Genomic DNA, 57,671 nt, shown 5'->3' on the forward strand with positions numbered 1-57,671 from the left:
CAAGCATACTTACTTCCCGATTCATCCGGAGGGCAAAGCCGAACTCGATGCCTTTAAGCGGGCGCACCCCAACGGGCCGGATCCTTACGATCTCCGCTATATTATGGACAACTACGTGAAGACGAAGGGCTATTTCCCGACCGACTCCGTCATTGTCCACGTCAACAAGCAGAATATCATCAATCAAGGTATGGCACTCCCGCAAGGCAAGGAAGCCATCCCTGATCACATCAACCTATCCTTGGCTTGGGCCATGCGCAACGGCCAAGGCGGTCTCTATCGCAAAGATGTGATGATCTATGAAATGCTTGCGCGCAACGACTGGAAGCGCCCGATGTACATGAGTGTGACGCTGGGCACGAACAACTTTGCAGGTCTCCAAGACTACTTTATTTTAGAGGGCCTTGCTTACCGCATCACGCCGTTCAAGCGCGAATTGGGCACGATCGACACCAATTTGATGTACAACAACCTGATGAAACGCTTCCGCTACGGCAACCTCAACAAGCCCGGCATCTATCTTGACACCACCAATATGAAGATGGCGCAGACCCACCGTAACATGTTTACGATGTTAGCTCAACGTCTTTTGATGGAAGGTCAAACCGCAAAGGCACGAGAAGTGCTCGCCATGTCCGAAAAGATGTTGCCTGCGAGCAACATTCCCTACGAAGAAAACGACTATCAGTTGGCACAAATCTGGCTGCAAGCGGGCAACGCGAAGAAAGCCGGAGAAGTAGCTACGGCCGTCGCAAAATACAACGCGCAGTATTTAGACTGGCTCAACTCGCTCTCTTACAGCGACCTCACGAGCTATGCTTCATCTTGCGCGCGTGCGCTCCGCAACCTCTACAGTGCAATTAGCGTACTCGATGCTGCGAAAGTGCCGCAAGCCCGGCTCTATGCCGCTCGCTTAAAGCAGTTGACCGGCACACAAGCCGGCAATATCGGCGCACAAGCCTTGGAGCAAATGATGCAACAACCCCAAGCGCCTGAGGCCGACGGTTCAGAAGAATAATACAATGTCTGATAAAGTGAGGATGCAAGCAAAGGTTTCAAAACAGCCCTCTTGTCTTGCGTCCTCGCTTTTCCTTTTTATAGCGTCGGCATCCACCTGCCACGCGCCAACCAACCATTAACTCGGCAAAGCCCCTCGCGCCCGACGCCCCGCGCTCCCCGACGCCGAAAGCCGTGCCGCTATTTTTTCGATCATAGTCTATGCTCATAGAGCAACCCTCCCTTTTCCTACGCTGGCTTTACCCATTGGCTTATTGGCGAATGGCCCACAACGACCACGCCGTCTATCTCACCTTCGACGATGGCCCGATTCCGGAAGTCACCCCTTGGGTTCTCGACGTCTTAGATCATTATCAAGTGAAGGCCACCTTTTTTATGGTGGGCGACAACGTGCGAAAGCATCCCGAGACCTTTGAACAAGTAAAGGCGGCCGGCCATCGCTTGGGCAATCATACTTTTAACCACATCGGCGGCTTGCGCCATAGCGTCCACAAGTATATGCTCAACGTCGAAAAGGCCAACGCTTATATCCGCACAGACCTCTTCCGCCCGCCCCACGGCTGGATGAAATGGGGCCAATACATAGGTGTGCTCCAGCACCACTATAAAGTAATCATGTGGGACTTGGTCACGCGCGACTACTCCACACGCCTCAACGGCCGCGACGTCTTGCGCAACGTCCAACGCTATACGCGCAACGGGAGCATCATAACCTTTCACGACTCACTCAAGAGTCAGGACAAACTCCTCTATGCTTTGCCCCGCTCCATCGAATGGTTGCAGCAGCAAGGCTATGCCTTTAAGGTTTTCGACTAACTTTTTCTCCTCGAAAACCGCCACCGCTGTGCCAACCAACGCACATCATCACGCGTAGCCACATATAATAGTGGTCGCACTCTTACCTCGCGCGAAGCAATGCTCGCAAATAGTACCTTAATCATCAGTACCGGCACGCGCTCCTCCCACTAACACCCTATTAAATTTGACTCATTATATATTGGAGCCAAATTTAATACCCGGCCAACCCACTCCTTCGACGATCTATTCCATTGAATACACACCAAATAACCAATTTGCAACGCTTCCGACGTTCGCCCCGCAACACACCTACTACAAATCAACCATCTAAACCTAATATGAAATGCCCTAATACCCAAATGCGAACCCTGCCCCCTCGTTTCCGCTACCGCTCGTCCGCAAATAACTCCACAAAACTCCAACCTTTCATACGCTTACTCCCAAACGTCAACCCCGCCATCCCATTTCCACAACCACACGTCCACAAATAACCCCAACGAGGTTAGTCTTTTGGCAGGGCAGGGTTAAGCCGCTTCGCACTTAACTCTGCCTAACGCACCGCCGCATTGGTAATCCCTTAGGGTTGGTCTTTCAAAAAACATCCGCAATCCAAACGCAATGCATAAATCATTACCCTCCCATCACTTCAACAACGACTCACGTCGTTAGTGGCCGGGTTGCCGCTTCGCTCCTCAACCCTGCCACAGCAAAAGGCCAACCCCTGATGGGGTTGCACTCACTTCCATCCGTTTATCCGGGGTTAAGTCGCTACGCAACTTAACCCCGGCCTGCCAAAAGACCAACCCTAAGGGGTTGAGGCGCTCTTTATTGAATTGAGGTTAGACCTCGTGCCTAATCCTTTTCAAAATAGACTCACCCTAACTTGACCTATAATTCCTTCCAATCAATTTTTTAATGCAACCTCTCCGCAAACGATCTATTGAAACCAACATGCTCTTCGCTTGCAACTTAAACACAACCCCCACCTACCCATTTTTCGCAAACTTCATCCACAAATAACCTCACCTTAACCTAATACCGCATCTACTCGCGCCTAAACACAACCCCCACCAACTTATCTCCGCAACCGCACCGCCGCAAATAACCCCAACGGGGTTAGTCTCTTGGCAGGGCAGGGTTAAGGTGCGAAGCGGCTTAACCCTGCCTAACGCACACAAGCATTGACAACCCCTTAGGGTTGGTCTTTCAAAAACATCCGATTACCGACACTCGTTATCTTCAACTCATTAAGTGATCAACCGAAGCGCTATTTATAACGCCAATCGTATTAACGTTAACACGCACATCCCATCCCCAACCAATCCCGCCGCAAATAACCCCATCGGGGTTAGTCTCTTGGCAGGGCAGGGTTAAGGTGCGAAGCGGCTTAACCCTGCCTAACGCACACCGACATTGACAACCCCTAAGGGTTGGTCTTTCAAAAAACATCCGATTACCGACACTCGTTATCTTCAACTCATTAAGTGATCAACCGAAGCGCTATTTATAACGCCAATCACATTAACGTTAACACGCACACCCCATCCCCAACCAATCCCGCCGCACATAACCCCATCGGGGTTAGTCTCTTGGCAGGGCAGGGTTAAGGTGCGAAGCGGCTTAACCCTGCCTAACGCACCTACGAATTGACAACCCCTTAGGGTTGGTCTTTCAAAAACATCCGCTAATGAACGCACAATGAACAACAGCTTGTGGAAATAATCGAAAACAGCCCATTTCATCGCGAATAATCGACATTGTAACGCCTAAAATCAACCATCGCCGACCGCCTTCCCCATAGCGAACGCTTCGCATCGGTTGCGGAAAAAGAAGAGCCCAATCTGCAATGATGAAAGTCCCATTTTTACGCAACAATCATTGAATTAAAAACCACAAGCGCCCAACTACGCGAATTTTCACCGTGGTGAAAAATACGTACCCTCGTGAGCGTACAACCTTTTTATCGTGATGAAAAACCTTTCCGCTCACGATGAAAAAGCATCCAATCAAAATCTGCGTGCTCAGCGCCCAATGCTGCGGCCGAAAAAATCAAGCCAAAAACCGATGAAACCGACGAAAACTGAACGAATAACGAAATATCGCAGACCCGAAATGAGAACAAAGCAAGCGACCGATGGCGCAAGAGACGGCCCAGCGGAAGCGAGCCGCTTAAGCACTTAGTGCTCAGCGAGGCAGGCAGGGAGAAAGGTATCAAAACATAAAGAGGCATTTTCCAAACCTTTTTACTACTTTTGCATATAAAGCCGATCGGTCGTAAAATTTGCGGTTTCGCTGACCGCTATTTAGCGTTGCGCCCCCTTCCGACAAGTGCTTCGAACGCGGGAGAGGCCGCTGCGCGCGGCAAGGCCGACATTGAGCAATCGAACTGAAACATTTACTGCTTATAAACTGCGATTATGAATATTCTACTTCTGGGTAGCGGAGGCCGCGAACACGCATTGGCGTGGAAAATCGCGCAGAGCGAAAGATTGGACCGTTTGTTTGTAGCCCCGGGCAATCCCGGAATGGCCGAAATAGCGACTTGCGTAGCGCTCGACCCGATGAAGTTTCTCGAAGTGGGACGCTTCGTCGTTGAAAATAAAATAGATATGGTCGTCGTAGGCCCCGAAGCGCCACTCGTAGAAGGCATTGTAGATTATTTTCGCAGTCGGCCGGAGTTGCAGCACGTTGCCCTTATCGGACCGAGTGCCGCCGGCGCACGCTTGGAAGGTTCTAAAGATTTTGCCAAAGCCTTTATGCGCCGCCATCACATCCCGACGGCCGATTATCAAACCTTCGGCGCAGACCGATTTGAGGAAGCTTGCCGCTTCCTAAAGACCCTCAAGCCCCCTTACGTCTTGAAGGCTGACGGTTTGGCCGCCGGTAAGGGCGTATTGATCCTCGATGATCTGGAAACGGCTGAAAGCGAACTCAAAGCGATGCTTTCGGGACGCTTTGGGGCAGCCAGTGCGCAGGTTGTCATAGAAGAATTTTTGTCGGGCATAGAGTGTTCGGTCTTTGCTTTGACTGACGGGAAGCATTACCAAATCTTGCCTGAAGCAAAAGACTACAAACGCATCGGCGAAGGCGATACGGGCTTAAATACGGGCGGTATGGGTTCCGTTTCGCCCGTACCTTTTGCCACGAAAGAATGGATGCAACGCGTAGAAGATGAGATCGTGCGGCCCACGGTCGAAGGCTTGGCGGCTGACGGCTTGGACTACCGCGGCTTTATCTTCTTCGGCTTGATCAATTGCGATGGGCGACCGAAGGTAATCGAATACAACTGTCGTATGGGCGACCCCGAAACGGAGACGGTTATGCTCCGACTGAAGAGTGATCTTGTCGAACTTTTTGAGGGTGTGGCGCAAGGCGACTTGGATCGCCGCGAAGTGGTCTTCGATGAGCGACCTGCGGTCTGCGTGATGTGCGTAAGTGGCGGCTATCCCGAGGCTTATCGTAAAAATATTCCGATGACGATCGGCGAGCAAGCGGACGGCGTAGTGTTTCACGCGGGCACGGCGCTGAAAGACGGGCAACTCGTGACAGCGGGTGGGCGCGTCGCAGCGGTAAGCAACTACGGCGCAACGGCGACTGAAGCTTTGGCGAAGTCGATGCGCGGCGCAGAGGCAATTGACTTTGAGGGGAAATATTTCCGCCGCGACATCGGCAAAGACATCATAGACGCCTAAGGCTAAAAGCCGCACACATTATTATATAGATAGGAACAGGATGGACGACTTTCGCAACCGATCGGCCAAAAGTATGCTGACGCTGCCGCTTGTGGCCGTCATTGCCGGTGTAGTTTGGGTGCTTCCCGATCCGCGCAGCGCGTGGCTGTGGGGCGGCTTTGCGATTGTCTGCGCCTTAACCTATACGCTGCGCGAGTTAAACAATCGTTTTCAACTCCTACGCATACGTTCGCGCCTCGTAAGTGCCACTTTTTTGGCGCTTTTTGCCGCGCTGCCGGATCTCCATCCGGCCGGAACGAATTTGATTCCCGCCATAGGGCTGCTGCCGGCCTTGTTTTGCCTCTTCGGTTCTTATCAGCAATATCGCCCCGAGCATTATACGTTTCACGCTTTCTTCTTCCTTTCCATCGGAAGTTTGGTTTTCCCGCCGCTACTTGTGCTGTCGGTTTTCTTTTATGTGACGATGGCCCTCGTTTTGCACACGCTCACGTGGCGATCTTTGTTTGCCGGACTCTTCGGTTTGGTTGTTCCCTATTGGTTTTACGCCGGCTATCTCGTTTGGATGAACCGTTTGGAAGAATTAGAGCAACAATTTACCCCGTTTTTACAATATAGTTGGCCCGATTTCCAACATCTGCCGCTGCCGCACGTAGCAAGTTTCTGTTTTCTCAGCCTTTTGGCGCTGCTGAGTACGCTCCACTTCGTCCGTACCAGCTTCAACGATAAAATTCGCACACGTGTGTTTCTTTATGTGCTGATCATTCTCGAACTGGCTATTGCCGGAGGGGGTGTATTATTGCCACATCATTATTGTATAATAATGCCTCTTTACTTGGTGGTGGCTTCTCCGCTGATCGCGCACTACTTCGCTTTGGCGCGCGGAGGCTTGTTGATGAACGTTTGGTTTATCTGCTGGCTGCTGGGCTTGATCGCATTGGGCATATACAATTACGGCTTGCCGGCAATCTTTGGCTGGGCGTAAAAAATCAAACTTGGAGATGATATGACAGAGATCACAGATTTTCTAATCGCACACGGCGTACTCGGAATGTTTATCGCAGCGTTTTTAGCCGGTACTTTTTTGCCCTTTGCGTCGGAGGTCGTATTGCTGGGGCTTTTAGCCGCCGGTGCAGATCCCGTCGGGCTGCTTATTTGGGGCACCATTGGCAATCTTTTAGGCGGAATGTTTAACTACTGGATCGGAACAAAAGGAAAAGAAGAATGGATCGAGAAATATGCAAAAGTGAAGCCGCAGGATCTACACAAAGGCTTGCGGCACGTACGCAAATACGGCGCGTGGGCAGGCTTGTTGGCCTGGGTGCCAATCTTGGGCAGCATACTCACAGTCTCGATGGGCTTTCTACGCACCAACCTCTTCTACTCTGCGTTCACGATTGCCTTGGGTAAATTCACGCGCTACGCAGTGATCGTCAGCTCCTACGCCTCATTTTAGCAAACACGACCGAGTATATTATAAATACAACGCGCGCCGAATCGAGGCCGCCGAGAATTATTTCACGTCCGACAAACACTCACGCGCTTCGCGCTTGAAAATAAATAAGCACAAAAGACCGCCGCATCAGCCGGAGCCATTTACAACTCCGCCCAAGCGAAAAAACTTCAACACTATGCGCATCAGATTCCTTTTTCTCTTGCTTTTGATTCCACTCTTCTGGACTTGTAAAAACGACAAGACGGGTTATAAACCGCTCATCTCCGTCAGCATCGAGCCCCTACGCAATATCGTCGAACACCTTGCGGGCGATTACTACAAAGTCGTTACTTTGACACCGGTCGGAGCAAGTCCGGAAACCTACGAACCCACGCCAAAACAGCTGATGGACGTAAGTAACAGCCGGCTATATTTTGCTATCGGCACGCTCGGGTTTGAAAGGCAGCAGCTCGAGCGCTTGAAAGAGACCGCCCCGACGCTAAAAATATACACCGTGTCCGACGGAATATCCCTTCTGGCTGCAAAACACGAGGGTCACAGCGATTCTACAGACCCGCACATCTGGATGTCGCCTAAGAATGTCGTGCAGATGGCCCGCAATGTCTGTAATGCACTCTGCAAGAACGACCCAAAACACACCGAAGTGTACAAAAAGAAGTTGGCAGAACTCGAGCGCCACGCCGACGAAACGGATCGCCGCATACGACTTATGGTTAGCAAGGTTCGATATCGCAATTTTTTAATCTATCATCCTGCTTTAGCCTACTTTGCCAGCGAATATGGCTTCCGCCAACTCACGATTGAGCAAGACGGCAAAGAGCCATCGGGCGATCATCTCGCTACGATCATCACGGAAGCCAAAGCGGCCGAAGTCCACATCATATTCTTGTCGCGCGAGTTCAAGGGGCACTCCGTCAAGTCCATTTCAGAAGCCACCGGTGCCCGCGTTGTCATCATCAATCCCTTGGCTTATCGCTGGGACGATGAAGCCATTGCCATCGCAAAAGCCTTAGCTGCACAATGAATTTAGTAAGCCTAAGCGACGTAACCTTTGCTTTCGACGGCCAAGTCGTATTGGAAAACGTCAATATCGCGATTAAACCGCACGATTTTATCGTTTTGAGGGGCACAAATGGCGGCGGAAAAACGACACTCTTGCGTTTACTTGCCGGCTTATTGCGCCCCACGAAAGGCGAGATCCGCCGCGCGTCCGGCCTGCGTTTAGGTTATTTGCCGCAGTATCGAAAAATTGATCGCCAGTTTCCTTTGCGCGTTTACGATGTCGTGCGCTCCGGCCTGCAAAATCGAAAAAAACTACTGTCGCGCTTTTCGCCCGATGCCGACGATCGCGTTCGCGAAGCCCTGCATCAGTTGGCCATCGAACAGTTGGCCGCACGGCCTATCTCCGATTTAAGTGGCGGCCAGTGGCAGCGGGTTTTATTAGCCCGCGCCATAGTTTCTCGCCCCGACCTCCTACTCTTGGATGAGCCGGATACGCATCTTGACGCCGCCGGTAAGACTTTTTTGTACGAACTTCTCCTTCGTTTGCAAGACGACTGCGCCATCGTGCTCGTCAGTCACGACGAGACGCTCCCTTTCTCCAACGTTTGGCAGGTGAGCAACCATAATGTACAACCCGAAAATGGGCATTAAATCCCGATGAAACCGCCTATTTTTATTCCCTTTCGAAATACAGACCACGACCTTCTAACTTTTTATTCTAATGACAGAAAGAGAGAAAGCCTTGAGCGGACAATGGCACAATCCTGCCGCAGATCCCGAACTTCGCCGCCTGCTCGACGAGGCCCAAGACTTAAGTTATCAGTACAACCGCCTGCATCCCGCCGAGACCGATGTACGCGATGCACTCCTGCGCCGCCTTTTGGGGCGCGTAGGTCGCGATTGCACCATCCTACCCCCTTTTATGGTCGATTACGGCTGCAATATTTCACTTGGTGATCACGTCTTTATCAACAAAGGTTGCGTAATGCTCGACGGCGCGCCCATAGTTTTCGGCAACCACATCTTTGTAGGCCCCAACTGTAGTTTTAATACCCCCATCCACCCCTTGAATGTCGAGCAACGCAATCAAGGCTTGGAGCGCAACGAAGCCATTTATATAGAAGACAACGTTTGGATTGGCGCACAAGTATGCATCCTTCCCGGCGTCAGAATCGGCGCGGGCAGCGTCATTGGCGCAGGTAGCGTCGTCACGCGCGATGTTCCGTCCGGCGTAGTGGCGGTTGGCAATCCCTGCCGCGTATTACGCAAAGCCGAAGACCGCCAATGAAGCGCCTGCTCTTCGTCTTTTTCTACCTCTGTCTACTGACGGCCGGCGCGCAAAGCCGATTTCGCGTGATGACCTACAACGTAGAAAATGCCTTTGATACGATTCACGATGAGGGCAAGCAGGATTTCGACTTCCTCCCTACGGGTCGCCTCCACTGGGATACGCCTAAATATCGCGCCAAGTTGAGTCGCATCGCCTCCGTTATTGCCGGCGTCGGAGAAATGCAGCCGCCCAAACTCGTAGCTTTGTGCGAGGTAGAAAACGCACGCGTTATCGAAGACCTACTGCACCACACGCGACTCCATAGCTTCAACTATCGCTATTGTATGACGGAAAGCGCGGACCGGCGCGGCATAGATGTAGCCCTGCTCTATCAGCCGTCGACTTTTCATCTCCTTTATATGGATACGCTGCGCGTGATACCGGCCAACAAGCACGAGAATCCGACGCGCGACATCCTGCACGTCTGCGGACTCGTACCCTCGGGCGATACGCTTTCTGTCTTTGTGGTCCATCTACCCAGCCGGCGCGGTGGCGTACGACGCACGATGCCTTACCGCTGTCGGGTAGCGCAGCGATTGCGGCAGGAAATTGACGGCCTGACACGCAACGGACGCGACCGAAAAGTGGTCATTATGGGCGATTTCAACGATGAACATACTGACCCGTCCATAGCTACCGTCTTGGAAGCCCGAAAATGGACCGACGCGATTCAACCGCCGTTTTTGTGCGTCCTAACCGCCGACTTAAAAGCCGCAAATGGCATTCAAGGAACGCATAAATTTCAAGGCCGATGGGCGCAATTGGATCAGATTATCGTCAATGATCGACTCCTTACGACCGAAGGGCTGCATACGTCGCCCAAAGATTGCTTCATTTTCACCGATGCTCCACTCCTTAAATACGATGCAGGCGACCATGGGGTTGTACCTTATCGCTCCTTTCTCGGATCTTTTTATCAAGGCGGTTTTTCAGATCATCTCCCCGTCGTCGTTGATTTCTACTATTGACCGATTGATCATCAGTATCATTTATTTTTGAGTGCTATATATGTAGAAAAATGCCGATTCCATCGCATATTAAGCACAATACCGGCGCTATTCGCTCAAGCACGGCCGACGTTTGAAACCCAACATTTGGAATTTCGACGTAAAGGCCCATTCATCGCCGCCTTTTCAATGGGAAAAGGCGACCTTCCCCTCCCACATTTTTCAAAGCAAACTTGGGTGTGCGCCTTTTTCATCACGAGCGTAGGGTCTTTTTATCGTGATGAAAAGGTTGTACACTCACGAGCGTACGTATTTTTCACCACGGTGAAAATTCGCACAGTTGGGCGCGTGTGGTTTGTCGTTCAGTTATTGTCGCTTGAAATTAGCACTTTCATTGTTGTAGGTTAGGAACTTCTTTTTTCGCAACCGATGCGAATGATTGAGAACAGGGAATAGTTCCGACAACGATAAACAGTTATGGCCTACAATGTCGATTATCCGCGATGAAATGGGCTTTTTTTCGATTTTTTCGTTGGGATTTCATTCATCCGTCGCCAAACATCGGATGTTTTTGAAAGACCAACCCTAAGGGGTTGCCAATGCTTGTGTGCGTTAGACAGGGTTAAAGCGCTTCGCACCTTAACCCTGTCCTGCCAAGAGACTAACCCCGTTGGGGTTATTTGCGGCGGTGCGGTTGCGGAGATAAGTTGGTGGGGGTTGTGTTTAGGCGCGAGTAGATGCGGTATTAGGTTAAGGTGAGGTTATTTGTGGATGAAGTTTGCGAAAATGGGTTGGTGGGGGTTGTGTTTAAGTTGCAAGCGAAGAGCATGTTGGTTTCAATAGATCGTTTGCAGAAAGGCCGCGTTAAGAAATTGATTGGAAGGAATCATAGGTCAAGTTGTGGCGAGTCTATTTTGAAAAAGATTGCACACGAGACCTGACATCGATTCGATAAAAAGCGACGACAACCCCTTAGGGTTGGTCTTTTGGCAGGCCGGGGTTAAGGTGCGAAGCGGCTTAACCCCGGATAAACGGATGGAAGTGAGTGCAACCCCATTAGGGGTTGGTCTTTCACTGTGGCAGGGTTGAGGAGCGAAGCGGCAACCTAGCCACTAACGACGTAAGTCGTTGCTCGTGCGAGTTATAATTAGGTTTGTTTTCGTTGCATGTCAATCATTGGATATTTTTGAAAGACCAACCATAAGGGGTTGTCAATGTCGGTGTGCGTTAGGCAGGGTTAAGCCGCTTCGCACCTTAACCCTGCCCTGCCAAGAGACTAACCCCGTTGGGGTTATTTGTGGACGTGCAGTCGTGGAAATGGGGTGGTGAATGTGTCGGGTATTATGTAAAAATTACCACTTGACTATACATTTTTGAGGATTAAGCGCGAAGTGTTGAAACGTAGAAGCTTGAGGTGGCTTTTTATGGCCGAATTTTCGATGAAACCGCGGTTTTTTCGATTTTTTCTTCGTTTTTACGTTTATTTTCGAGGGTTATTTCGGATGAAAAATCCAATTGAGGGGAATCTTTGAGCGGTTTCGGGAAAAATTTCGGCGGAATAGCCATACTTTTTCTGTCAATAAATCGAAATTACATGCGGGATATAACGAACGAAATACGTACTATAATTGCCTGAATACAATGAATTTGCAAAGTTTTTTAGTTTGCAAAAGACCGCCAACGGGGAATGGACGGATTACGGTGCGTGTAAGCGCCAAAAAGGTAATGTTCGATGGGAAATAAGCTCATTCTTTTCGAGTAATCAAATTTGATAGTTTTCAAGCAACAAAAAGTTGGAGAAAAAACACGAAAGGACCGAATCCTTATTTTTACATTTATTTACATGTGATGCGTTTTTGAGACAATTTTTGTTCATTATCAGCGATTTACAAAAAGCTCATGTCCGATTTGAGCAAGTCGAGAAAATGAAAAATGTCCGATTAGAGCATATTTTTGTCCGATTAGAGCAAGTCGGTTTGGGGTAAATCGTCCGAACTTTGCCATAGTCAAGCAGGGAAAATCTATGACGGCATTCAAAAACAAGAAACATCCGAGAAAAAGTTCGCAAGAACGTCAAGCGGCCGCTCAACGTTTTTTGGAAGATCGATTGGCGTGCTTGGAAACGATCAGAGATATGATCAACTCAGAATTGGATCGCCGAAATGAAAAATTTACCATACACGCTGAAGAAGCAACAAAAAAAACGCCGTCCAAGCGCTGCAAGTGGTGCAAATGGCTGGACAAATTAAGGGGATGACGCGCTCAAGCAACATATATGCGTGTAAGAAGGGTCATTCTAAAAATACTGAAAAGTAAACAGGCAATTCATTTTAACAACCACAAACGCCCGAGCCTCCGATACGGCGTTGCTCCGAAAGGAGTTTCACAGGGAGGCATATATTATATGTATAACACATTACGCAAGAACATCTACGCGGCGATAGCTGCGCTGTTCATCACGATGCTGGCACTGCCCATCACGGCGCAGGCGCAAGGCAAGGCAAGAATCATTCTCGAAGCGCACAACGTGTGGGGCGACGGCAGTGGCTACCAGATGCTACTCGATGCTGACCACAATCTCTACGGCGACAAGATTCCAGAGAAGGGAGCATTGTGGGACAACGCCAATCCACCAGCCGACCTCTACAACAGCTTCGAATACAAAATTCCGGGTAATGCCGATCCGTCTACAACACCTCAATACATGGTTGTGGACGGCGAGGGTTACGTGGATATTCCTGCAGGCGTCTACGATTTCTGTATTGCAGCACCAGAGGCAGGCAAGAAAATATGGATCGCAGGCGACAAAGACGGTCCCACAAGAGCCGACGATTACAGATTCGAGGCAGGCAAGACCTATCGCTTCACGATGTATGCCCCAGATAGCGGAGGCGATGCTGCCAAGCTGACAATTACCCAAACCGGAGAAGTTCAGAACTACGATCTTCAGATTTGCGGCACGCAGGTAACTTCAGACAACTGCGGCAACCTTTCCTGGATTACCGGTGTAAACGGAAAGGTAAGTTATGACCCTTCTACAAAAACCCTTACGCTCGAAAAAGCTACCATTTATGCGGGCCAAGAACAAGCGATTACATCGCGTACGGATGGATTGACCATCAAACTTATCGGCGAAAACAATCTCAATTCGTCGAAATCAACCATGGGCATAACCGAGGCGCTAACGATAACCGGCAAAGGAGCTACACTGAATGTGGTGAGCGAGAATTCTTGTGCTGTCTATTCAAATACAGCTGACATAACCATAGAGAATTGTAGCGTGAACCTCAAAGGCGAGTATGGATTCTTAGCGAGAAATGATGATAAACCGGAAAGCCTCATCATTAAGGAGGCAAAAGTAACCATCGATGGAAAGCAGGGTACTATCGAAGATTTCACCCACCTTACGATGAAAGATTGCGGCATCATCCAACCTGAGGGGGCAGTATTTGATGAATCAAGGAAGACCGTAGTAGTCAATGGTGAGCGCGTAAAAGGTAAGCTGGTTATTGCGCCAAATATCTACGATCTTCAGATTGTCGGCAATAATGTCTCTTTCGAAAACTGCGGCGACCTCACCATTTTTGACGGAGTAAGCGGAACGGTGAAGTATGACCCAACCAATAAAGTTCTTACGCTGAAGGATGCCATCATCAGTTCAACAGCCACAAATGCCATCGTTTCGCACATCGATGGCTTAACGATAGAGCTCATTGGCACAAACAGCCTGACTACTAAAGAAAACTCAACGCTCAGCTTCACTCATCCGTTGACCCTTACCGGCGGCGGCACACTCAATGTGAAGAGCCAGACAGACTGTGCTGTCTTTGCAAATGAAACCAACCTCACCATCAACAACTGCACCGTGAACGCTGAGAGCGGAGCATACGGCATTGCAGGACGGGATGGTTCAAACGAAAAGTTACTTATCAGAAATGCAACGGTAACAGCAGAAGGAGAAAAAGGTTCTATCTGCGACCTCAATTCGCTCACGCTGGAATACAGCAATATCTCTCAGCCTTCCGGAGCTGCATTCGATGGTAGCTTGCATGGCGTAGCTCTTGGCGGAGAACTCGTAAAGACCCAAGTTGTCATCAAAAGAGATCCGGCCGGCATCAATACGCCGACGATCGACACCGCTGCCAAGCAAGGTATCTACACGATTAGCGGCGTGAAGCTCAACGGAGAAGCAAAAGACTTGCCGAAGGGTATATATATTGTGAACGGAAAGAAAGTGGTGAAGAAGTAATTAAATAATGCGTGGTTGGTGATCAGCAACCATTACAGACAAAGAAAGCCTTCCGCCTCTCAAGCATAGCGTGCGGAAGGCTTAATTGTAGATGCGCCCATTGATTCAATAAGGACAACTATATATATTGTTTCGACGGCGGCATATACCCTAACATTTTAGGCGCGATATGCACTTTTGCGAAACGAAAATGATAAATTTGCAACATCATCAATACTTATTTTTCTTACTATGGTAGACTTCCCTTTAATTAACATCATCATTGCGGTCGGCGTAGTCGTACTGCTAAGCATTTTCTTCCATTTTGTGCCTTTCTTCCTTTGGCTGAGTGCGAAGGTGTCAGGCGTAAAAGTATCGCTGATCCAACTCTTTTTGATGCGCATCCGTAACGTGCCGCCTTCGGTCATCGTGCCGAGCCTCATCGAAGCGCACAAGGCCGGTTTGGGCTATATTACGCGCGACAATCTCGAAGCTCATTTTATGACGGGCGGACATGTGCAGCGCGTTGTTCACGCTTTGGTGTCAGCTTCTAAAGCCAATATCGACCTTTCTTTTGAGAAAGCGACGGCGATCGACTTAGCGGGGCGCGACGTCTTCGAAGCGGTGCAAACTTCCGTTAATCCGAAGGTGATCGATACGCCGCCCGTAGCCGCCGTGGCCAAGAATGGTATTCAGCTCATCGCAAAAGCGCGCGTCACGGTGCGGGCCAACATCCAGCAACTCGTAGGCGGTGCGGGCGAAGATACGATCCTGGCGCGCGTCGGCGAAGGTATCGTCTCGAGCATCGGTTCTGCCGACTCTCACGAGCAGGTGTTGGAAAACCCCGATAGCATTTCCAAACTCGTATTGCGCAAGGGATTGGACGCCGGAACGGCCTTTGAGATCCTTTCGATCGATATTGCCGATATTGATGTGGGTAAAAACATCGGCGCGACGCTGCAGATGGACCAAGCCAACGCAGATAAAAACATTGCGCAGGCTAAGGCGGAAGAGCGCCGTGCGATGGCTGTAGCCACGGAGCAGGAAATGAAAGCGAAGGCGCAGGAAGCGCGTGCCGAGGTGATACAAGCCGAAGCCGAAGTGCCCAAGGCATTGGCGCAAGCCTTGCGCGAGGGCAATATGGGCGCGATGGATTATTACCGCCTCCAGAACCTGATTGGCGATACCGATATGCGCGGCGCCATCAGCAAGTTTGCCAACAACAAGAGTGGCGCCGGCGATGTGCCGCCTACCATTCCTCGCAATTAAGTAAGCCTTTTGGCGTCACCTGCGACGCCAACCATACAGCCGATGAGGCGACTTCCTGCAAGCGCAGCGCAATGCTGCCGGAAGTCGCCTCATTTTCTTTTGCTTTTGCCGCCGTGTTGCATTATCATCACGCAACAAAGTGGGACAAAAAACCTTCCCGACCGCAAGCAGTCGGGAAGGCAACCATCTAAATCTAAAATCTAATATTTTGGATTACTTCAAATTCGGGTTAATCTCGCCCCATTTTTCTACCGGAGGCATCACGCCGAGGCCGATCACCTCATCGCGCATATTGCAGAGGTGCTCGTAGCTCTTGCGGAGCTCAGCCATCTCTTCGGGCGTGCCGTGAATTTCTTCGTAAGCGCTGCCGTTCTTCGTGATCGTTGCTTCCATCGCCATCATAATATGGTCATAGCCTGCGAAGCTCACATAACGGCCTGCGGGCCAATTGAACGGTGCGCCGCCCATAGCAGCTTCGATCATACGAACGCTGACGTAAGCCGGACTTTGGAACGAACTGCGGCCGCGCAGGTTGATGATGTTTGCACCACCCTTGATTGTGCGCTGCTTGATTTCAGCCCATTTGTCAGCAGGCAGGCGATCCGTGCCGATCAAGTCGAGCAGCGGCGTGCCTTGAACCTTTGCCGTAGAAGCAAATACCGCCATCTGTTCGCCGTGACCACCATACGTGCGGCAACCGGTTACATCGCTTTGCGGCACGTTGAAGTGCTTTGCCAATTCGCTTTGCAGGCGGATAGAATCAAGCGCTGCGAGCGTAGAAACTTGCGACGGCTTCAAGCCTGACCACAAAAGCGTAACGAGACCGGTAATATCTGCCGGATTAAAGATAATCGTCACGTGTTTTACGTCCGGGCAATACGTCTTAATATCCTTACCAAGCTGTTCTGCCACTTCGGAATTGCCTTTCAACAAGTCCTCGCGCGTCATACCCTGCTTGCGCGGAGCGCCACCTGATGAGATAATATATTTCGCATCTGTCAATGCCTCTTTCGCATCTGTCGTAAACGTGAAGTTAACGCCCTCGAAACCGCAATGACGCATTTCTTCCGTGACGCCTTCGAGGCCCGGCTCGTAAACGTCATACAAGCAAATGTTTGGCGTGAGGTGAAGCATGGCCGCCGTCTGCGCCATGTTAGAACCGATCATCCCGGCAGCACCGACGATGGTCAACTTTTCATTCGTAAGGAAATTCATATTGCTTTAATTAAAATGTAATGCTAAATAATCGACGCAAGCCGCTCGGCGGTAAGGTCGCGAATTATTGTTGCAAAAATAGCAAATAAAAAACTTTTTGGAAATGAAAACGGGGCAAAAAGATGGGTAAAAAAACAACGCGCACCGCCCGATTTCTATTTTACGCCGAAGTGCAGCCGGTTTTGCCTCTTTTCAGCCGTCCGCGTGAGCTGAAAAGCGAAGCGTCGGCGGCTGTTTTTCTTGCTGCTGTCGCGCTTTCGATGACCTTTGTTCCTGATTCCTTTTTGTAAAAATGCATACACGAAGGCCTTACGCCGGGGCAGCTTATTGTTTGCTGCCGCCAAACTATCGTTTGCTCCCACCAAACCATTGTTTGCCCCCACCAAACCATCGTTTGCTGCTGCCAAACAAAACGCAAGCGGCAGTAAAATCTTGAAGAAAAAGGACTTGCAAGGGGCAGAATTGCAGCTATGCATCGGCAAACGGCAAAGACGCCGCGCGCCGTAAACACGAAGCGCCACCCAAAGAAACTATCGGCAAACGACCTTGCGAAGCGAGGCGCTGCAAAGGCATCTGTCAAGGTCTTTCTGCCGTTACCGCTTATTTTTATTTTTTTATCGCTACCTTTGCCCTACGTCAATGGGCCGTGCAAATTCTGCACCGACGAGTGCCCACTGCATTGCGGCCTATGGCGCGACGACCGGTGGTGGAAACAACTCTGCAGCCGAGCGGGCGCACATCGGCAGGAAGCATCTCCGTTAGGAATATAAATAAGAAAACCGGGAGAGCCCTAAAGCGGAAAACACGATGGAATGGAACCAACTTTTATCAGACCGACGCTTCGGTAAGGAATACGTTGCCAAATCTGCAGCCGAGCGGCGCACAGAATTTCAGCGCGACTACGATCGCCTGATCTTCTCAGCCGCCTTTCGACGTATGCAGAACAAGACGCAAGTGTTTCCCCTCCCCGGCAGCGTCTTCGTCCACAATCGTCTGACGCACAGCCTTGAAGTATCAAGCGTAGGGCGCAGTTTGGGTGCAGACGTGGCCGCCCTTTTACAACAAAGAGATTCCGCAGCGGGAGAGCGCACACCGGAAGCCCTCGGCGCGATCGTCTCCGCCGCTTGTCTGGCTCACGATATGGGCAATCCGCCTTTCGGCCACAGCGGAGAGCGCGCCATACGCAGCTTTTTTGCCGAGGGGCAGGGACGCGAATGGGAGAAAATGCTCCCGAAAAGCGTCTGGGCGGACATTGTCAACTTCGATGGCAATGCCAATACGTTCCGACTCCTGACGCACCAATTCAACGGCCATAGAGCGGGCGGCTTCGTAATGACCTACGCCACGCTGGCCGCGATTGTCAAGTATCCTTTTGCCTCCGATTGTTGCCGCGGCAAGTCGAAGTTTGGTTTCTTCCAAAGCGAGGCAGCCGATTTCCGGCGCATCGCCGACGAATTGGGCCTCCCAAGTTGCGCGGCATCGGACGAATCGCTGCGCTTTGCGCGCCATCCGCTCGTGTATCTCGTAGAAGCGGCCGACGATATTTGCTATCAGATTATGGATCTCGAAGATGCCCATAAGTTGCGCCTGCTCTCCGACGAGCAGGCAGAGGCCTTGCTGCTCGATTTCTTTGCCTCCGAAGAGCGCGAACGCCTCAGAAGCGCCTATCCGATGGTGACAGATGCCAACGACCGTATGGTTTATTATCGTTCCTCGATCATCAACGCCTTGGAGCGCGCTTGCGTCAACATTTTCGTAGACAACGAAGCGGCGATCTTGGCCGGCACCTTCGAAGGTTCGCTCATCAGTCACCTGCCGGAACCCCTGCTGGGCGCTTATCAACGCTGCGCCGCACTGGCGAAGGAAAAGATCTATCGCAGCAAGGAGGTGATGGACGTAGACTTGGCCGGATACCATATTATATATACACTGCTCGAACTGATGACGGAGGCTGTGCTCGCGCCGCAAAAGGCGTATTCGCAGATGCTGCTCGGAATGGCTTCCAAACAATACGAACTGAAGGCCGAACGCCTCGAAGTGCGCCTGATGGCGGTCTTAGATTATCTTTCGGGGATGACAGACGTCTACGCGCTTGACCTCTATCGTAAAATATCGGGACAGAGTCTGCCGATGGTTTGAGGCGCTGATTTGCCAACCTCTCCGGTTTGCTGCTGACGCCGTCCTTCTCGACTCCGTTATTCTCTTTCCGTCCGCACTTTGTGCTTTCCCAAGCTGCTTATGCGGCGGAAGTCTCTCTATTTATGACGCATAAAGACGATTCTTATAATCACGTACTGAAATACACCGGTCTGCTGGGCGGCGTACAGGTCTTTTATGTCCTGATGTCGATCATTCGCAATAAGTTTACGGCGCTTTTTATCGGCACTTGGGGTATGGGCCTCGCCGATTTATATAACCGTACGACCGAACTCATTGGGAATACAACCAACTTCGGCATTGCTTTCAGCGCCGTGCGCCATTTGGCCGAACTAAAAGAGCGCGGCGAGCAAAAGGCGCTGACGCTCTACGTCAAACTCATACGCACGTGGACGCTGCTTACGGCTTTGCTGGGTGCTTTGACTTGCTTGATTCTCTCGCCGTGGCTCAGTCATCTCACGCTGGGCGATTATCATACGGCCAAAGGCTATGCGCTGCTTTCGCCGATGGTAGCGATGACGACGCTCTTGGGCGGCGAAGCGGCCATTCTCAAAGGTATGCACCGCCTAAGGCGTATGGCGGCCGTCTCAGCCTTGGGCGCCTTGCTCACAATGGCGGTCACGATACCGCTTTATTGGTGGCTGGGCGTGCACGGCGTGATCCCCGTCCTGCTCAGTACGACGGCGGTCGTTTTTCTACTTAATCTGCACGCTGCCACGCGTGACTTCCCTTATCGCGTAGGCCTTTTCAGCAAGCGACTGCTGGCCCAAGGCGCTCATCTCCTGAAGTTGGGATCCGCTTACATTGCTGCGGGCATCTTAGGCTCGGGTGCGGAAATGGGCGTGCGCTCTTTTATGGTGCGTACATCTTCCTTGGCCGAAGCGGGTCTTTATACCGCCGGCTTTACCTTGATTGTCAGTTATGCGCGCTTGGTTTTTGTGGCGATGGACGCCGACTACTTTCCGCGCCTCTCCGCTGCCGGCGACGATATAGAACGACGCAACTTTGCCATAAACAGACAAATCGACGTATTGGTCTTGCTTATGGCGCCCTTTCTCATTCTTTTTACGCTCTGTTTGCCTTTAATCATTCGCTTACTCTATACGCCGGAATTTCTCCACGCAGTGCCGATGGCGCTATGCGCGGCGGGCTGTATGTTCTTCAAATCGGTCTACGCGCCGATCTCATACCTCTCGCTGGCACGCGGCGATTCAATCGTTTATCTGGTAATGGAGTTGCTCTACGATGTAGTCTTCGTGGCGGCAGTCATAGCGGGCTTTTATTATGGCGGACTTTGGGGCGCCGGACTCGGACTCTCGCTGGCTAATCTCTTCGACTTGATCGCTATTTTTACAGTCTACTCGTGGCGCTACGGCTTCAAGATGGAGCGAACTACGTTGCGGCGCTGCGTATTGCAGTTCTGCCTGTTGCTTGTCGGCCTCTTCGCGGCAGCACAACCTGTTTGGGGCGCAAAAGTGGCCTTGGGCGGTGTGGTCTTTACCATTAGTGCGGGCTTATCCTGGGACCTGCTGCGGAGAGAGACGTCTATTGCGGCGCGATGGGCAGCCTTGCGGCAACGCTTTTTGAACAAGAAATAAAAAAGGTGCAAGATGGAACAAAGAGAATCGGTTGGCAAAGCAGTAAAGTTTTCAGTGCTGGTAGCAGTTTACAATGCTGTGCCTTATTTGCAAGCTTGCCTCGATTCCATTTTGCACCAATCAGTCGACGACTTACAGATCTTATGTGTCGACGACGCATCGACAGATGATTCAGCTCAAATCCTTTCCGAATATGCCGCGCGCGACAAGCGCGTGGAAGTGATTCGCCTCGACCATAATCAGGGCCAGGCGTCTGCGCGCAACGTGGCACTGACGCGTGCCAAAGGCGAATGGATCTTAATGGTCGATGCTGATGATCTTTTGGGCGAAGATGCGCTGGAAGAAATGGAACGCACGATGAAGCGCTTCCCTTCGGCCGATTGCATCGTCTTGCAATTGGTGCGCTTCGGCGCGGCGCAAGCTACCGAGCGCGAAGACGGGCCGACGCCGGACACGGTGTTTACAGGCGCGGAAGCTTGTCGGGCGGCCATCAACTGGAAACTAAACGGTTTGTATGCTGGGCGGCGCGATTTGTATATGCGTATGCCTTTCGACGATTCAAGTCGGGTTTATAGCGACGACAACACTTCGCGCATACATTATTTATTGAGTCGGCAAGTTGCCGTATCGGCAGGTGAATATCTCTACCGACAACACGAGGCATCGGCTACGCACCGCTTTGATCTGCGCCGTCTGGACTTCTTGGCGGCCAATCGCTCGCTGCGCTCACTCTTAGAGCGTTACCAAGCAAACACTGACATACTGACGGCTTGCGAGGAGCATTGTTGGCGCAACTTTGTCGGCTTGTATCTGCAATTTCGTCGGCAGTGGGCCACGTTTACGCCGCAAGAACATCAACTTATTCGCTTCTCTTTCAAAGAGAGCTTGCAGGCAATGCGTCCGGAGCGTTTACCGTGCGCACTGCGCTGGTCACCAAGTTGGTTGTTTGTGCGTCCTTTTTCGCTCTTTGTCGCCTACCGCCAAGTTTTGAGAGTATTAAAAAAGATACTCAAACCTTTTTAGTTTGCCTCGCCTCAGCCGGAGCAAATATTTGAAGACCGACGTTGAGACCCCATCTTCATAAGTTTACAAAAAGACGCTACTATCCAAGTTTTTCTTCGATTGAACAAAAACGCCACAATCACCGTACAAACAACAATGAAAAATATTTACAGCGAAAAAAGCGAGAGAGAAAGCCTCTTCCGGCTAAGGAGAGAAAATGGCCTCTTATAACATCTTGATTTTCAACTAATAGTAAGTCGTAAAATTCTCTTATAAGAGAAGAAAAATTGTCTTAGGAGACAATTTTTTCTGTCATAGGGAGTGTTTTAATTTTCTCCGCAGAAAGTTTTTACTTTCACCTAAGCAAATTTTTAGGGGGTGCAGAGGTCGGAAAAAACTTGACCGGAAAGGCAAATTTGAAGCATAAGTGAAGCGCAAAAAGAGGTGAAGAAGATAACTGTATTTTCGAGTGGCATCCTTACTCGGAGTAGGTCGAAATATATAGTTAACGTGAGTTCGACGAATTCAGAATAATGCGAGCTTTGTATCAATAGTCCTTTTCAGATTGATGCACGGCTTCTTTGGAAACAGGCAATAGGCAGCAATAGCCCCTAATAAGTTGACGATGAAATTGTCAAAGCATCTATGTCCGGAGTGTTCCACTTGTGCAATGTTCTTAAGTTCATCATTCACCGTTTCTATAATGGCTCTTTCATACCACACTGGTATAGGAAATAGTCTATGAACTAACTATGTAAGACAGAGCTATCCACATTATCTGTCGCGGATTTCCCCTCAATTTAATAATACCTTGTAGTTTCTTTTCCCTATCTGTACAACATAGAACCCTTGGGGCAAGGGAACTTCCATGCGATTAGTCACCTGGCCTTTCCAAACAACCTGTCCATTGATGCCATATACATTGACGAATGCAGGTTCTTGGGCACCGCCTGTTGTCTCAATATACAGCGTGCCAGCCTTTCCGTACACTTTGTATGCATCGGTCGGCATGGTTGGCGTGCTGATGGAAGTCGGCCATTGCCAAGCCTCCAACTCTACAATATTCTTGAACTCCGAAAACACCTCAGAGGCACGGTAGGCATCGGCTGAGCCTTTCGGAACATAGAGGGTGGCTTCATCTGCAGAATGACGGAATGGGAGGTATGAAGACTCGCCTGTCCACTCATTGGTTACAGGTGGTATGGCAGGGCGTGAGTAAACCTTTTGCAAATTACGGTTATTCCAAAATGCATTCCTGCCTATAAAAGTCACACCTGCCGGGATGTCGATGGAATCCAAGGGGGCACTATCGAAAGCGTGTTTCTCAATACGCGTAACCGTGGAAGGAATGTTTATTTTACGGAGTCTGAGGTTCCAAAAGAAAGCTCCTTCGCCAATTCGTGTAATTTTGCCCGGAATATTCACCTCTTCCAAAGCACTGCACCAATTAAAGGCATCATCTCCAATCTCCGTCAATTTATCGGTGAGGATCGTTACTTTGCGCAATCCTGCCATTCCCGAAAAGGTTTGTCGTAAAACTCTTACATTCTTAGGGACAACCGTTTCTTCAATCGTACTAATCCCATAATACGGTGAGCCATCCAATATCTCAACCGTTTCGGGTAAGATTGCCACAGAAGGAGAAACTTCACAGCAGTTTATAAAAATGTTATCATACATTTCCCGAAGTCTGGATGGGATATTCACCTCTTTGAGTTTCCAGCATTCTGCAAATAACATATCATTCATTACTTCAAGATTGTCCGGAAGTCTCACTTTTTCTACTTTTATGCTGTAAAAAAGTAAATTCTCGCCTATTTCCTCCACACTTTCGGGGATAATCAACTCTTTGAGGAGAACATTATAACCAAAAGCATTCTTACCGATCTTTTTTAGTGTCCTAGGCAACTTATAGTCTTTTATGTAACTTCCGTAAAAAGCCTTGTCGGGTAGAGCATCATTCACCAAGCGTGCATCCTCCATGTCCAGATGCCTCAAGCATGTCTTGAGGGTATCCTCTTTCTCCATCGCTATTTTCAGATAACTCTCATCTTTCATGTCTGTGGGCTTTGGAGCAATGGGCCAACACAGGTAGTGAAGGAAGGCGATGTCTCTGTCATTAAGTGTTCCTGTCACCCGAATGCGGGTGAGTTCTTCGGCTCCCGGTCCAACAACTTCCTGCAACGTCCCCGGAGTTTCCACGTGATATTCCTGCGCTTGGGCTGTTATTGTGCATATCAGCAACAATAGCATTGAGTAAAGTTTTGATGTCATGGTTGTTCTCATTAATTAAACGTTATAATGAAACTGTACGTTGTCAAACAAAAGTGCACAACTGCAAATATAGTTATTTACTCTGATATTTCATTGTTTTATTATCAAAAATTCTTTTGTTGATTGAATTTTGCTTTATTATTTCTCTTATCTTTTTGATTGTACTTTCACCTAAGCAGATTTTTAGGGGGTGCAGAGGTCGGAAAAAACTTGACCGGAAAGGCAGATTTGAAGCATAAGTGAAGCGCAAAAAGAGGTGAAGAAGATAACTGTATTTTCGAGTGGCATCCTTACTCGGAGTAGGTCGAAATATATAGTCAAAGATAAGGCGACACAAAACACATTATATATTATTACTTTCCGCTTAAAAAGACGTATGAACTATAAAGGAACATACTTTAAAGAACACTACCCTTCTGTTGGGACACTATCACGCCGAAGCTCAACAGGATAATAGTAGGAAGTAATCTAAAAGGCGGAAAGTTTAAGAATCGACAGTGATATATCTGTAAAAAGTAGAGGGAGACACACTAAGATATTCAATGTGTCTCCCTCTACTTAATCTGTAACTAATTGTCGTATAATCTCTTCCTACGTTTCGCTTGTCATTGATACGCTTTCCACTTTTCCGGTATCTGCAAATCGTAGTTGGGAACAACAAGATGGACGGTATCCGGCAAAAGGCTTTGGCGGAACCGGTTTTTCATATCGTTTCAAATGAGTAGGCTGACCTATTCCCATTGAAGCCAAATTGCTTGAATATTGATTAGGAGGGAAATAAACGAACACTTTCTGCCGTGCCTGTGTCGCCAGTTCTATTGCCGGAACCATATCACTATCGGCAGAAACGACAATAGCCACATCACAATTTTTCTGATAAGCATCAGCAACAATCTGTGTGGCAATCCTTACGTCCGTTTCTTTCTCCTCGTAGGTATGAATGACATTCTTACATTTGAAGCAAGTAATCTCTTTCTTCAAATACTTACCCAAGATTAAACGAAACTTCGGATTTTCCTTATTGGCTTGGAAGAAGGCATTTTGTCTTCTGCTTTGTTCAATATCATCAGGCTTCGCAGAGAAGTATTTTACCGCTATCAATTCCTGATTAGGGCGCATAAAACTCTCAAACAATTTGACTACATCAAGCCAATAATATTTCCGCCATCGTGCAGTAAACTTCAGTCCATAATAAAAGTTGAATCCATCGATATAGACAATAACTCTTTGTTTTTCTTCTGCTTCCATAACTTCCACAAAAAAATAAGCCACCTCGTTATTGAAGTGGCAGGCCTTAGTATTTTCCACCTAAGGGGGGTAATTTGATACAAAGGTAAGTTTTTCTTTTTTCTCTGACAAAACTTTTTAGTAGTTTTTTTATCCCATCGATAAAATATTGATTCGTCATTCTCTGTTGTTTCCTACGATACTATCCTACAAAAGAATCTGAAGCAAGAAGCCAAGTGCCCCAAAAGCAAGAGGCAAAGCGAACAACCAGCAGTGCAGCGGCGGAACGAGGCTGCGATAGGCAACAAAAGGGCGGCGAAACGCCTACACGTTTCGCCGCCTGATACATATGCGCCTTAGCGCTATTTCAGTTTGCTTAAGCTAAGAAGCAGTTGGGCTTCAATTGCTTAAAGAAATCATTGCCCTTGTCGTCCACGAGGATAAAGGCAGGGAAGTCTTCTACTTCAATCTTCCAAACGGCTTCCATTCCTAATTCGGGATATTCTACGCATTCGATACTGCGAATGCTGTGTTGCGAAAGTACGGCCGCCGGCCCGCCAATCGAGCCCAAATAGAAGCCGCCGTGTTTCCGGCAGGCATCTGTCACGGCTTGCGTGCGGTTGCCCTTAGCAATCATAAGCAGTGAGCCACCCTTACTTTGGAAAAGATCGACATACGGGTCCATACGATTAGCCGTAGTCGGCCCCATAGAGCCGCAAGGCATTCCCTTCGGCGTCTTAGCCGGTCCGGCATAAAGTACGGGGTGATCTTTGAGATATTGAGGGATGTCTTCGCCGCGATCCAGGCGTTCTTTGATCTTGGCGTGGGCGATGTCGCGCGCCACAATGATCGTACCGCTCAGACTCAGGCGTGTGCTGACGGGGAACTGCGTGAGTTGGGCCAAGACTTCCTTCATCGGACGATTGAGGTCTACTTTTACGCCGCCGCCTTCGCCGGCTTCGCGTAAAGATTCGGGGATCAAACGCGCCGGATTATCGTCGAGACGCTCGATCCAAAGGCCGTCTTTATTGATCTTACACTTAATATTTCTATCGGCTGAGCAACTTACACCCATACCAATCGGGCAACTTGCGCCGTGGCGCGGCAGGCGAACGACGCGAATATCGTGGGCGAAATACTTGCCGCCAAACTGTGCGCCGAAGCCGATGTTGTGCGCTTCGCGGAGCAGTTCCTTCTCCAATTCTACATCGCGGAAAGCGCGGCCGGTCTCGTCGCCGGTTGTCGGGAGTCCGTCATAATAATGCGTAGAAGCCAGTTTCACCGTCAAGAGGTTGCGCTCTGCCGACGTACCGCCAATGACAAAGGCGATATGGTAAGGCGGGCAAGCAGCCGTGCCTAAGCTGCGCATTTTCTCTACAAGGTAGGGCTTAAGCGTGCCGGGGTTCAAAACGGCCTTCGTCTCTTGATAGAAATAAGTTTTGTTGGCAGAACCGCCGCCTTTCATCACGCAGAGGAAATGGTATTCGTCGCCTTTTCCGGCCTCGATATCGATTTGTGCCGGCAAGTTGCAGCGCGTGTTTACCTCATCATACATATTGAGCGGCGCATTCTGCGAATAGCGCAGATTCTCCTGCGTGTACGTCTCATAAACGCCGCGCGAGATCGCCTCAGCATCGTCGCCTTCGGTCCACACCTGCTGGCCTTTGTCTCCGTGAATGATGGCCGTGCCGGTATCTTGGCAGAAAGGAAGCTGGCCCTTAGCCGCGACTTCAGCATTACGCAAGAAAGTCAGTGCGACATACTTGTCGTTGTCGGAAGCCTCGGGATCGGTGAGCGCTTTAGCCACTTGCTCGTTGTGCTCGCGGCGGAGCATAAAGGCTACATCTCTAAAAGCGTGGCGAATGAGGGTGGTCAAACCTTCGGGCGCTACTTTGAGCATCGGTTTGCCTTCAAACTCGCTTACGCTGACGTGGTCTTTGGTGAGTAAATAATACTCCGTCTCATCTTTGCCCAACTGAAACATCGGGGCGTACTTGAACTCGGGAGTTTGTGCCATAGTTGTTATGTATTATGTATGTTATGTTCGTTGTTTGTATGGGTGGGGGTAGGTGCGAGCTGCTATTTACGAACGCAAGCGCTTTATTCCTCTTCGCTCTTGTTGCTGCGTTTGCGCACGAGGTGGTCGAGAATGATTTTGCGCATACGCATACTCTTGGGCGTCACTTCGACATACTCATCTTCTTTGATGTATTCCAAGGCCTCTTCCAAGGAGAAAATCAGCGGCGGAATGATGCGCGCTTTCTCGTCCGTACCGCTGGCGCGAACGTTCGTAAGCTGTTTGGCTTTCGTAACGTTGACAACCAAATCCTTTTCGTGTACGTGTTCGCCCACGACCTGGCCTGCATAGACCTCATCCTGCGGCGAAGCAAAAAAGCGTCCGCGATCCTGAAGTTTGTCAAGCGCATAAGCGAAGACCGTACCCGTTTCCATCGCGATCATCGAGCCGTTGGTGCGGCGCTGAAGTTCGCCTTTGAAAGGCTGATAAGCTTTGAAGCGGTGCGCCATAATGGCTTCGCCCTGACTGGCAGTCAAGACGTTCGTGCGAAGTCCGATAATGCCGCGCGAAGGTATTTCAAATTCTATATCAACGCGGTCGCCCAAGTTTTGCATAGAGGTCATTTCGCCCTTACGGCGCGTGACCATATCAATCATCTTAGAGGCAAACTCTTCAGGAACGTTGACGGTCAACTCTTCGATAGGCTCGCAGCGCACGCCATCAATCTCTTTATAAATTACTTGCGGCTGCCCTACTTGCAACTCATAGCCTTCGCGGCGCATCGTCTCGATCAAGACGGACAGGTGAAGCACACCGCGGCCGGAAACAATCCATTTGTCGGGCGAAGGTTGCTCGATGCGCAGCGCAAGATCTTTTTCCAACTCGTGTTGCAGGCGATCGTTGATGTGGCGCGAAGTGCAATATTTGCCCTCCTTACCAAAAAACGGCGAATCATTGATCGTAAAGAGCATAGACATAGTCGGCTCGTCGATCGCAATAGGCGCCAAAGGCTCCGGACTATCAAAGTCGCAAATAGTATCGCCGATTTCAAAATTTTCAAGCCCAATAACGGCACAGATGTCGCCACAACCAACGCTTTCAACGCGCCGGCGACTCATTCCCTCAAAGGTGTCCAGCTCTTTGATCTTGACCTTCTCCATAGAACCATCGCGATGAGCGATCGTAATACTAGTGCCGTCTTTAATCACTCCGCGATGCACGCGCCCCACAGCGATGCGGCCCGTATAATTAGAGTAGTCGAGCGAAGTAATAAGCATTTGCAGCGTCCCCTCATTAGCAGGCGGCGCCGGAATTGTATTGATAATCGTATCGAGCAAATAAGTAATATCCTCCGTAGGCCGCTGCCAGTCCTCGCCCATCCAGTTGTTTTTCGCCGAACCATAGACTACGGGGAAGTCCAACTGCTCCTCCGTAGCGTTGAGATCGCACATCAGGTCGAAGACCATCTCGTAAACCTCCTCGGGGCGGCAATTAGGTTTGTCCACCTTATTGACGACGACGATAGGCTTCAAGCCAATCTGCAAAGCCTTCTGCAAGACGAAGCGCGTCTGCGGCATCGGTCCTTCGAAAGCGTCGACCAAAAGCAAACAGCCATCGGCCATATTCAAAACACGCTCTACCTCACCGCCAAAGTCAGAGTGGCCCGGCGTGTCTATGATGTTGATTTTAGTATCTTTATAGTTGATGGAGACATTTTTGGAGAGGATCGTTATGCCTCGCTCGCGCTCCAATTCATTATTGTCTAATATAAGTTCTCCGGTCTGTTGGTTTTCGCGAAAGAGATGCCCGGCCATTAACATCTTATCCACGAGCGTCGTTTTCCCGTGGTCTACGTGGGCAATGATTGCAATGTTTCTAATGTCTTGCATGTAACTTTTTATACCTTTATATCGGCTACAAATTTACTGAAAATGAAAGAAACAGCGAAGTAAGTTGTCGGCTCATTTCGAGCTTTAACAGCTTTTGCGCGGCAAAGTTAGGCTGTCCGTTCGGCCAAAGCTCGCCTTCGTATCGGCGGCGCCGTTCGCCGCGCTTATGAATTAAGTCTGTCTTAGCCCGCCCAAAATGAAAGCCTCCCGCCTCTCAAGCATAGAGAGCGGAAGGCTTATTCGTCTGTTCGGATGGCTAATCCCAAGCCGTTTTCGACTCGATTATTTCTTCACCATCTTCTTACCATTCACAACGTAGATGCCCTTCGGCAGATCTTTCACGTCGGTTTTAAGTTGCACGCCACTAAGCGTATAGATTCCTCGCTTCGCCGCAGCGTCGATGACCGGTGTATGGATGCCGGCCGGGTCGCCAATGATCACTTTGCTCGTGACGATTGCGCCGTTGAGCGCAATGCCGTGTAAATCCGAATCGAATGCTGCTCCCGCGGGCTGGATAATGTCGCAGCCTACCAGCATAACATCGGCAAAATCGCAGATAGAGCCATTCTCTTTTCCTTCCGCCGTCACCGTCGCATTATTGATTGTCAGCGTTTCTCGCTTACCGTCGCTTCCGGCAATAGCATACGTACTGCTCTCTGCATTAACCTTGCAATTGTCTATAACGAGGTTAGTCGCATTGGCATAAAGTGCGCAGTCGAGATTGCTTTTCACGTAAAGCGTACCGCCGCCGGTAATCGTCGTCTGTGCAGCCAAACTGATCGTTGTATATTTTGACGATAGCGCGTTTGAACCAAGAATCTTAATGGTCAAGTCTTCAATGCTCGATGTAATCGCATTGTAATCCTCTGCGTTGATGACAACATCCTGCAAGGTAAGCACCTTGTTTTCCGGATCGAAGCTCACGTTTCCACTCACGCCGGGAAATTCGAAAATATCTTTGTAATTGGCCGAAGTAAGTTTCACACCCGATATCGCCAAACCGAAATCGGTCACAGCTTCAGCTTCGATCACGACAGAGTCGGTCACCAACTGCCCATTGAACGCTACACCAAGCAGCGAAGCATCGTAATCAGCCCCTTCGGGCTTCACGATGGAGCTTCCCTCGAGCGTGAGTTTTTTCAGGCCACACATCGTCGCCTTATCCTTGCCCCTTGCCTTGATCGTGGCGCTGCTGACATTGATCTCTGCGCCGTTGTTGTCAGAACCGAAAGAGCCATCGCAATCGATCACACATCCTTTGAACGTAGCAGCACTGCCTGGTGCAGTATAGAAACCAAAGCTCTTGCCGGAAAGGAAGATTCTTCCGTCGCCGGCAACGGTGAAGTGGGGAGCTTCATTGTGGAGCGCGGTGGCAGAAGTCGTCGTAATCACATTTAAGCCATCCGCATAAACAGCCAAACCGTCAATCATCGACTTGAGGCCCTCACCTTCACCCGTAGGACTGATAATGGCATTCTCCAGGAAGAGTCGCTTTGAGAGTGGATCATACTGAGCTGCCCCATCCGTAATAGGCACGCTTTTGAAGTTTTCGGCTGTTACCTGCGTATCGCCAAGCCAAAGATTAAACTTAGCCGGCTCGCCGTTCTCGGTGATCGTCAGCCTTGCGCCGTCGTTGTTGGCACTTTGCACGATGTGCATCGTAAAGCGATAAGTCTTGCCCGCCTCAAACTCGCAGTCGTCACCTCTGGTCGTTCCATCTGCATCGCCGGCAATCCATATTTTCTGATTGGCCTGTGGTGCTACGATGCAGAAATCGTAGATGCCGGCCGGAATCTCGATGTAATCCTCACCATCCATCACCATATATTGAGGCGTCGTAGACGGATCGGCATTGGCCGGAATCTTATACTCAAAGTCCTTAAAGAGGTCGGTCGGCGGATTATTATTGTCCCATATCGGTCCGGAGGTGGGAATGACACCGCCATAGAGATTGTGGTCGGCATCGAATAGCATCTGATAGCCGCTTCCGTCGCCCCAGACGTTGTGTGCCTCAAGAATGATCCTTGCCATACCCGGCGCTTGTGCCCGAGCGGACGGCGAGAGTGCGAACATGACAACGAGTAGTGCGGCTGCTGCCGCATACGTGTGCTTGCGTAGTCGTTTGATCATAATAAATCGTGCCTCTCCGTTAAAACTCTCTTTGAGAGTCATGCCGTATCAGAGACTCGGGCATTAAGGTTGAATGGTTGCTGCCTGTTGGCAGGGTTATTGGTCACATTGACAAAGTTATCTTAGGCCTTCCTTGAAAAAGCGCTTCCATAGAAAACGCTTTCTCCGGCTTAGGTCGAAAAAGATCTTACGCATTTCGTCTTTTTACACATGATTAAACTTATTGATCATTGCCAAGATTCGAGTGGAAACAAAGCACGCAAACAAAATGATGAACTGCGCGATATTTCGCCTTATGCCATTTATCGCCGCAAGATACTATCATATTACTGCGAAGCGCTTTATGATTCTTTCAATCGCAAAGCTAAAAATATAAATTGTCACAGACCACTTTTTCGCCCGATTATTTTCAAAGCATTCGCCTTAAAGCGTATTGTTCAGGCTATCGGCTTGATTTAGTTGGCGAAAAGCCCTTTCATAGACAGGTCGCTTATACCCTATTCGCGCGTGCATCGGCCTGTGTAAGAACAAGGTCTGCAAGCGTTTTACTTTCAGGGCGAATCAAGCTGACGATCTGACTTTTTCGTCACCTACTATTCCTTGCTATCTGAAAAGAAAAGCACCATTTTTACCTTTAACCGTAGCCGCAACAGTCATACAAAAGGATCTGTCATCATAGATTTAGGCTTGACTATGCCACAACGGAGCGTCAGCGCAGCGCCTACTTACCGGTGCAGCGGTGGCCGTTTTCTGTACACGCAACAAGGGGGCGCGGCCATCGCCCAACTTTGTGCGTGAAAACTCCCCCTATGGGAAGAAAAAGTCCCACCTATGGGGAAAAAAATTCCCCTTAGGGTAACAAAAATTCCAACCTAAGGGAATTTTTTCCAACACGCTGCGGCGAGGTAGCAACAAGGGGGCGCTGTGTAATGTCCTAGAATTAGTTGACAACTTTGGTTCTTAATTTCATTCTTCTTTGACAAGTTTATTTGCTAAGTTCAGCAAGGCTTGTCGTGTTCTTTTCTTAACTCATCCAAGGCTAAGGGCTGCCGATGCTTTCTTCCTTTTTTTGAGGCAGAAAGCACAAAAAAAGTCCGACTTCAAGAGGAAGTCGGACTTTGTATAAGGTTTGAGCTATCTTACTTAGCCTGCAAACGGATCGTGTTATCGACCTTCTGCACCGGCATCAGTTTGCCGAAAGGCTGCGTCGGGCCGTTGTAAGTGGTCGTAACGATGCGGGTAGCTGCCTTAACCGTCTTGGGCAGACCGCCGGGCTGGCTGGGCGTCGTAAATTGCTTGCTGGCCAAAGGACCCCATTCGTCTTTCGTATTCTTCGCAATTGAGAAGGCAATGTAAGTCTTGTTGGGCTCTGCATTCCATTTCACGTCGTCAACACCAAACTGATCCCAGTAAGGATCTTGCGGATGATCTTCCTTGAGCAGCTTCAGCACGTAAGCCTCGCCTTTGTCTGCTTGATCGTAAACTTCCTTGTCCATAATGATATCGCGGTGGAGCGAAGATTGATCGTTGGGCGTGTAGATTACGCGCTGCCAGTAGCCTTCTGAAGTGCCGCCAAACTCTTTGATCTCTATTTCTACCTTAGCAACACCTTCGCCGCCGAGCTTCTTCGTCGTAGCATAGACGATCTCCATATCAGCGTAAGTTTCATTTACGTCCCAAGGCAATGCATAGATTTCATATTCCGTGTTGGGTTTCAAGCCATTCCACGTGATGTTTTCCTCGCCTACGTGATTCTTTCCGCTAAAGCGTCTGATCATATCGCCCATATTGGCAAAGCCCATCATAGGACCCCATTGCTCAAACTGCGCTTCAGCTTGACCTTTCTCGAAGAGACAAACGCCATAACCGGCTACGTCGGAGTTGGGCGTAAACTTAACCGTCAGGTTGTCCGTCTTCGTTTCAACTACCGTAGCGGTAATCTTCGGCGAGCCTACAAGCGTCTTGCGGGGCGTAGTGAAGTCGACGCGTTGCGCCGTGCAAGCGATGCCATACTTATCGTAAGCGGCAACGAGAATCGTATAGTTGGTATTGTCTTTCAACTTGCCGATACCCGTCATCTGCGCATTGGTAAAGTCTTCTGTAAAGAGCGGATTGTTGCTGCGCTCAACCATCGCGATGTACTGCATTTCGTTTCCGAGTTTGTCTGCCAACACTTTGGGGACGATACTAAAACGATAGCCATGGCAATCAGCGCTGCGCTGGAAAGCTGCCCAGATCGTATCGCCGTCAACGCCTGCACTATACTTTAAGAACTTGGCTTCTACGCTAACCGGCCCGGTAATTTTTACGAAGTCGATGCTGTCAACGCGCTCCACGAGGTAACCTTTGACATTGCCGTTTGTTTCGTGAATGAGCACACGAGTGTTATTGTTCTGCGCCCAAGCGAAGAGGGACGCAGCTATGAAGGTAAAAAGGAATAATAGGCGTTTCATTTTTTCAAGAATTTGAATGTTTGATTATTGACTTTGAGAACATAAGCACCTGCACTGAGGCGACTGATATCAATCGTGCGTGCAGTCCAATGCTTATTGCTCATCACGAGGCGACCGCTCGGATCGAAGAGCATAAAGGACGCGTTCGTCAGCGCGTCAGCACCTTTTAGGGTCAGCGTCTGCCCGTCGTTGAGCAGTTGCCAGCCATTTTTGCCCACCTCAGTGGTGGGAGAGATGCCCGTACTGGTCTCGAAATGGAGACGGCGGGTATCGTCGTACTTGAAATTAGCCATTGACGCATCTTGACCAACAACCGTAAACTGATCTTCGGAGAAAATCAGCTTCTTCAATTGGCTCAGATCATACTGCGTCTGTGCGCCGTTCTTCATCTGCACGACAAGGCGGTCTTGGGCTTTAAGGCCGACAGCCATCCATGCAAACAACGAAAGCGCGATCAGGAATCGGCAGTTACGTTTCATGAATTCTTTATTTTTAGAAATGAATTGTTACGCCGCAAAGATAAGACTTTAAGGACTAAAACAAACTATATATATGTATTTATTTAGGAGAAGGGGCTTGTATTCTGCATAGGTCGTCCGGGTTTATAACCTTTCGCTTGCGCAGGGCCGCTTGAGAGGAGGCGAGGGGCTAAGGCTGCGCTACGCGAGGAGGGGTGCGGCTGCGTAGCACCATATATATAATGTGTGGGGCGATCGGTGGGCGCGACAGCGCAAAAGCAAAGCAGCCGGGCATCTCGCGGGATACTCGGCTGCTTGTAGTATTGTGTTCGCTTAAAATCAGAAGAGGTAAGCGGCTTGTACTTGGAAGGTGTTGGCGCGGAAGGAATAAGTACCGGCACCATAGGTCTTCGCATATTTGCCCAACATAATATTGTAGCCAACACCCAACTCAACGTGGCCGAGCAACTTAACACCAGCGCCGATATTCCAACTGACGTTCATATTCTCACGCTTTAAGACGTCGGTTACACGACCTTCGGTAATATCGGATAGGCCCCACTTGCAATTGCCAATATTGAAGCCAAACTGCGGGCCGGTTGAAGCGTAAACGGCAGCGAGCGAACTTAAACCTAAAGTATAGCGGAAGTTAACAGGAACTTCCACACTGCGGAAAGTCTTAGAAGTATGGTCGGTCAAGCTCAAGCGGCGCTGGTTGTAGAGCAGGGCTACATCGCCACCAAAACCGAGGAAGTTGAAGTTCATCTTCGGACCTACATAGAAACCATAACGATTCTGCGGGTCTGTAAACTGCTTCAAGTTCTTGCTCACACTGAGCTTACTCAAATTCATACCGGCTTCGAGACCAAATTCAATGCCGGCTTTGGCCGGTTGCGCAATGCCGAGCGTCAGCATTACAGCAAAAATCAAAAGAGACTTTTTCATAACGCAGTATATATAAAAGTGTACTTATTTAGGGGAAGATATAATGACGCTCCACCCAATAGTAGGCGATGCCGGCTAAGTAGCCAACTAAAGCTACCCAAGAGATGCGCTTCATATACCAACCGAAGGAGATATTCTCTAAGCCCATCACGACAACGCCTGCAGCAGAACCGATGATCAACATAGAACCACCGACGCCGGCACAGTAAGCGAGCAATTGCCAGAATACGCCATCGACGGCCATATCGCCTGATGGCGCAATGGGGTACATACCCATACAGCCGGCTACGAGGGGCACGTTGTCGACAATGCTGGAAGCTACACCGATAATACCCGTAACGAGGTAGTGGTTGCCGCCTGAAGCGCCGTCGAGCCAAGAGCCAAGGCCGTGGAGCACGCCAATCTCTTCGAGACAAGCTACGGCCATCAAAATACCGAGGAAGAAAAGAATCGTTGACATATCCAAGCGTGAAAGGAGTTTGGTCACACGCTTCTTCATACCATCAGAGATGTTGTGCTTATTGCGATAGAAGAGCTCGGTCGTAAGCCAGAGTACACTCAAGACAAGCAAGATGCCCATAAAAGGAGGAAGGTCGGTCAAGTAGCGGAAGATGGGGACGAAGAGCAAACCACCTACGCCAAGGAAGAAGACTATCTTACGCTCCGCAGCCGAGAAGTCGAGCGAGTCGCCTTCAGTAGCAGCTTGCGCCTTGGATAGTTCGCCTTTGAGCGACATTTGGAGTATTAACGTGGGAATAATAGCCGAGATCAGCGAAGGAATGAAGATCTCCTTCATTACGCCGGCCGTCGTGATCGTGCCTTTGATCCAAAGCATAATCGTCGTAACGTCGCCAATCGGCGAGAAAGCACCACCGCTATTGGCCGCAATAACAATGAGCGAGGCATAAATAAGGCGGTCCTTATGGTCGCTGACGAGCTTACGCAAAACCATAATCATCACGATACTCGTAGTAAGGTTGTCGAGCGCAGCTGAGAGGAAGAACGTCATAAACATAATCTTCCAGAGCAGTTTTCGCTTTGAGCGAGTTTCTAAGGCGTCGCGCACAAAGTTGAAACCACCATTAGTATCTACAACTTCTACGATGGTCATTGCGCCCATTAGGAAGAAGAGCGTCTCCGCCGTGCTACCTAAATGGCCTTGCAAGATCTCACTTACAGCTTGACCTACGCCCGCTGCTCCGCCTTGATAGTCGGCGTGCATCGCAGTAAGATAGCTGAGCGGATCAATCATATATAAGACCCAAACGCCCACGCACATAAGAAGTGCAAACGCCGCTTTGTTAACTCTCAAACTGTGCTCAACGGTAATACCTAAGTATCCGAGAACAAAAGTTGACACAATAGCTATGGTTAATGTACCCATTATATTTGATTGGTTAAAATCTGCGTGCAAAGAACAAGAAAAAAAATCAGAAGACCAAATTCCTATCCGTTTTTTGCCTAAAAATACGTATCTTCGCACCGATTTCATCGCGATAAGCTGTGCTTACTGCATCAATTTGCAGTTCTTCCCTTTACCGGCAATGATTTTGCAAGGCGCTCCTTAAGCCTTTACCGGAAAAGGCAAAGATGCGATAAGCTCTCCGGCTTCGAGAAGAAGTTTTAGAAGTATAATGGTCCTGTAGTTCAACGGATAGAATAGAGGTTTCCTAAACCTTAGATTTGGGTTCGATTCCCAACGGGACTACTTTCACAGTCTAACCTTATAAAAGGCTTAGGCTGTTTTTGTTTCCCGAGCTTGCTAAGCCTTTTGTTTAGTCCCTTATTGAAGCCAAAAACTTTCTTATAGGCGAGGAAAAATTGTCTTATAAGAGAATTAAAATTGTCCTATAAGAGAATTTTTCCTGTCATAGGAGAAAGTTTTGCGACAGTGCGGAGAAAGTTTTCAGACTTTATTAGATGCTATTTTTGCTCATTAAACGAATCAGTAGATGCCTGCATTTTAAGTATACCGGAATGGTATGGAATTTATATTTCATAAAGAGAAACAGGATACAAAAAGTGAAGCAAATCAGACGGACAAGATGGCTCGTCTTCGATTTGCCTCACTTCGTATCAAGACATTAACTGCAACGTCAATGTCATTTTATCAATTGTGGATTTTTGCCGTTCGGTTGTTGACCTTTACAATGAAAACGCCCTTCGAAAGATGATTGAAGACATTGATTTAATTCTGTACTTATTTCAATATAAGGCGCTAATTTACTGTCGACAAGTCCTCTTTACTACACCAAACTGCAAGGAATAATTAAAGGATATGTTGGATCTAATACGGTTTAGCGATATATTCCCTATGAGTTCAAGCGAGAACTCTAAGGACTATTACTTCGCATAAACTATATCGAATGTATTCAATTTGGTTTTATGAACACTATTTAAGAGGTAAGAGAAAGGTATAGAAAAGCTATCCCGACAACAAAGTTTTTCTGAGAAGCGCGTGCGGGAAATCGGCCTTTTTTGGCTAATTTTGTACCCGATTATCTCCAAATATTTTAGCTACAACTATGACTTTTAGTATCATAAAGCGAGACGGAACAATAGAGAACTATAAAGCATCGAAGATTGGCGACGCTGTGAGTGCTGCCTTTGCAAGCATTGGCGAGGTTTGCCCTGCGGAAGCCCTCGAAACACTCATCGCTGCCATCGAAAAAGAGTTGGAAGGCATTGCTGAAAACAGATCGGTACGCGTAGAACAAATACAAGATAACGTTGAAATAGAATTGATGCGCGCGGGCTTCTATCGCCAGGCACGCCGCTTTATTCTCTATCGCGAAGAACGCGCTAAAGATCGCGCTTATATCAACGAAATAGAGCAAACTGTAGGACTCGAAGGTATGCATCGTCTCTTGAAAGACGTGCAGCGCGACTACCCGCATTTGTGCAAATCTTTCGGCAAATTAGTCAGCAAATATCACGCTTTCCATAAGCCGTCTATGACGGCCGAGGAGGGACTGCACGCGCTCACAAGGGCCGCCGTAGAATGCATTACGGCTGAAGAACCCGATTGGGAGTTTGTAGCCGGCCGCTTGTATAGTTTCCAAAACGACTTGAACATCCGCCGCAAGATGGAAGGGCTGCAACTCCAATCGCTCTACGACAAACTTTCGTATCTCACGACGGAGGGTTATTACGGCGCGTATATTCTTGAAAGTTATACGAAGGCGGAAATTGACTTAGCTGAGACTTTCTTGCAACCCGAACGCGACCGACTGCTGACGTATAGCGGCTTGGACCTGCTCTTGCGCCGCTATACGGTACGCAACTTTGTGCACGAGCAGCTGGAGACGCCACAAGAAATGTATCTCGGCATTGCGCTGCATTTGGCGATGCGCGAAACGCAAAACCGTATGGACCACGTGCGCGCTTTTTATGATATGCTGAGCAAGCAGCAGGTGTCGATGGCGACGCCTACTTTGGCCAATGCCCGCAAGCCTCATCATCAGATGTCCAGTTGCTTCATCGACACGGTCGACGATTCGCTCGAAGGCATCTATCGGAGCATTGCCAACTTTGCCAACGTCTCCAAGTTTGGCGGCGGTATGGGCTTGTATTTTGGTAAAGTGCGCGCCAACGGTAGCGACATTCGCGGCTATAAGGGCGCGGCCGGCGGCGTCATCAGATGGATTAAGCTGGCCAACGATACGGCTGTCGCGGTAGATCAACTGGGTGTGCGCTCAGGCGCCGTCGCATGTTATTTAGATGTGTGGCACAAAGACATTCTCGACTTCTTGCAGTTGCGCACGAACAATGGCGACGACCGTATGAAAGCACACGACGTCTTCCCCGCCGTTTGCTATCCCGACCTCTTTTGGAAAAAAGTGCGCGAAGGCTTGGATCAGTCGTGGTATCTGATGTGTCCGCACGAAATTCAGACCATCAAGGGTTATGCCTTAGAGGATAGCTACGGCGACGAATGGGAGCAGCGCTACAACGATTGCGTCAACGACGCGCGCATTACAAAAACGGAAGTATTGCTCAAAGATCTCATCCGCTTGATCCTCAAATCGGCCATCGAGACGGGTACGCCTTTTGCCTTCTTCCGCGACCACGTCAACCGTATGAATCCCAATAAGCACAAAGGCATTATCTACTCTTCCAACCTCTGTGTAGAAATTGCACAGAATATGTCTCCGATTCAATCTGTTCAAATCGAAACGATGAAAACGCCTGAAGGCGACGACATCATCGTAGAAAAGACAAAGGCCGGCGACTTCGTTGTGTGCAATTTGGCTTCGCTCGTTGTGAGCAAGATCAATTTTGATGACGAAGCAGAAGTAAAGCGCGTCGTTTATGCCGCCGTGCGCGCCTTGGATAATGTAATTGACCTCAACTATTATCCGCTTGAATATGCTCGCGTGACCAATCGCCGCTATCGTCCGATAGGCTTAGGCATTATGGGCTACCATCATTATCTGGCGCAGCAAGGAATAGTATGGGAGAGCGAGGCGCACCTCGAAGCAGCCGACAAGTTGATGGAGAAGATCAACTACTATGCGATCCGTGCCAGTATGGAATTAGCCAAAGAAAAAGGGCACTACGAATATTTTGAAGGCTCCGACTGGCAGACGGGCGATTATTTCAGCCGCCGCCAATACGAAAGTGCCGATTGGCAAGCCTTAGCCGCCGACGTAGCACAAGCCGGCGTGCGCAATGGTTATTTGTTGGCCATCGCACCGACAAGTTCCACGTCAATCATCGCCGGCACTACGGCCGGAACAGACCCCGTGATGAATCGCTACTTCCTCGAAGAGAAGAAGGGCGCAACGATTGCCCGCGTCGCGCCTTCATTGTCCGACAAAACGTGGTGGCTTTACAAGAGTGCCCATACGATTGACCAAACTTGGAGCATCCGCGCCGCCGGTGTGCGCCAACGCCACGTAGACCAAGCTCAGTCTGTGAATCTCTACATCACCAACGACTTCACCTTGCGCCAAGTGCTGAACCTCTACATCAAAGCCTGGGAGTGCGGGATGAAGACAATATATTATGTACGTTCGAAATCACTCGAAATAACGGAATGCGAATCCTGCGCCTCCTAATCGCAGAGCAGGCGTCGACAAAATAAGCAACATCTATGTCTACAAACGAATTCGTAACACGCAAGCCGCTCTTCAACGAGCACGGCGATACGGAGACCGCGAAAAAGCGGATGATCAACGGCAATACGACCAACCTCAACGACTTCAATAATATGAAGTACAAATGGGTTTCCGATTGGTACCGCCAAGCGATGAACAACTTTTGGATTCCTGAAGAGATCAACTTAGGGCAGGATTTGAAAGACTACAGCAAACTCTTGCCGGCAGAGCGCACGGCTTACGATAAGATTTTGTCCTTTCTCATCTTCCTCGACAGTATTCAGACGGCCAACTTGCCCAACGTTAGCGAGTACATCACGGCGAGTGAAGTCAATCTCTGCTTGAATATACAGACCTTCCAAGAGGCCGTCCATTCGCAGAGCTATAGTTATATGCTCGACACCATTTGTTCGCCCGAAGAGCGCGACGCCATTCTCTTTCAATGGAAGAACGACCCCATCCTCCTGAATCGCAATAAATTCATTGGCGACCTTTACAATGCGTTTATGAACGACCGCTCGACCTTCCAGTTTATGAAAGTGCTCGTGGCCAACTATATTCTCGAAGGCATCTACTTCTATTCGGGCTTTATGTTCTTCTACAATCTCGGCCGCAACGGGAAGATGCCCGGCTCGGCTCAAGAAATTCGCTACATCAATCGCGACGAGAACACGCACCTCTGGCTCTTCCGCAGCATCTTGCTCGAACTGAAAAAAGAAGCGCCCGAAATGTTCACGCCCGATAAGGTCGACGTATACCGCCAAATGATTGCGCAGGGCGTAGAAGAAGAAATAAAATGGGGCGAATACGTTTTGGGCGACAAGATCGAAGGCTTAACCTCCGAAATGATTCGCGATTATATCAAATACTTGGGCAATTTGCGAACCACCTCACTCGGTTTCGATCCGCTTTATGACGGTTACGACAAAGAGCCACCCTCCATGTCTTGGGTTTCGCAATATTCTAACGCCAATATGATCAAGACCGACTTCTTTGAGGCGCGCTCTACGGCCTATGCGAAGTCAAGTGCTTTAATCGACGACCTATAAAGACTTCTTTTCGGCGCTGCCGGTGGCTGCAAGGCTGCGACAGCGCCTTTATATATACCGATTCTCGCCGCCTTCCTCCTATTTTTAGTATTCCATTGCTATGCACAAACTGACCGTAGAAGAAATGAATCGCCTCGACGTCGCAGCTTTCAAGGAAGCCCCCAAACTTCCGCTCGTCGTCGTCTTGGATAATGTGCGCAGCCTGCACAATGTCGGCTCAGTCTTTCGCACCGCCGATGCCTTTCGCCTTTCCGGCGTCTGCCTATGTGGCATCACGGGGCGCCCTCCGATGGTAGAAATCCACAAAACGGCGCTCGGCGCGGAAGATAGCGTTGATTGGGAATACTTTGAAGACCCCTTGGCGGCCGTCGAAGCCTTGCGCCGCCGCGGCTACCTCATCTTTGCCGTCGAGCAAGTCGCAGGCAGTCGGCCGCTCCATCAGCTTCGCCTCTCGCCCGATCAGAAATACGCCCTCGTCCTCGGCAATGAAGTCAAGGGCGTGACGCAATCCGTCGTCGATGCCTCAGATGCTGCCGTCGAAATCCCACAATACGGAACAAAACATTCCCTCAACGTCTCCGTCAGTGCCGGCATCGTACTTTGGGAGTTTGCGAAACAGTTAGGTTTCAGCTATGAATAACGACAAGCCCCGCCTGCTTATTTTCCACCCCGCCCTTGCGCCCTATCGCTTGGACTTCTTCAATGCGCTGGCCGACCGCTTTACCTGCCACGTCGTCTTGTTGCAACGCGAGAATCCCGCCCTGTTCATAAAGCAGGACCAACTCCTTGCCGAAGCGCGCTTTACCTACGCCTACCTCGATCGCCATTTCACCTTGGCCGGCCGCGATATCAACCTCGGCTACACAAGTGCCATTCGCCACTTCCGCCCTGACATCGTCTTGTGTTCGGAGTTCAACCTCTCCGTCCTCTCTGCCGCCCTCTATCGTTGGCGCCATCCGCACCGCTTCCGACTCTTCACCATGTGCGACGATAGTATCGCGATGGCCGAACGTTGTTTAGGCGGCCGCCGTCGACGCCGCGCCGCCCTCATCCGTTGTTTAGACGGCATTGTCAACATCAGCGAAGAGACGGCCGCATGGTTCCTTCGCCATACCCCCGCCCGCCGCACCTTTAGTTTCCCGATTATTCGCGCCGAGCAGCGTTTTGTCTGCCATCGGCCCACCGCCGCCCGCTACGTTTCGACCCACCATTTAGCGGGTATGAAAGTAGGCCTTTTTGTCGGCCGTTTTGTCGACGTCAAGAACCTCCCCGCCCTCCTCGAAGCCTTTCGCCGCGTTTGCGAGCGCAATGCAGCGGCCGCCAACTATCGCTTAGTGCTCGTCGGGAGCGGCGAGCAAGCGAGCCGCTTGCAAGCTCAAGCCGCCGCAGCCGGATTAGCCGACCGCGTGATCTTCCCCGGCGCTTTTACGGGCCAGGATTTATGGGCTTGGTATGCTACAGCCGACTTCTTAGTGCTGTGTAGCAGCAGCGAAGCCTTTGGTGCCGTCGTCAATGAAGCCCTGCTGGGCGGTTGCCGCGCGATGGTCAGCACCTACGCCGGTGCGCGCGAACTCATCGGGCGTGATAACGGAAAAGTCTTCGACGCACTCAACGCCGAAGACTTCTATACAACCTTACAACAAGCTTATGCTTCAGCCGCACCCACGCCGGCCGAAGCCTTTGAGCGGCCTTCCCGCATGCCCATCTCTTTCACGGAGCGCATCGAAGCCCTCAGTCGTTTCCTTTTGTCCGATTAAAGTTTTTCCAGATAAAAGACAGCGTGCCCACGGCGTTGATCCTCGGGCGGCAGTTGGCGCCAATTGCCAAATATCTCCCGCAGGTACGTATCCCCATCGCGCGGCCCGCTGAACAGCTCGCCTTCAAATTCCACTTGTTGCAGCGGAAAAATCGCTTCGTCCAAGTGGTGCACGCCATAACCATTATTATTGAGATAATTACCCCGATATTTTCCTTTCTTGGTAAACCATCCGCCTACGCGCCACGCCAAACCGCAGAGTGCACGCATTGTGCCGAAATACACAAATTCGGCCGCCGAGCGCCAACTATAATAATGCTGCGAATGGAGTATGGCGTTGGCCTTACAATAGCGCTTGGCCAGACGCTTCACCGTAGCCGCCGAAAAATCAGGATAAGGAATCAGCGGGAAAATATCGACATACAAACCCTTGGCATAGTCGCGCTTAAAATCATCGCCATATTCTACGATAAACGAATGCTTATCGCGCACCTTATAGATCGGCGTCCCGCCGTCGGGCTTCAAACCCGGCCCTTGCAGCACCAAGTTGTCCGGCAATTCCGCTTGCGCTATTTTGATAAAGCGCGCCACGTCCTCTCCACACATCGCGATGTCGATGTCGTCGTCCCAAGGAATGAAGCCCCCGTGGCGCAATGCGCCGAGCAGCGTTCCCCCATCGAGCCAATAAGGTATATCGTGGGCGTCGCATAAATCGCGCACCTGCTTCAAAATGTCCAACTGTTTGAGCTGAACGGGCCGCAAATGCTTCGCTTGATAAGCCGCCAAGTCCGCGCCATCGCAATCGGCGCCGCGCGGCATCAGCGCCTCCAGCGTGGGGAGGTCTTCCCGATACGTCAGTTTGCGGTTGCGCTCATCGCCGGCCACTTGCGCGATGTCCACCTCCGGACAATACGTGCTCACCACGCCGCAATCGTCCGTCGCGGCAAAGTCGGGATCGGCCAAAGCCTTTTCGTAAGCCCGCTCGAGCAGTTCGCAGCGAAAGCCCTGCGGCGTTTGCACGCGGCGCAGACTATTTCGCGGCAGCGTATGCGTCGTTTGGCCCTCCACGCGTACAATTGTATCCGTCACGGGTTGCAATACGTTGACCGCCTCAGCCGTTTCCAAGGCGCGGCATACGGAAGTAATGATCGTTTCTGTCACCAATGGGCGCGCAGCGTCGTGCAATAAAAGGTTGACCTCGCGCCCTTCACAAGCCTTGAGCGCCGCCAGCGTGGAGTCGTAGCGTTCTGCACCGCCGGAGATCACGTTTTTCACTTTCTCCCACCCATTTTCCGTCACCATGCGGCGCACTTCCTCGACGTAATCGGGGTGAACGACGATGATGACTTCTGCAATCAGCGGGTGCAGGGCAAAGGCTTCGACGGCATACGCCAAAACGGTGCGCCCCCGAAGCTTCAAAAATTGCTTTGGCTGACTTTCTCCGAAGCGCTTCCCACTGCCACCGGCCAAGATGGCGGCTATATTTTTTCGCATAATCTTAGATTTTACAAACGACAAGCAAGTGCGCATCGGGCGCAGTCGGCACGGCGCGCGCAAGTGTTCGTTTCGTGGGCAAATTTAATGGTTTTCTACGCGTTTTCGCCCTTTTCTTCGTTTTTCTCCTCGCAGATGCCGCCGCGAAGCAGCGCCGCGCGCCGCCGCAGCCTTGGATATTTTGTTTCCGTGACTGATAACGGGGCGCACGAAAACGCAGCACGGGAGCTTTTCATCGTGAGCGCAAACCTTTTTTATCACGAGCGCAAACGTTTTTTATCGTGAGCGCAAAGGTTTACGCTCGTGATGAAAAAGGTGGGCGACCGAATATGGATGCACAAAAAAATAACATAAAGAATTAGAAAACAAATAATTGAACGACAAAAAGAGCGCCCTCCGCTTACGCTCGAGCGAGGGCCGAAAGCGTGGGAACTATAAAGCGGACGGCAAGGCCTAAGCTACTGAAGCGTACGCGCGGCGGGAGCATTGCTATTTGCAGCGGAAGAATCGGATAGTTTACCCGACTTTTTTACGTATCTTTGCCCACTGAAAGTTTACATAACACTTCATTTCTCTGTATGCAAACACGTCAGACGTATATCAACTTTTTCCGCCCGCTGATCCGCGTGGTCGGACTCACGGTCTTGGCCGGATTCATCCTCCGCTTGGTTTTGATCTTCAATCCGCAAACGATTGGCAGTTTGCCGTTTGGCGCCCTCGTTTTGGCCTTTGTGCGCGGCGCTCTGACTGACGCCTGCGTGGGCTTGTTGGGGGGATTCGGTATTTTCCTCAACTACCTCTTTATCTCCGAAAGCAAACATCGCCGGCCGCTCAATTACGTCTTGGGCGGACTGCTCTTGGTCATCCTCCTCTATTTGTCGTTCTTCGATAAAAGTTTGACGGAATTTAATAAGGGTTTGACGCGCGTTCTGACTTACCTGGCCCTCTATAAGGCTGTGAGTTTCGGCCTTCGTTGGGCCTTTCCCCGCATTCGGCCGGTGTATAGTAAGGTGGTCTTTTTCTTGACCGTGTTCGTCTTTGTCACGGCCTTGCTCGTCGATACCGTTTCGGCTTATTTCTTTTGGGGAGAATTTGGGGTACGCTATAATTTTATAGCTGTCGACTACTTGGTTTACACGAATGAGGTCATCGGAAACATCTTTGAATCTTACCCGATGGTGCCGCTGCTGATCGGTTTGGGCATTGCATCGCTGCTGATTACGTCTTTCGTGGTCCTGCAAAAGCGGAAAATCGTTGTTCCGCAGGCTTCGCTCGGCGTAAAACTGCGGGCGGCGGGCCTTTATCTGACGGCCTGCATCGTAGCCTTGCTCGGGGCGGTAGGACTCACGTCGTTGCGGCCGAGTAGTAACCAGTATGTCAACGAATTGGGCGACAACGGACTCTGCAAATTTGTGGAAGCGTTTCGCTCCAGCCAACTCAATTACGACCAATTCTACTTGACCATGTCGCCGCAGAAGGCGAAGGATATGATGCAGCGCTTGTATCCGGCTAAAGTCGAAGATCCGCTGCCTGAAACGCGCAAGAATATCGTGCTGATAATGGTGGAGAGCTTGAGCGCCGACTATATGGCGGCATTTGGCAATCAAGATCATCTGACGCCTTGCTTGGATAGTTTGGCGCAACATAGTTTGTTCTTCGAAAGCCTCTACGCCTGCGGCAACCGTACGGTGCGCGGATTGGAGGCCGTCACCTTGTGTCAGCCGCCTTGTCCCGGCGAAAGCAAGATCAAACAGCCCAACAACACGGGCTTGTACACCGTGGCCACAATCTTACGCCAAAAGGGCTACCGCACGCAATTCCTCTACGGTGGCGACAGCTATTTCGACAATATGCGGGCCTTCTTCGGCGGCAACGGCTACGAGATCATTGATAAGACGACGATGCGGCCGGAAGAGATAACGTGCAGCACCGTCTGGGGCGCTTGTGATGAGGATTTGTTCAACCACGCGCTGCGCGTATTCGATCAGAATGCGGCACAAGGCAAACCTTTTTACGCGCATCTGATGACGACGAGCAACCATCGCCCATACATTTATCCGGAAGGTAAGATCGACATTCCGCCCACTGCGCGCTCGCGGAGCGGCGGCGTGAAGTACACGGATTATGCCATAGGCCGCTTCTTGAAAGATGCGGAAAAGCACGCGTGGTTTAAGCAGACGGTCTTCGTCATCATAGCCGACCACTGCGCTTCGAGCGCCGGCAGCACGGAAGTACCGCTCGAACGCTACCACATTCCGGCTATGATCTACGCGCCGGGCTTCGTGAAGCCGGGCAAGGTGGGCCATCTGGTGAGTCAGGTGGATATGATGCCAACCGTATTCGGACTTTTACACTTCAGTTATCAAGCGCCGTTCTGCGGACGTAATGCCTTGCATCCCAATTATGTGCCGCGCGCCTTCGCCGCCACGTATCAGGATATGGGTTATCTGCGCGAGAATATCTTTACTTTGCTCTCACCGACGCGACGCGTAATGCAGCAGATCGCTACGCCGACACCTCAGCATACTTACACGCAGCGCCCGATGCCGCAACGCAACCAAAAAATGGTGGAAGAAGCCGTGGCGCATTATCAGACGGGCGGTAGACAATAAATAATGCGTCACTCTACGTCGCGAACAAAATAGGAACGACAGCCGGACGAATGGAAATGGTGAAAACTACGCTATTCCTCGCCTCTTTTCCCAAAAAGGGAGGTATTTTAACAAGTCTGCCGGAGAAAAAGCAGGAAATGGGACTGACAGCCTCAAACTTTTTATAAATTTGCGGTTTACTATGCTGCTCTACTTTAGAGGGTAGAGACGGGATGCATAACTTTTTAACCTAAATAGAGAACGAAATGAAACCTGCTCAGGGTAAACTTGGCGTGCTGTGCGTCGGAATGGGGGCTGTGACCACTACTTTTATCGCCGGAACGCTGATGTATCGGAAAGGACTCGGACTACCGGGCGGCGCCGTCACACAAATGGCAAAAATTCGCGTAGGTCGAGGCGAAAAAAAACAGTACAAGAAGATCGGAGATATTGTTCCGCTGGTTAGTATGGACGATATGGTCTTCGGCGGATGGGATATTTTTACGGACAATGCTTACGAAAGTGCCCTGAATGCCGGCGTTTTGTTGGCAAAAGATGTAGATCCGGTGCGCGACGAATTGAAGGCTATCCGCCCGATGGCGGCTGCCTTTGACCCGAAATTCGTCTCACGCTTGCACGGGGAACACATTAAGCAAGGTACGCGCCTCGAACTGGTGGAGCAACTGCGTGAGGATATTCGCCGCTTCAAAGCGGAGAACAACTGTGAGCGCGTTGTGGTGCTGTGGGCGGCTTCTACGGAAATTTATGTGCCTTACTTTGAACCGGTACACGGCACGTTGGCCGCGCTCGAAGCGGCTATGGCAGCCGACGATCAGGAACACGTGGCGCCTTCTATGTGCTACGCTTATGCGGCTATGGCGGAGGATGCGCCTTTCGTGATGGGTGCGCCGAATACGTGCATCGATATTCCGGCAATGTGGGAAATGGCTGAGGCTAAACAGTTACCCATCGCCGGAAAAGACTTCAAAACGGGACAAACGCTGATGAAAACGGTGCTGGCTCCGATGCTGCGCACGCGTTGCTTGGGCTTGGCGGGCTGGTTCTCAACGAACATTCTCGGCAATCGCGACGGCGAAGTATTGGATGCGCCTGAAAACTTCCACACGAAGGAGGTGAGCAAGCTCGGCGTGATAGATACGATCTTGAAAGCTGATGAGCAACCGGAACTTTATGGAGATATTTACCACAAGGTGCGCATCAATTATTACCCACCACGCGGCGATGCGAAAGAAGGTTGGGACAACTTGGACATTTACGGTTGGATGGGAAAGGATTATGGAATGCAGATCAAGGTAGACTTCCTCTGCCGCGACTCAATCCTTGCTGCGCCGATTGTCTTGGACCTCGTCGTGTGTGCAGACTTGGCGCATCGCGCCGGCTTAAAAGGCATTCAGCGCTGGATGAGTTTCTTCCTGAAGAGCCCAATGCACGATTTTACGCAGGGAGAAGAACCTATCCACGACCTTTTCCAACAGTATATTCTCTTTAAGAACCAAATCCGATTGCTGGGCGGCTACGAAGCCGATGAGGAATTGGATTAAACTGAATGAAAGCCGGACTATCCGGCACAAGATTTTATAGTAATAAGCATTATCAGGCTTCACGTCGCGTTAATCTTTGACGCCCCGTGAAGCCTGATTGACCAAAAAGAAAGGCGCTTTGACCCGCTTCGCTCTTACTGCAATTTACGCGAACAAAAGCAAACTGAACAGCAGGACGGACGCCAATTATAGAACAACTGACTAGGCTTAAATGAACAGGCTTTTATTCTCACTTCTCTTCTCTTTGATGGCACTCACCGCCTTTTCGCAACGCATCGAAGGCACGATTACCGATGCGCGAACGGGAGAACGATTGGCTTTCGCCAATGTGTATTATGAGCGGGGCGCAACTACGCAATCGAATATCAATGGTGACTACTTCATAGAGTTTAAACAACGCAAACTAACCGTTTCGTTGGTCGGCTATAAGACGCAAACTTTCCGGCTAACGGCTGCGCGGCGCTTAGACATTCGCTTGGAGCCATCAAGCGAAAACGAATTGGGAGAGGCGGTAGTCAAAGGGCGAAAAGATAAGTATTCGCGCAAGAATAACCCGGCCGTAGACTTGATGCGCAAGGTCATTGCGGCGAAGAAGGAAAGCGATCTTCGGCAGCACGACTATTATAGTTATGATAAGTATTCCAAGCTTACGTTCGCGCTCAACAATGTTAGCGATAAGATGTTCACAGAAGGGATACTCAAACGCTTTTCCGTATTGCAAGACAACGTAGAAACCTGCAACGAAACGGGTAAGCGCATTCTTCCCGTGTCAATCGACGAGACGGTCTCTCAGGAAATCTACCGCCGCCAGCCCCGCTCGGAGAAAAGCATCGTGCAAGGCAAGCAAACGACGGGTTTTAATACGCTCTTCAATACGGGAGATTTGCTCACCGAGGTCTTAAATGATTGCTTCGCGGACGTAAATATATATGAGGACAACATACGCCTGCTCAAGTTGCAATTTATCAGCCCGCTCGGCGGCAATACGGCGATCAACTTCTACCGATATTTCATCGTCGACACACTGGATATGAACGGCGAAAAGACCATCGAACTCAACTTTACGCCCAACAATCCGCAAGACGTCGGCTTTAGCGGAGCTTTGTATATCGCCGCCGATTCTACCTATCGCGTAGTAAAGGCCGACTTAACCCTGCCCAAGAAGTCGGACGTCAATTATGTCGACAACATGCGCATTATTCAAGACTTCAAACGCTTGGAGAGTGGCGAGCAGTTTCTTATTCGCGACGATATGATCGTCGAAATGCAAGTCGTTAGTTTCGTACAAGCCCTGATGGTGCGGAGGATTACGGAGAACAGCAATTTATCTTTCACAGCCTTGCCCGACAAAACGTTTAAGTTCAGAGGCGATAAGATGACCGCAGCTAACGCTACGATTCGACCGGCAGAGTTTTGGCGGCAATATCGCGCCAACGATCCGATGAGCGAGTCGGAAGAACGCATGCAGGAAATAATGGGGCAGGTTGGCCAAGTCAAAGGTTTCCGCGGTATTCTTTGGGTAGCGAAAGCCTTTATCGAAAACTTCGTCGAGACCACCACCGATCCGAAAAAGGGCAGCAAGTTCGACGTCGGCCCTGTCAATACTACCTTTTCCTACAATTTTGTCGACGGTTTTCGCCTGCGAGCCGGCGGCCAGACTACGGCGAATCTGAATCCGCACCTCTTCTTCCGCGGTTACGTGGCCTATGGTTTCAAAGACCGCCGTGTGAAAGGATTGGGCGAAGTCACCTATTCACTTCTGCCCAAGGCTTATTTGCCGCGCGAGTTCCCGGTTAACAATCTGACGTTCACATATAATCATGACGTGATGGCGCCTTCCGACCGCTTTCTGCCGACGGATAAGGACAACGTCTTTACCTCATTAAAGTGGACCAAGGTTAATCATATGCTCTACTACACCTATTTCCGCCTACTTTGGGATAGGGAGTGGGAAAACAACTTGCGCCTCAACGTCCGCCTCAACCACGAGAAAGATGAGCCCACGGCCGCCCTCTTTTATCAACCGCTCGACGGACGCGGGGCACCGAGCAACGACCCAAGTCGCTGGCTGCACCATCTAACGACGACCGACCTCACGCTTTCACTCACCTTCCAGCCCGGCGCCACGTGGATGAACACGAAGCAGCGGCGCTATACGATCAACAAAGACGTGCCGGTCTTCTCCTTGTCGCACACCATCGGTCTGCGCGGCGTATTGGGGAGCGACTACACCTACAATTTCACAGAAGCAAGTATCTACAAGCGCTTCTGGTTAGGCTCGTGGGGAAAAATAGAGACGCGTTTGGCGGGCGGCGTGCAGTGGAATAAAGTGCCTTATCCGCTTTTGATTATGCCGCGGGCCAATTTGAGCTACATCTTGCAGACGAATATGTTCAATTTGATCAACAATATGGAATTTCTCAACGACCGCTACGCTTCCCTGATGCTCTCGTGGGATTTCAATGGTAAGATATTCAATCGCATACCGCTCTTGAAGCACCTGAAATGGCGCGAATACATCGGCTGTAATATGCTTTGGGGCACATTAACTGATAAAAACAACCCCACACTGGCGCGCCACGCGTCGGATAACAAGCTGTTCTACTTCCCCGGCGAGTTCCAGCCCGATGGCAGCTTCCGTTATCTCTCCTCCGTGATGGACAAACGCACGCCCTATATCGAAGTATTTGCCGGCGTTCACAACATTTTCAAGATCCTTCACATCGAATACGTGCGCCGTCTGACGTATCTCAACATCCCGAAGCGCCACCAATGGGGCATCAGGGCTATGTTGCGCGTCACCTTCTAAGACATTTTGCGCCGTCCGCACACATTATATATATAGGCACCGCCCGCTACGCTTTCTCATCTGCGTAGCGGGCGGTGTAAGTTTTGGCGGATAAGCGCCGGCGGGGCCTCTTGCTATGCGGCCTTCTGCCTTGCGGCGCAAAGGGCTTCAGCACCTTACCCCCAAAGCCCATAAGCGGGCGGCGAGGGGCGGATTTAGTCGACGACTTCTCCCAAAAGCGTGGCCGACGAACTGCCTGTCACGCGAACACGTATGAATTCGCCGGGATGATGATTGCCGCGGTCGAAGATCACTACCTTGTTCTGCTCCGTGCGTCCGAAGAGTTGATCCCGACTGCGCTTACTCGTGCCTTCAATCAAGACTTCGTAGACCTTACCCTCGCAGCGGCGGTTGGCTTCCGCACTCTTGCGGTTTTGCAGAGCTATGAGCTCTTCCAAACGCTCTACCTTTACGGCCTCCGAAATGTCGTCTGGCAGATGCTTGCTCGCGTAGGTGCCCGGGCGCTCACTATATTTGAACATAAAAGCACTGTCGTAGCCCACTTCTTCCATCAAGCTCAAACTCTCTTGATGGTCTTCCGGCGTCTCCGAGCAGTAGCCCACGAAGATGTCAGTCGACAAGCCGCATTCGGGCACTATCCTACGAATGGCGGCCACGCGATCCAGATACCACTCGCGTGTATATTTGCGGTTCATTAACTTCAAAATGCGATTACTACCGCTCTGTACGGGCAGGTGAATGTGGCGACACACGTTAGGTTCTTCCGCTATGACGTGGAGCGTCTCGTCGCTCATATCCTTCGGGTGGGGCGTCACGAAGCGAATGCGCATATCCGGAAAGGCGCGCGCCACGCGGCGGAGCAAGCCGGGAAAGTTTACGGCTTCCGACTGCTCATCTGCTTGCCAACAATAGCTGTTGACGTTTTGCCCAAGCAGGGTTACTTCCTTAAAATGTTTGTCGTGCAGGTCGGCCACTTCGCGCAAAATGCTCTCCACGTCTCGACTGCGTTCTCGGCCGCGCGTATACGGCACGATGCAATAGTGGCAGAAATTGTTGCAACCGCGCATGATGCTCACAAAGCCCGAGAGCTTGCTGCCGCAGACCCGTTCGGGCACTACGTCGCGATAAGTTTCGCTCGTCGAAAGCTCAATATTCATCGCCTTATGTCCCGCTTCCGCTTGCGCGATCAAGTCCGGCAAACTCAGATAAGCGTCGGGACCGGCCACGAGGTCGGCGTGGTGATCGTGGAGGAGGCCTTCTTTTACGCGTTCGGCCATACAGCCCAAGACGCCGATAATCAGTCGGCGCCCGTGCTTGCGCAGCGCGTGGAGCGCGTCCAAGCGGTGAATGATGCGCTGCTCTGCATTGTCGCGCACACTGCAAGTATTGAGAAATACGGCGTCAGCTTCGTCGAGGTTCTCCGTAGGCTCGTAGCCCGCCATTTTCATGACGCTCGCCACGACCTCGCTATCGGCCACGTTCATCTGGCAACCATATGTTTCTATCAGAAGATGCTTCATTGTCTTTTTATTTGGGGCTGCAAAGTTAATGAAAACGACTGACTTAGCCACCTCCTTTGCGTCCCTTTCGCCGCGCCGGCTACCGACGAGCTACTTCTGCTCGGGCTTCCCGTAGGCCTGCGGGGTGTTTCCTCTCAGGCGGCGAGCGGCGGCAGCGCAGCCTTTTTTCGTTTGCCGGCAGCAAACCATCGTTTGGTGGCAGCAAACTATCGTTTGGTGGTAGCATACCATCGTTTGGCGGCAGCAAACGATGGGCCGATGGGTTCGCCGCCTGCGTTGGCCCATCGTAGCACAACTCTTATACTACGGTCTTCGCATCGGAGTCGGACGCCGGCAGCCACTCCCGCATCGGCCGCGTTCGCGGGCTTGCACTTCGGCGGCGGAAGGGGACGCAAAGGGCCGTAAAGGCTTGACCGGCAAGCGCAATACGGCCGCAGCAGCCTTTTTATCTCCGCTTTTACCGCCGCAAACGTCCGAAGCGTACGACTAAAAAGTGGAAGCGACGAAGAAATATTTAACACATATTGGCTAACGAAGAAAGACAGTGTCAAATAATGTCGCGTTTTATGTCGTCCTTTGCACTGTCAAAAGGAAATCAGAATCGATCTAACGAAGGCCCGGCCGGCAATTCCTGCGACGCAATCAATGAGTTACTAACCTCTAATCAATTTCATTAAAACTATGCTGAAGTATAAATTAGTGAGCCGCGCGAACCCGCGCAAACGAAATGAAAAACAATTTTACGCCCAACTGACCGGCGTGCAAACCATCAAGCGTTGCGACTTCCTGAGTCTGCTCGAAAAGCGCTCGTCGATGTCCTCGGCCGACGTAAAAAGCTTCCTCGATGCCCTCGAGTTTGAACTGATGCACCGCTTGGCCAACGGCATAAGCATTCGCTTGGGCGACCTCGGCTCTTTTCGCGCCACGATCCGAAGCGTCGGCGCAGTGAACAAAAAGGATTACGACCAACGAAAGTACATCAAAGGCGTCAACGTGCGCTTCCGCCCATCGGCTAAATGGATGCGCGAGAAGAGCAAGACCGGAGAACTCATCAGTTTTGAAACGGTGGGCAAGGCTTAACGCTAACCAACTTTCGCGGCGTGCTGAAGAGTGGGCGCCGCTCATAAACAACTTAAATCTGTAAAATAACATTGAAGATTATGCTTTATTATTTAGTATCACGTAGAAATCCGCTGAAGCGGGAAGAAATAAAATGGTATGCACAGCCCGTGCGTGTAAGACCGATCGAACTGCAAACTTTGGCTACGGACATCGAAAGCCGAACGACGCTGAGCCGCGCCGACGTAAAGGGGCTGCTCGATGCGGTGGAGCACGAACTCATCGCGCAACTGGCGGCCGGAAACCGCGTGGCGCTGGGCGATTTGGGCTCTTTCAAACTCAAAATCCGCAGCAGAGGCGAAAAGGAAAAAAAGAAATTCACACCGAAAAACATCCTCGGCACGCGCGTACTCTTTCGTTGCAGCACGAAGTTGCGCCACTACTTTTCGCTGCAAGGCGGCAGTGTGCGCCTGATGCAGGTAAAGAGCGAAAAGGACCAGACGCCCGCACCGAAAAGCGGACAATAATCACCCCTAACGCTATGCTCGCCCTCCGGAATCGCAGCCGGAGGGCGGGTAAACTAACCGAAATCGTTTTTATCTAAACCTTACAACAATGAAACATCAACCTTCTACAAACGCTAACCGAAAATCGCGCTCGCGCGGTGAGACGATCTCGGCCTTCGTCTTGATTTCGGCCGGCATCTTGCTGGCTGTGGCGGGCTTCATCACGCCGCCGCTGGGCGAAATCTCCGACTCGGTCTTGTGGTTTTTCGCGCAGTGTCTGCTCTATGCGGGCAGCGTGTTTGGCTTGCGGGCCTACGTCGACCGGAAGTTGGCCGACGTGCTGAAAGATTAAGCCGCAAGCGGCAAGTTTTCTTTATCTAACCTTAAAATGAAACAACAATTATGGCAGAATTTGCACTTTTTGCGCCCCGACTCCTGAAGTGGGAGCGGGGCTTTTCCTTCGACGCAGCCGATAGCGGAGGCGCTACGAAAGATGGCGTGACGCTGCGCACTTTTGCGGCTTATTGCCGAAAAAAACATTGGCCCGAACCGGGCATCGATCAGCTCTTGGCGCTCACGGCGCTGCAATGGACGGAGATCATGCGCGACTATTGGGATCGCTGCCGGGCCGACAACTGGCGGGATCAGCGCTTGGCCGACTTTGTGGTCGATTGGTATATCAATGCGGGGCGACCGGCGATTCTTTCTCTGCAATGGGCGGCGCACGTTCAGGCGGACGGCATCGTGGGGAGCAAGACGCTGCGCGCAGTGAATAAGGCGCCAAGCGTCAAACTCCTGCAAACGTTGCTCGTAGCGCGAAAGGCGTTTTACATCAACTTGGTGCGCCGACGGCCGGACCAGCGCCGCTTCTTGCGCGGCTGGCTTAACCGAACGGAAGATATGGCAAGAGGAGTGAGAAAGGAGGAGGCATGAAGGGATATATAGCTTTTGTATCGAAGATTATCGGACTTTTGCAGCGCTTGATTGGGCGGCGCCGACGGCCGTTGCGCTTGGGGCATTCGCGCTTGGGAGCAAAATGGGCCATCGGCTTGTTGCTCTGCTTGCTGTGCGGGGCTTGCTCGACGCATCGGCGAACTACGGAGGTGCAAATCAAACGTGAGGAGACGAAGGCGGCGCACGAGCGCTTGGTTTTCGATTCGATACGCGTCAGAGATACGCTCTTGGTGCGCACGGAGCGAGATACGGTGCGCGTGGAGCGACACGTACATTATGAACATGCCGTCAGGCAAAGGCTGAGAGATACACTGGTGGTGATGCGTACGGATACGGTGCGCCTGCAAACGGTCAGCGCACCGCCAAAATCGCCGGGTCGGCGCTTATTTTCAAGGTGGCTGCGCACGATATGGGGCACGGTCATCGCGCTTTTGGCCCTCGGCATTCTGTGGTCTACCTTGCGCCGCGCCGTGAGGCGTCCGATCTAAGCTAAACCGAAAGGCTGCGACGAAAAATGCGCCTCGTCTGCTTGCTTTTTCATACGATAAATCCCCGACTTGCAGGTCGGGGATTTGTCGTATAATATTACTGCTCCACCAAATAAGTGGGCGGAGTGGGGAAGTAAACTGCAAGGCGCTCCGAGGGCGTCTACCAGTTTTTATATGGGTTGCGGCGCAATTGGGAATTGTAGTAACGGGCTTCACCCGTCACTTCTTGACCCAAGAAATCAGGCTTGAGATAAGGCTCATCGGGCGAATGTAGCTCGATTTCTGCAACAACGAGGCCTTCATTTTCGCCCAAAAACTCGTCAACTTCGATGGTGTGCTTTCCGTTTGGGATGAGCCAGCGTACTTTCTCAACCAAGCCGGGTTCGCAAAGAAACAAGAGCGCTAAGGCTTCGTTCTCGGTAATTTCCTTCTCAAACTCGAAGCGCGAAAGTCCGCCGTCGAGCGATGGGCCTTTGATCGTCAGAAAGCCTTTCTCACCGCAGAGCCGCACGCGTACCGTCCGGTCGCCACCGCTGCAAATGTAGCCTTGACGAATCGTGTAGTGGGACGTGGCAAAGTCCTTGTAAGGCCCCACCACAAGAAACTTCCGCTCTATCTCCTGCGCCATCGTTTAACTGAAAAGCCAGTAATAGAGGATCAAAATCAGAACGACCAAGGAGATAAGTCCGAAGAAAATCCCGTTGATCACGCGCCGGGCTTGGTGAGCGGCCTTGCGGTCGCGCTCAATCTTTCTCATTTTACTCTTTTCGCTCATAATTCGTAATGTTTTTCAAAGTGTTGGTAATGAATTTTATGCTTCGCCGCCCCCATTTTCCATGAGGTAGGCCTTAATAAAGCCATCAAGTTTGCCATCCATCACGCCGTTGACGTCGCTTGTCTGAAAGTTAGTGCGGTGATCTTTCACGCGGCGGTCGTCAAAGACGTAGCTGCGGATCTGACTACCCCATTCGATCTTCTTCTTTCCCGCCTCGATCTTGGCTTGGGCAGCCCTGCGCTTCTGCAAAGCGCGGTCGTATAGTTGGGAACGCAGCAAGCGCATCGCATTTTCGCGATTTTCCAATTGCTTTCTGCTCTCCGTGTTTTCGATAAGAATCTCTTCCGTCTCTCCGGTATCGGGATCGGTGTATTGATATCGGAGGCGCACGCCAGTTTCTACCTTGTTCACGTTCTGGCCGCCGGCGCCGCCGGAGCGGAATAAATCCCAACTGATCTTAGATGGGTCAACGTAAACTTCAATATTGTCATCGACGAGCGGCGTCACAAAGACGCTGGCAAAAGACGTCATACGTTTGCCTTGCGCATTGTAGGGCGAGACGCGCACCAAGCGATGCACGCCGTTTTCGCTCTTTAGATAACCGTAAGCATAGTCGCCCTCGATTTCGATTGTCACGGTCTTAATGCCAGCTTCGTCGCCGTCCTGCAAGTTAGAAATGCGCGTCTTATAGCCTTGCGCCTCAGCATAGCGCAAATACATACGCATCAGCATCGAAGCCCAATCCTGACTTTCCGTTCCGCCGGCGCCGGAGTTGATTTTCAAGACCGCATCCATCGAATCTTCTTCGCCGCGGAGCATATTTCTGAGTTCGAGTGCTTCGATGGCATCAATCGCTTTTTGGTAATCGGCATCTACTTCCTCTTCCGTGACCAACTCATCCTTATAGA

General features: G+C 50.6%; 45 protein-coding genes, 1 tRNA gene and 2 pseudogenes (2 of these 48 cut by a window edge). 31 read left to right on the forward strand and 17 right to left on the reverse strand.

The annotated features are described in order from the left end of the window. Positions 1–1,018, forward strand: partial view of a glycosyltransferase family 117 protein gene (locus GCWU000325_RS08260; protein ID WP_006255940.1) — the 3' portion only. The gene continues 2,357 nt to the left of window position 1, outside the view; 1,018 of the gene's 3,375 nt are visible here — the last part of the coding sequence; the start codon falls outside the window, past its left edge; its stop codon occupies positions 1,016–1,018. A gap of 37 nt (positions 1,019–1,055) precedes the next feature. On the opposite strand, the gene GCWU000325_RS12195 is transcribed toward GCWU000325_RS08260, so the two are convergent. Then, positions 1,056–1,226 (reverse strand): hypothetical protein, encoded by a 171-nt coding sequence (locus GCWU000325_RS12195; protein WP_006255941.1) that lies wholly within the window; start codon positions 1,224–1,226, stop codon positions 1,056–1,058. Here GCWU000325_RS12195 and GCWU000325_RS08265 point away from each other — a divergent pair. From GCWU000325_RS08265 to floA, 10 genes are all read left to right on the forward strand, one after another. Beyond that, a complete protein-coding gene (locus tag GCWU000325_RS08265) occupies positions 1,219–1,833 on the forward strand; it encodes a polysaccharide deacetylase family protein (RefSeq protein WP_006255942.1) in 615 nt (204 codons plus the stop codon). The two genes, GCWU000325_RS12195 and GCWU000325_RS08265, sit on opposite strands and share 8 nt — an antisense overlap. 2,399 nt (positions 1,834–4,232) lie before the next feature. Next, positions 4,233–5,507 carry a phosphoribosylamine--glycine ligase gene (purD, locus tag GCWU000325_RS08280; RefSeq protein WP_006255946.1) on the forward strand — a complete coding sequence of 425 codons (1,275 nt, stop codon included), beginning with the start codon at positions 4,233–4,235 and terminating at the stop codon, positions 5,505–5,507. 40 nt (positions 5,508–5,547) lie between these two features. Beyond that, on the forward strand, positions 5,548–6,489 hold the full coding sequence (locus tag GCWU000325_RS08285; protein ID WP_006255947.1) for a hypothetical protein: 942 nt from the start codon (positions 5,548–5,550) through the stop codon (positions 6,487–6,489). 21 nt (positions 6,490–6,510) lie between these two features. Then, positions 6,511–6,960, forward strand: a complete 450-nt coding sequence (locus GCWU000325_RS08290) for a YqaA family protein (protein WP_006255948.1) — start codon at positions 6,511–6,513, stop codon at positions 6,958–6,960. Between the two features lie 175 nt (positions 6,961–7,135). After that, positions 7,136–7,984, forward strand: coding sequence for a metal ABC transporter solute-binding protein, Zn/Mn family (locus tag GCWU000325_RS08295; protein WP_006255949.1), 849 nt, complete (start codon positions 7,136–7,138; stop codon positions 7,982–7,984). Then, positions 7,981–8,613, forward strand: a complete 633-nt coding sequence (locus tag GCWU000325_RS08300; protein WP_006255950.1) for a metal ABC transporter ATP-binding protein — start codon at positions 7,981–7,983, stop codon at positions 8,611–8,613. Before GCWU000325_RS08295 ends, GCWU000325_RS08300 begins: the two co-directional genes overlap by 4 nt. 70 nt (positions 8,614–8,683) lie before the next feature. Continuing rightward, complete coding sequence (locus tag GCWU000325_RS08305) at positions 8,684–9,250, forward strand: sugar O-acetyltransferase (protein ID WP_006255951.1); 567 nt, start codon at positions 8,684–8,686, stop codon at positions 9,248–9,250. Continuing rightward, positions 9,247–10,260: an endonuclease/exonuclease/phosphatase family protein gene (locus GCWU000325_RS08310; RefSeq protein ID WP_006255952.1), complete on the forward strand. Its 1,014-nt coding sequence runs from the start codon at positions 9,247–9,249 to the stop codon at positions 10,258–10,260. The genes GCWU000325_RS08305 and GCWU000325_RS08310 overlap by 4 nt, the downstream gene beginning before the upstream one ends. A 2,383-nt stretch (positions 10,261–12,643) precedes the next feature. After that, a complete protein-coding gene (locus GCWU000325_RS08325; protein ID WP_040599551.1) occupies positions 12,644–14,488 on the forward strand; it encodes a DUF2436 domain-containing protein in 1,845 nt (614 codons plus the stop codon). 231 nt (positions 14,489–14,719) lie between these two features. After that, complete coding sequence (floA, locus tag GCWU000325_RS08330) at positions 14,720–15,736, forward strand: flotillin-like protein FloA (protein ID WP_006255961.1); 1,017 nt, start codon at positions 14,720–14,722, stop codon at positions 15,734–15,736. A 213-nt stretch (positions 15,737–15,949) separates the two neighbouring features. Here the strand turns inward: floA and GCWU000325_RS08335 are convergent, their stop codons facing one another. After that, a complete protein-coding gene (locus GCWU000325_RS08335; RefSeq protein ID WP_006255963.1) occupies positions 15,950–16,951 on the reverse strand; it encodes a malate dehydrogenase in 1,002 nt (333 codons plus the stop codon). 122 nt (positions 16,952–17,073) lie between these two features. On the opposite strand from GCWU000325_RS08335, the gene GCWU000325_RS12030 reads away from it, so the two are divergent. From GCWU000325_RS12030 to GCWU000325_RS08360, 5 genes are all read left to right on the forward strand, one after another. Continuing rightward, positions 17,074–17,241 carry a hypothetical protein gene (locus GCWU000325_RS12030; RefSeq protein ID WP_154646628.1) on the forward strand — a complete coding sequence of 56 codons (168 nt, stop codon included), beginning with the start codon at positions 17,074–17,076 and terminating at the stop codon, positions 17,239–17,241. A 349-nt stretch (positions 17,242–17,590) separates the two neighbouring features. Beyond that, positions 17,591–17,713 (forward strand): hypothetical protein, encoded by a 123-nt coding sequence (locus GCWU000325_RS12510; protein WP_006255967.1) that lies wholly within the window; start codon positions 17,591–17,593, stop codon positions 17,711–17,713. 45 nt (positions 17,714–17,758) lie between these two features. Beyond that, positions 17,759–19,090 (forward strand): dGTP triphosphohydrolase, encoded by a 1,332-nt coding sequence (dgt, locus tag GCWU000325_RS08350; protein WP_006255968.1) that lies wholly within the window; start codon positions 17,759–17,761, stop codon positions 19,088–19,090. A 122-nt stretch (positions 19,091–19,212) separates the two neighbouring features. Next, a complete protein-coding gene (locus GCWU000325_RS08355) occupies positions 19,213–20,706 on the forward strand; it encodes an oligosaccharide flippase family protein (protein ID WP_040599741.1) in 1,494 nt (497 codons plus the stop codon). Between the two features lie 12 nt (positions 20,707–20,718). Beyond that, a complete protein-coding gene (locus tag GCWU000325_RS08360; RefSeq protein ID WP_006255970.1) occupies positions 20,719–21,729 on the forward strand; it encodes a glycosyltransferase family 2 protein in 1,011 nt (336 codons plus the stop codon). A 504-nt stretch (positions 21,730–22,233) separates the two neighbouring features. Here GCWU000325_RS08360 and GCWU000325_RS11605 read toward each other — a convergent pair. The 6 genes and pseudogenes from GCWU000325_RS11605 to GCWU000325_RS08385 form a co-directional block, all read right to left on the reverse strand. Continuing rightward, positions 22,234–22,422 (reverse strand): annotated as a pseudogene (locus GCWU000325_RS11605) (transposase); the annotation flags it as partial. A gap of 81 nt (positions 22,423–22,503) precedes the next feature. Then, positions 22,504–23,982 (reverse strand): leucine-rich repeat domain-containing protein, encoded by a 1,479-nt coding sequence (locus GCWU000325_RS08365; protein ID WP_040599555.1) that lies wholly within the window; start codon positions 23,980–23,982, stop codon positions 22,504–22,506. 605 nt (positions 23,983–24,587) lie between these two features. Next, positions 24,588–25,230: pseudogene (locus tag GCWU000325_RS08370) on the reverse strand (NYN domain-containing protein). A 355-nt stretch (positions 25,231–25,585) separates the two neighbouring features. Next, entirely contained in the window at positions 25,586–27,226 is a 1,641-nt protein-coding gene (locus GCWU000325_RS08375; RefSeq protein ID WP_006255978.1) for a fumarate hydratase, read from the reverse strand. A gap of 83 nt (positions 27,227–27,309) precedes the next feature. Further along, positions 27,310–29,115: a translational GTPase TypA gene (gene typA / locus GCWU000325_RS08380; protein ID WP_006255979.1), complete on the reverse strand. Its 1,806-nt coding sequence runs from the start codon at positions 29,113–29,115 to the stop codon at positions 27,310–27,312. A 282-nt stretch (positions 29,116–29,397) separates the two neighbouring features. Further along, a complete protein-coding gene (locus GCWU000325_RS08385) occupies positions 29,398–31,245 on the reverse strand; it encodes a DUF2436 domain-containing protein (RefSeq protein WP_040599744.1) in 1,848 nt (615 codons plus the stop codon). A 210-nt stretch (positions 31,246–31,455) separates the two neighbouring features. Here GCWU000325_RS08385 and GCWU000325_RS08390 point away from each other — a divergent pair, with 210 nt between their 5' ends. Beyond that, on the forward strand, positions 31,456–31,704 hold the full coding sequence (locus GCWU000325_RS08390) for a hypothetical protein (protein ID WP_006255982.1): 249 nt from the start codon (positions 31,456–31,458) through the stop codon (positions 31,702–31,704). A gap of 680 nt (positions 31,705–32,384) precedes the next feature. On the opposite strand, the gene GCWU000325_RS08395 is transcribed toward GCWU000325_RS08390, so the two are convergent. From GCWU000325_RS08395 to nhaD, 4 genes are all read right to left on the reverse strand, one after another. Beyond that, on the reverse strand, positions 32,385–33,698 hold the full coding sequence (locus GCWU000325_RS08395) for a hypothetical protein (protein ID WP_006255985.1): 1,314 nt from the start codon (positions 33,696–33,698) through the stop codon (positions 32,385–32,387). Then, positions 33,695–34,177, reverse strand: a complete 483-nt coding sequence (locus tag GCWU000325_RS08400; protein WP_006255986.1) for a T9SS type A sorting domain-containing protein — start codon at positions 34,175–34,177, stop codon at positions 33,695–33,697. Before GCWU000325_RS08400 ends, GCWU000325_RS08395 begins: the two co-directional genes overlap by 4 nt. Positions 34,178–34,495: 318 nt before the next feature. Further along, a complete protein-coding gene (locus GCWU000325_RS08405) occupies positions 34,496–35,101 on the reverse strand; it encodes a porin family protein (RefSeq protein ID WP_006255987.1) in 606 nt (201 codons plus the stop codon). Between the two features lie 28 nt (positions 35,102–35,129). After that, entirely contained in the window at positions 35,130–36,485 is a 1,356-nt protein-coding gene (gene nhaD / locus GCWU000325_RS08410; RefSeq protein ID WP_006255988.1) for a sodium:proton antiporter NhaD, read from the reverse strand. 252 nt (positions 36,486–36,737) lie between these two features. Between nhaD and GCWU000325_RS08420 the strand changes: the two genes are divergently transcribed. The 5 genes from GCWU000325_RS08420 (at position 36,738) to GCWU000325_RS08440 (ending at position 43,006) form a co-directional block, all read left to right on the forward strand. Continuing rightward, positions 36,738–36,809: transfer RNA gene (locus GCWU000325_RS08420), tRNA-Arg, on the forward strand. 817 nt (positions 36,810–37,626) lie between these two features. Beyond that, positions 37,627–40,161, forward strand: a complete 2,535-nt coding sequence (locus GCWU000325_RS08425; RefSeq protein ID WP_006255993.1) for a ribonucleoside-diphosphate reductase subunit alpha — start codon at positions 37,627–37,629, stop codon at positions 40,159–40,161. 35 nt (positions 40,162–40,196) lie between these two features. After that, positions 40,197–41,249 (forward strand): ribonucleotide-diphosphate reductase subunit beta, encoded by a 1,053-nt coding sequence (locus GCWU000325_RS08430; protein WP_006255995.1) that lies wholly within the window; start codon positions 40,197–40,199, stop codon positions 41,247–41,249. Positions 41,250–41,349: 100 nt separating this feature from the next. Beyond that, positions 41,350–41,889 carry an RNA methyltransferase gene (locus GCWU000325_RS08435; RefSeq protein ID WP_006255996.1) on the forward strand — a complete coding sequence of 180 codons (540 nt, stop codon included), beginning with the start codon at positions 41,350–41,352 and terminating at the stop codon, positions 41,887–41,889. Further along, a complete protein-coding gene (locus GCWU000325_RS08440) occupies positions 41,882–43,006 on the forward strand; it encodes a glycosyltransferase (protein WP_040599557.1) in 1,125 nt (374 codons plus the stop codon). Before GCWU000325_RS08435 ends, GCWU000325_RS08440 begins: the two co-directional genes overlap by 8 nt. On the opposite strand, the gene ispD is transcribed toward GCWU000325_RS08440, so the two are convergent. Next, positions 43,003–44,499, reverse strand: a complete 1,497-nt coding sequence (ispD, locus tag GCWU000325_RS11035) for a 2-C-methyl-D-erythritol 4-phosphate cytidylyltransferase (protein WP_006256000.1) — start codon at positions 44,497–44,499, stop codon at positions 43,003–43,005. The genes GCWU000325_RS08440 and ispD overlap by 4 nt on opposite strands. Positions 44,500–45,077: 578 nt before the next feature. On the opposite strand from ispD, the gene GCWU000325_RS08455 reads away from it, so the two are divergent. The 3 genes from GCWU000325_RS08455 to GCWU000325_RS08465 all read left to right on the forward strand — a co-directional run bounded on the left by GCWU000325_RS08455 (position 45,078) and on the right by GCWU000325_RS08465 (position 51,461). After that, a complete protein-coding gene (locus GCWU000325_RS08455; RefSeq protein ID WP_040599561.1) occupies positions 45,078–47,111 on the forward strand; it encodes an LTA synthase family protein in 2,034 nt (677 codons plus the stop codon). A gap of 245 nt (positions 47,112–47,356) precedes the next feature. Next, positions 47,357–48,652, forward strand: a complete 1,296-nt coding sequence (locus GCWU000325_RS08460; protein ID WP_006256004.1) for an inositol-3-phosphate synthase — start codon at positions 47,357–47,359, stop codon at positions 48,650–48,652. A gap of 211 nt (positions 48,653–48,863) precedes the next feature. Then, on the forward strand, positions 48,864–51,461 hold the full coding sequence (locus GCWU000325_RS08465) for a DUF5686 and carboxypeptidase-like regulatory domain-containing protein (protein WP_006256005.1): 2,598 nt from the start codon (positions 48,864–48,866) through the stop codon (positions 51,459–51,461). A gap of 194 nt (positions 51,462–51,655) precedes the next feature. Here GCWU000325_RS08465 and miaB read toward each other — a convergent pair whose 3' ends face one another. Further along, positions 51,656–52,981 (reverse strand): tRNA (N6-isopentenyl adenosine(37)-C2)-methylthiotransferase MiaB, encoded by a 1,326-nt coding sequence (gene miaB, locus GCWU000325_RS08470; protein ID WP_040599565.1) that lies wholly within the window; start codon positions 52,979–52,981, stop codon positions 51,656–51,658. A 250-nt stretch (positions 52,982–53,231) separates the two neighbouring features. On the opposite strand from miaB, the gene GCWU000325_RS08475 reads away from it, so the two are divergent. The 6 genes from GCWU000325_RS08475 (at position 53,232) to GCWU000325_RS08500 (ending at position 55,988) form a co-directional block, all read left to right on the forward strand. Continuing rightward, positions 53,232–53,471, forward strand: a complete 240-nt coding sequence (locus tag GCWU000325_RS08475; RefSeq protein ID WP_006256011.1) for a hypothetical protein — start codon at positions 53,232–53,234, stop codon at positions 53,469–53,471. 191 nt (positions 53,472–53,662) lie between these two features. Then, a complete protein-coding gene (locus GCWU000325_RS08480; RefSeq protein ID WP_040599567.1) occupies positions 53,663–54,061 on the forward strand; it encodes an HU family DNA-binding protein in 399 nt (132 codons plus the stop codon). 80 nt (positions 54,062–54,141) lie between these two features. Then, the gene (locus GCWU000325_RS11040; protein WP_050756634.1) at positions 54,142–54,567 is read left to right on the forward strand and encodes an HU family DNA-binding protein; all 426 of its coding nucleotides are present in this window, start codon (positions 54,142–54,144) and stop codon (positions 54,565–54,567) included. 88 nt (positions 54,568–54,655) lie between these two features. After that, the gene (locus tag GCWU000325_RS08490) at positions 54,656–54,898 is read left to right on the forward strand and encodes a hypothetical protein (RefSeq protein WP_006256015.1); all 243 of its coding nucleotides are present in this window, start codon (positions 54,656–54,658) and stop codon (positions 54,896–54,898) included. Between the two features lie 50 nt (positions 54,899–54,948). Beyond that, the gene (locus GCWU000325_RS08495) at positions 54,949–55,479 is read left to right on the forward strand and encodes a glycoside hydrolase family 108 protein (RefSeq protein ID WP_006256016.1); all 531 of its coding nucleotides are present in this window, start codon (positions 54,949–54,951) and stop codon (positions 55,477–55,479) included. Next, entirely contained in the window at positions 55,476–55,988 is a 513-nt protein-coding gene (locus GCWU000325_RS08500; RefSeq protein ID WP_006256017.1) for a hypothetical protein, read from the forward strand. The genes GCWU000325_RS08495 and GCWU000325_RS08500 overlap by 4 nt, the downstream gene beginning before the upstream one ends. Before the next feature lie 160 nt (positions 55,989–56,148). On the opposite strand, the gene GCWU000325_RS08505 is transcribed toward GCWU000325_RS08500, so the two are convergent. The 3 genes in view from GCWU000325_RS08505 to prfB are tightly spaced (at most 36 nt apart) and all read right to left on the reverse strand, a layout consistent with a single transcriptional unit that may run on beyond the window. Further along, positions 56,149–56,616, reverse strand: coding sequence for a CYTH domain-containing protein (locus tag GCWU000325_RS08505; RefSeq protein ID WP_006256018.1), 468 nt, complete (start codon positions 56,614–56,616; stop codon positions 56,149–56,151). A 3-nt stretch (positions 56,617–56,619) separates the two neighbouring features. Further along, a complete protein-coding gene (locus GCWU000325_RS12040) occupies positions 56,620–56,763 on the reverse strand; it encodes a hypothetical protein (protein ID WP_006256019.1) in 144 nt (47 codons plus the stop codon). A 36-nt stretch (positions 56,764–56,799) separates the two neighbouring features. Continuing rightward, positions 56,800–57,671 carry the 3' portion of a peptide chain release factor 2 gene (prfB, locus tag GCWU000325_RS08510; RefSeq protein WP_006256020.1) on the reverse strand. The gene runs 244 nt beyond the window's last position, so only the last 872 of its 1,116 coding nucleotides appear in the window; the start codon falls outside the window, past its right edge; the stop codon is at positions 56,800–56,802.

It is taken from the genome of Alloprevotella tannerae ATCC 51259 (assembly GCF_000159995.1).
In the GTDB taxonomy this organism is placed as follows: Bacteria; Bacteroidota; Bacteroidia; order Bacteroidales; family Bacteroidaceae; genus Alloprevotella; species Alloprevotella tannerae.

What these genes read in the sequence shown, in the direction of transcription:
- GCWU000325_RS08290 (WP_006255948.1), top strand. Translation starts at nt 6,511, where the DNA reads ATGACAGAGATCACAGATTTTCTAATCGCACACGGCGTACTCGGAATG.
- typA (WP_006255979.1), bottom strand. Translation starts at nt 29,115, where the DNA reads ATGCAAGACATTAGAAACATTGCAATCATTGCCCACGTAGACCACGGG.
- GCWU000325_RS08475 (WP_006256011.1), top strand. Translation starts at nt 53,232, where the DNA reads ATGGGCCGATGGGTTCGCCGCCTGCGTTGGCCCATCGTAGCACAACTC.
- purD (WP_006255946.1), top strand. Translation starts at nt 4,233, where the DNA reads ATGAATATTCTACTTCTGGGTAGCGGAGGCCGCGAACACGCATTGGCG.
- GCWU000325_RS08430 (WP_006255995.1), top strand. Translation starts at nt 40,197, where the DNA reads ATGTCTACAAACGAATTCGTAACACGCAAGCCGCTCTTCAACGAGCAC.
- dgt (WP_006255968.1), top strand. Translation starts at nt 17,759, where the DNA reads ATGGAATGGAACCAACTTTTATCAGACCGACGCTTCGGTAAGGAATAC.
- GCWU000325_RS08505 (WP_006256018.1), bottom strand. Translation starts at nt 56,616, where the DNA reads ATGGCGCAGGAGATAGAGCGGAAGTTTCTTGTGGTGGGGCCTTACAAG.
- GCWU000325_RS08480 (WP_040599567.1), top strand. Translation starts at nt 53,663, where the DNA reads ATGCTGAAGTATAAATTAGTGAGCCGCGCGAACCCGCGCAAACGAAAT.
- GCWU000325_RS12030 (WP_154646628.1), top strand. Translation starts at nt 17,074, where the DNA reads ATGGGTAAAAAAACAACGCGCACCGCCCGATTTCTATTTTACGCCGAA.
- GCWU000325_RS08425 (WP_006255993.1), top strand. Translation starts at nt 37,627, where the DNA reads ATGACTTTTAGTATCATAAAGCGAGACGGAACAATAGAGAACTATAAA.
- GCWU000325_RS08325 (WP_040599551.1), top strand. Translation starts at nt 12,644, where the DNA reads ATGTATAACACATTACGCAAGAACATCTACGCGGCGATAGCTGCGCTG.
- GCWU000325_RS08360 (WP_006255970.1), top strand. Translation starts at nt 20,719, where the DNA reads ATGGAACAAAGAGAATCGGTTGGCAAAGCAGTAAAGTTTTCAGTGCTG.
- GCWU000325_RS12195 (WP_006255941.1), bottom strand. Translation starts at nt 1,226, where the DNA reads ATGAGCATAGACTATGATCGAAAAAATAGCGGCACGGCTTTCGGCGTC.
- GCWU000325_RS08300 (WP_006255950.1), top strand. Translation starts at nt 7,981, where the DNA reads ATGAATTTAGTAAGCCTAAGCGACGTAACCTTTGCTTTCGACGGCCAA.
- GCWU000325_RS08440 (WP_040599557.1), top strand. Translation starts at nt 41,882, where the DNA reads ATGAATAACGACAAGCCCCGCCTGCTTATTTTCCACCCCGCCCTTGCG.
- GCWU000325_RS11040 (WP_050756634.1), top strand. Translation starts at nt 54,142, where the DNA reads ATGCTTTATTATTTAGTATCACGTAGAAATCCGCTGAAGCGGGAAGAA.
- GCWU000325_RS08500 (WP_006256017.1), top strand. Translation starts at nt 55,476, where the DNA reads ATGAAGGGATATATAGCTTTTGTATCGAAGATTATCGGACTTTTGCAG.
- GCWU000325_RS08285 (WP_006255947.1), top strand. Translation starts at nt 5,548, where the DNA reads ATGGACGACTTTCGCAACCGATCGGCCAAAAGTATGCTGACGCTGCCG.
- GCWU000325_RS08385 (WP_040599744.1), bottom strand. Translation starts at nt 31,245, where the DNA reads ATGATCAAACGACTACGCAAGCACACGTATGCGGCAGCAGCCGCACTA.
- GCWU000325_RS08310 (WP_006255952.1), top strand. Translation starts at nt 9,247, where the DNA reads ATGAAGCGCCTGCTCTTCGTCTTTTTCTACCTCTGTCTACTGACGGCC.
- GCWU000325_RS08305 (WP_006255951.1), top strand. Translation starts at nt 8,684, where the DNA reads ATGACAGAAAGAGAGAAAGCCTTGAGCGGACAATGGCACAATCCTGCC.
- GCWU000325_RS08460 (WP_006256004.1), top strand. Translation starts at nt 47,357, where the DNA reads ATGAAACCTGCTCAGGGTAAACTTGGCGTGCTGTGCGTCGGAATGGGG.
- GCWU000325_RS08455 (WP_040599561.1), top strand. Translation starts at nt 45,078, where the DNA reads ATGCAAACACGTCAGACGTATATCAACTTTTTCCGCCCGCTGATCCGC.
- GCWU000325_RS08465 (WP_006256005.1), top strand. Translation starts at nt 48,864, where the DNA reads ATGAACAGGCTTTTATTCTCACTTCTCTTCTCTTTGATGGCACTCACC.
- GCWU000325_RS12510 (WP_006255967.1), top strand. Translation starts at nt 17,591, where the DNA reads ATGGGCCGTGCAAATTCTGCACCGACGAGTGCCCACTGCATTGCGGCC.
- GCWU000325_RS08400 (WP_006255986.1), bottom strand. Translation starts at nt 34,177, where the DNA reads ATGAAACGTAACTGCCGATTCCTGATCGCGCTTTCGTTGTTTGCATGG.
- miaB (WP_040599565.1), bottom strand. Translation starts at nt 52,981, where the DNA reads ATGAAGCATCTTCTGATAGAAACATATGGTTGCCAGATGAACGTGGCC.
- GCWU000325_RS12040 (WP_006256019.1), bottom strand. Translation starts at nt 56,763, where the DNA reads ATGAGCGAAAAGAGTAAAATGAGAAAGATTGAGCGCGACCGCAAGGCC.
- GCWU000325_RS08265 (WP_006255942.1), top strand. Translation starts at nt 1,219, where the DNA reads ATGCTCATAGAGCAACCCTCCCTTTTCCTACGCTGGCTTTACCCATTG.
- GCWU000325_RS08390 (WP_006255982.1), top strand. Translation starts at nt 31,456, where the DNA reads ATGATTAAACTTATTGATCATTGCCAAGATTCGAGTGGAAACAAAGCA.
- GCWU000325_RS08355 (WP_040599741.1), top strand. Translation starts at nt 19,213, where the DNA reads ATGACGCATAAAGACGATTCTTATAATCACGTACTGAAATACACCGGT.
- GCWU000325_RS08335 (WP_006255963.1), bottom strand. Translation starts at nt 16,951, where the DNA reads ATGAATTTCCTTACGAATGAAAAGTTGACCATCGTCGGTGCTGCCGGG.
- GCWU000325_RS08435 (WP_006255996.1), top strand. Translation starts at nt 41,350, where the DNA reads ATGCACAAACTGACCGTAGAAGAAATGAATCGCCTCGACGTCGCAGCT.
- GCWU000325_RS08365 (WP_040599555.1), bottom strand. Translation starts at nt 23,982, where the DNA reads ATGACATCAAAACTTTACTCAATGCTATTGTTGCTGATATGCACAATA.
- GCWU000325_RS08405 (WP_006255987.1), bottom strand. Translation starts at nt 35,101, where the DNA reads ATGAAAAAGTCTCTTTTGATTTTTGCTGTAATGCTGACGCTCGGCATT.
- floA (WP_006255961.1), top strand. Translation starts at nt 14,720, where the DNA reads ATGGTAGACTTCCCTTTAATTAACATCATCATTGCGGTCGGCGTAGTC.
- GCWU000325_RS08295 (WP_006255949.1), top strand. Translation starts at nt 7,136, where the DNA reads ATGCGCATCAGATTCCTTTTTCTCTTGCTTTTGATTCCACTCTTCTGG.
- GCWU000325_RS08395 (WP_006255985.1), bottom strand. Translation starts at nt 33,698, where the DNA reads ATGAAACGCCTATTATTCCTTTTTACCTTCATAGCTGCGTCCCTCTTC.
- GCWU000325_RS08495 (WP_006256016.1), top strand. Translation starts at nt 54,949, where the DNA reads ATGGCAGAATTTGCACTTTTTGCGCCCCGACTCCTGAAGTGGGAGCGG.
- GCWU000325_RS08375 (WP_006255978.1), bottom strand. Translation starts at nt 27,226, where the DNA reads ATGGCACAAACTCCCGAGTTCAAGTACGCCCCGATGTTTCAGTTGGGC.
- GCWU000325_RS08490 (WP_006256015.1), top strand. Translation starts at nt 54,656, where the DNA reads ATGAAACATCAACCTTCTACAAACGCTAACCGAAAATCGCGCTCGCGC.
- ispD (WP_006256000.1), bottom strand. Translation starts at nt 44,499, where the DNA reads ATGCGAAAAAATATAGCCGCCATCTTGGCCGGTGGCAGTGGGAAGCGC.
- nhaD (WP_006255988.1), bottom strand. Translation starts at nt 36,485, where the DNA reads ATGGGTACATTAACCATAGCTATTGTGTCAACTTTTGTTCTCGGATAC.